This window comes from Sedimentisphaera cyanobacteriorum, from assembly GCF_001997385.1.
Lineage (GTDB): Bacteria > Planctomycetota > Phycisphaerae > Sedimentisphaerales > Sedimentisphaeraceae > Sedimentisphaera > Sedimentisphaera cyanobacteriorum.
The window spans coordinates 115344-173014 of sequence record NZ_CP019633.1 but is presented as its reverse complement, the minus strand read 5'-3'; the positions used below and the strand labels follow the sequence as shown (position 1 = coordinate 173014).

Here is a 57671-nt window from a genome sequence, read left to right as displayed (position 1 = left end):
ATCAGGAAAAGAAAAACATGCTCCCCTTTGAATATCTAAGCAAGGATCCAAAGAAATGGGAAGAGTTTGTAGTTAGAGTGGGGCATATGGGAACAATGCCTTCTGCCAAAAAACGAAAGCTTCTTACAAAGAAATTTGACGAGGAAGATAAAGACCGCTTCATTTCAAGAAATCTTAATGATACCAGATACGCAGCCAAAGAGATTGCGGGTTTTCTCAAAAAACATCTCGATTTTTCAAAATCACAAAGAGAAGACATAAACGAAAAGAGCAGAGTTCAGCTCAGATCAGGAAGGGTAACTTCGTTTCTGCGGTATCACTGGGGGCTTAAGAAACACAGAGAAGAAAACGATCTTCACCACGCTCTGGATGCAATTGTAGTTGCCTGTTCAACACAGGGGCATGTTTACCTTGCTTCTATGATAGCCAAAGATTTGGAAAATAAGGGAAAGGCAATAAACGGCAGGCTTAAAAACTGCAATTTTGAGCCGTGGGAGAGTTTCAGAGAAGATGTGCTCAAGAAGTTAGACGATATCTTTGTTTCTAGAATGCCGAGGAGGAAAGTTACCGGAGAAGCCCATTCTCAAAACCCTAAAAGCTGGAGAAAAGCAAATATCAAGGGAAGGGTTCAGCCGTTCAACAAGGGATTTTGCGGAATGGGACATATCGTCAGAGCAGATTTTTACAAAGGACCTGACGGGAAAAACTATGCTGTTCCGCTTTACGCATCTGATTTTGCAGCAAAAAGCCCTCTTCCTTCGAAATATCTTTCAAAAGGAGATACGCCGTATGAAGACTGGCCGGAACTAACAAATGAGTTTGAATTCAAATTTTCCTTATTTAAAGATGACCTCGTTAAATTCCAAGATCAAATGTATTACATAGATTATATAAGGGGGGGGAGGCCTGTGATATCGCTAAAAAAATATGATGGATCTTCATTTGACGAGGAGGGAAAGAGTTTCACTAAAGAATTCTCTTACAAAAATGCAAAATTAGAAAAATTTGAAGTTGATATGATGGGAAAATATTATTCCGTAAAAAAACCAGAGAGAGAAGGTAACTCATATGAAAAAGAATGGAAATAATGCTAAGAAGCGTTTCTCTGAGTGTTTTTTTAAATCATTTCCGCTTGTAAACTCCTTCATATCAGGAGCTTACAAGCGGCGAATTGTAAGCGATATGAAAATGAAAGCAAGTTACAACTCCGTAACGCATGCCTCTAAACTGCACGCCATTGTAAGCGATATGAAAATGAAAGCAAGTTACAACGTTTCCTCCGTTTTTAATTTCCGATTCGGCATTGTAAGCGATATGAAAATGAAAGCAAGTTACAACCAGACTCGCAAAGGGAATCGAAATGGGCGCATTGTAAGCGATATGAAAATGAAAGCAAGTTACAACCAGACTCGCAAAGGGAATCGAAATGGGCGCATTGTAAGCGATATGAAAATGAAAGCAAGTTACAACGACACCGTGTGCTTCAGCTTCGCTTCGCAGATTGTAAGCGATATGAAAATGAAAGCAAGTTACAACGACAAGCGTATATTGGTTTGACGATACAGATTGTAAGCGATATGAAAATGAAAGCAAGTTACAACTTCGGCTGACCCGCTTATATACCAAGTAGATTGTAAGCGATATGAAAATGAAAGCAAGTTACAACAAATAAGGTTAACTGTTCAAGAGCTGCGCTATTGTAAGCGATATGAAAATGAAAGCAAGTTACAACATTTTTCAGCTTCTTCTTTTGTGCCGAAGCATTGTAAGCGATATGAAAATGAAAGCAAGTTACAACGCAAGGGTTATCTTACAGATAGTTTTTGGAATTGTAAGCGATATGAAAATGAAAGCAAGTTACAACTTGACGCAATTGTAGGATATTCGTCCGCACATTGTAAGCGATATGAAAATGAAAGCAAGTTACAACGTTCATTTTCGCAGCACTACAATTCAGAGAATTGTAAGCGATATGAAAATGAAAGCAAGTTACAACATAAAATCGCCATCACGTGCATATCCATTGATTGTAAGCGATATGAAAATGAAAGCAAGTTACAACACAACGCTGTATTCGGACGATTCAAATATATATTGTAAGCGATATGAAAATGAAAGCAAGTTACAACGTAGCCCTTAGCGTCAAGCACACCCTCTATATTGTAAGCGATATGAAAATGAAAGCAAGTTACAACAAGGGTTGACAAATTTCGATTTTCGATTAAATTGTAAGCGATATGAAAATGAAAGCAAGTTACAACTAACCTTGTTATATTCTGCGTGTCTGCCTCATTGTAAGCGATATGAAAATGAAAGCAAGTTACAACGCTCCATGGCTTTAACTGCATTCTCTTTAATTGTAAGCGATATGAAAATGAAAGCAAGTTACAACTTTAGGGGGGGGGGGGGGGGTAGATAATGAAACGAATTATTGAAATATCAGAAAATTCCTGCAAACTGAACATTCGTTATGGCCAATTGGTAATCGCAAGCCAAAATGGTATTGAACGATCGATCCCATGTGAAGATATAGGAATTCTCCTGATAGACAATTCGGCCGTTTTATATACTCACAGCGTTTTTACAGAGCTGCTTAACTGCCGGGCAGCAGTTGTTCTTTGCAATGGAGAACATAACCCCGCAGGTATGCTGCTTCCCATAGATTCAAATTCTGTTCAAACAGAAAGGCAGAAGCAGCAAACCCAAGCCTCCCAGCCATTGAAAAAACGCCTCTGGAAACAGCTTATAAAAGCGAAAATAACTCATCAGGGAAAAATAATATCAAATTATAATCCTGAAGTCGGAATAGGGATTGCTGAGCTTGCCTCTAAAGTTAAATCAGGTGATCCTGAAAATATTGAAGCAAGGGCAAGCAGGCTTTTCTGGAAATATTTTTTGGGCGGAAGAAAATTCAAGAGGCAAAGAGGTGGCGAACCGCCAAATAATCTGCTTAATTACGGCTATATGGTTCTTCGGGCTGCTACAGCGAGAGCTATATGCTGTGCGGGCCTTTTGCCTACTCTTGGGATACATCACTGCAGCAGATACAACTCTTTCTGCCTTGCAGATGATATAATGGAGCCTTTCCGAGGCTATATAGAGGAAAAAGTTCTGAATATATGGCATGAAAATCCTAATCCCGCTGAGCTGCAGGATTTATCTCAATTACATAAAGCCCGCCTGCTGGAAACGCTGCATTCATCCATCGAAATGGAAGGGGTTTCCGGGCCTCTTATGACAGGTCTTCATAAAACAGCAGCATCTTTAACTAAATGTTTCGATAGGTCAGCAAAGAAACTGAGCCTTCCAGAGCTTTAAGGAAAAGATTATGAATTTAAGCGAGTACAGAATGATGTGGATTTATGTTATGTTCGATCTGCCCACTGATACAAAAATGGCAAGGAAAAGTTATTCTATCTTTCGGAAAAATCTTATCAAAGACGGCTTCACAATGGTTCAGTATTCTGTTTATGAAAGATTCTGCCCCAGCAAAGAAAATGCAGAAGTACACACCAGAAGAGTAGAAAATTTCCTTCCGCCTGATGGAGAGGTAAGGGTTCTTGTAGTAACCGACAAGCAATACGAAAAAATGAAGGTTTTTTGGGGCAAATTGAGCCGTCAAAAACCCCCTGCCCCAAAACAGCTGGAACTTTTTTAGTTTTTCATTCCCCGATAATTTTAACGAGAACTCTTTTCTTTCTGTTGCCGTCGAATTCGCCGTAGAAAACCTGTTCCCACGGTCCGAAGTCGAGGCGTCCTTTAGTGATCGCTACTACCACTTCTCTTCCCATTACAGTTCTCTTGAGGTGCGCGTCTGCGTTGTCTTCCATGCCGTTATGCTTATACTGCGAATGGGGCTTTTCCGGAGCAAGCTTTTCGAGCCATTTTTCATAGTCTTGATGGAGTCCTGGTTCGTCGTCGTTTATAAATACGCTCGCAGTTATGTGCATAGCGTTGCATAGGAGAAGGCCTTCCTGCACGCCGCTCTCAGCGAGGCACTGCTCGAGATCTGGAGTGATGTTTATGAGCTGTCTTCTCTGCTTAATTTCGAACCAGAGCTGTTTTCTGTATGATTTCATAATTATCCCTTCTTTTTTGAATTCAATTTTTCATCTCGCCTGCGGCTAAAAGGATAACACTAAACGAGCCTTGTTTAAAGCTAATTCAGCAGTAGGTATATAAATGAAACCGCAGAGATAAAAACGCAGTATATGCTGAAGTATTTTAGCTTTCTTTTTCTGCTTGCTTTTATCAGGAGCTTGAGTGCGATGATGCCTGTAAGGCAGGCCGAGAGCATCCCTGATACAATCACGCCCGGAGTCAGCACGCCCGCACCGAAAAGCTCCTTATGCTCGAGAGCAGTGAGAAGTGCGCCGCCGAGGATGGCGGGCATCGCAATGAGAAAGCTGAATTCCACCGCCCATTTGCGGTGCAGGCCGTATAGGATGGCTGCGCATATCGTAGCTCCGCTGCGTGAAATTCCCGGGATAATCGCTCCTGACTGTGCAACACCAATCAGCACAGCGCCTATAATTCCGAAATCGTGAAATCTGATTCGAGAGCGTTTCTTTTTGTCTGTAATGTAGAGCAGGGCTGCTGTTACCAGCCACATAATGCATACCAGCCAGAGCTTTCGTGAGCCTTGGAGAGGCTCCTCAAAGAGCTTGTATATAACCACTGTTGTAATGGTTGTTATCACTGCGCAGAAGGCAAAATGCCAAGCGAAATTCTTCTTGTACAGCTGGATTGGGTTTAGGCCGGTGCGATGGAAGCTTAGCAGATTGCGGGCGAAAAGTGCGATGCCCTCGCGGAATACAACGATAATCGAGAACACTGTGCCTACGTGTACGGCAAGGTCGAAAAGGAGCATCTCTTTGCTTTCCGGGTCTAAGCTGGGGATGAATGTTTCGAACATCACCAGATGGCCGGAGGAGGATACGGGGAGGAATTCTGTGAGCCCCTGAACGAAGCCGAGCCCTATAGAGCCGCTTAGGCCGGAGAGGTAGTCGCAGATCTGGAAGAGGCAGGGGTTTAAAAGCTCACCTGCGGAATGTACCCAGCCGAAAAGCGAAACAATAATGAAAATGATTCCGGCATATAGGCCGGCCATAATGTCGTCTGCGAGGATGCCGATTCCGCCCAAGAGACTCTCGAGGCGGTTTGCCGGCCAGATTTTCGCTATATCGAAAAAGCGGAACAATAGGAATAAAATTCCGATGCTTATCAAAGGATATGAGGCAAATGCGGAAACGAATGAACCGATGAGCAGAGCAAGCCCCTGGCCGGCGAATTCATCCGATACCACCTCGGACGGGTCTTCCCTGCCGGCAAGCTGAATAGCGTGCGAAGAGAATGCTGCTGTAGCCCAGGAGAAGAAGACTGTAAGGCCGGCGAGTGCGAGCTGGCTCGGCCAGAGCTGAGGGGTTAAAGCTGCGATTGCAATGAATACGGCGCAGGGTAGAAGCGAGCCGACAGTGCCCGGGGCGAAAGGCGAAAAGCCCAGCCCGAAGCATGAGGTGATAAGCCTTTTTGTGTTCATAGATAGATTGCTCTTGCGTTTAATAATTAATTAAGACTGTAAACGACGGTGCAGATTATAACAAAAACACAAAAATATTAAGCCAAAAATCGCAAGAGATTCTGCTTTTAAGCCAGAAAAATTCCCGATTCAATGAGATTATGTATTGGCGAATCAGGGGTCAGTTTTTAATCTGGGATTTCCAGTCTGAATTATCAAAATAATCCACAACATTGGAGAAAGCCTTTTTGAGCTCGTTGAAAAAGCCCGAAAGATCTGTGCAGGGTGTTTGTTTTGAGGCGTTTTCAAGATTTAAGGCGGCTTGGGCAAGTTTATCTGCAGCTATGTATCTTGCCGAGCCTTTGATTCGGTGCGCATAAAGACACACCTGTCCGCAGTCTTTGCCGGCAAGCCCCTCTTCGATCTTGTCAAGGCAGTATTTTCCGTCTTCAACAAAAACATCCACCAGCTCTTCTACTACTTCCGGAGATGCACAGAATTCAGAGAGAGAGTCGAGGGAAACAAGAGAACTTTCCGTATAACCCATTTCCGAATCTCCTATCAGTATTTTAATTCCGCAAAAAACGGAATAATGTTTCATAAAACAAAAGCAAACCGCCTGTAAGTAATAACACGTTACAAAAAGAGCGTTAATTTTGTTTTAGATTAGAAAATTTTCTTGTTAAATTTTAGAATTAAAATAGGGGCATGTCAAGAACGAAAGACGGTTTTATAAAAAAATCTGGCCAAAAAGATTAAAACCGCAAGAATATATCTTCTGGATACTAAGATTTTTTAGTTTTCTGCGAGAGTTTATATGAAAGAAGATATCAGAAAATACGCACTTGAGCAGGGATTTTTGAGGGCTGGGTTTGCCAGCGCCGAAGATCTGCCAGCAGAAAACCGCCAGCGTTTTGGAAAGTGGCTCGAAGCAGAGATGCACGAGAACACAGGTTATCTCGAAAGGAATTTAGATAAGCGTTTCTCGCCCGCAAAGCTCTTTAAAGATGCAAAAAGCGTGATTGTGTTTGCGGCAGGCTATAATAAAGCGCAGGGGGAAAAGCCCGATTCAGAGCAGGCAGGGAAAATATGCGATTATGCCTGCTTTGAAGATTACCACAGCAAAATCAAAAGCAGAATTTTCAATATCGCAGATTTTATCCGTAATAAGTATAAATCCGATCTGAAAATCAAGGCCTGCGTGGATTCAGTGCCTATAAATGAAAGGTCAGAAGCAGTTCTTGCAGGGCTGGGGTTTATCGGGAAAAACGGGATGCTGATAATCCCGGGTAAGGGATGCCGAGTTTTGCTGGGGCTGCTTATAAGCAATCTTGAAATAGAGCCTGATGAAGGAGTTATCGAAAACCGCTGCGGGAGCTGCCGGCGATGCATTGAGGCCTGCCCCTCCGGAGCACTCGGTGAAAACGGACTACTTGACTGCACGAAGTGTATTTCGTTTCAAACTATCGAGAAGAAAACCGAAATGAACAGGGAAGCTGAAGAGGCTTTGAGCGAGGAGCTCTTCGGCTGCGACAGGTGCATCGATGTATGCCCTTTCAACGAAAACCAGCAAAGCAGCTTCCTGAAGCAGAGGCTTAATAAATGGCTGCTGATTGATGAAATTCTGGAAATGGACAGCGACACATTCTCTGCGTCTTTCGGCGGAACTGTTGTCGAAAGAACCGGCCTTGAAAAACTAAAGAGAAATGCCGAGGCAATCTCAGGTAAGAAACGTTAAAGCTGAGCTTTATCTTACACTGAATCCTTCGGACAATCCTTTTTTCAGGTTTTCGAGACTCTTTTTCTGTTTGGGGGTCAGGGAGGTTTTGTCTTTGCCGATTAGGCATACCCTTACGGTACTTTTCTCGCCGGCCCAGCTGTGGTCCGGGAGACAGGGCTTCTGGTTTTTCCACCTGTGTGTAGGCTGGATAAGCCCGTCGGGCGTATCGCCGAGATTATTGCAGATTACGAAATGGTAATTGAGCTGCTCATCTGAAACGCAGCCGTTCATTTCTGCAACCAGCGACAAATCACCAGAACGCGTTGCTGTGAATTCGACATCAACCTCTGACCATCTTGCCGACTTTACTCCTCTGGCCAAACTCAAAACATCACCGCTTTCCATAGCAGATACACCGGAAGTGTGGGCTTTGAGGCTGTAGCCGGAGAATTCGATAGGCTTATCACTGCTTGTATCCATAAAAAGAAGCGCAAGCGTACCGATAGTGAGTGATACAACAAGAAGGAAACTGACCCTCATCATCCTGACTCGGTCGTTCATTTAAATAAACCCTCCGTGATTAAGTTACAGCTAATTCGGACGGATATATAATAGCAAAAGATAAAATGTAATCAAGAATTTTTACCGGAAAATCAGAATTTTTTGAAATTTTTTCTTGAAAAAGGCCGCAAAACCTCTCAATTCGTGATGTTTTCACATGAAAACCGGCGGTAAAGAAGCCCATTCTCTCACTGTTATCGGCTGGATTATCTAATCGCAGCAAAATACAAAAAGCCGCTCAACAGGACTTGCCATATTAAGCGGCTTTGAAGATTCAAGGGATGCAAAGCTAAGCGGATTTTCAGAACAGCCCTTCCACTTTGCCTGTCTGCGTATCAACATCGATTCTTCTGAAGGCAGGGTCAGAGCCTGTACCGGGCATAAGCTTGATTGTTCCGGCAATGGGGACAATAAGCCCTGCACCTTTATAAACCATTATATCCCTTACAGGGAGAGTAAATCCTTCCGGCCTTCCCTTAATTGCAGGATCGTGCGAGAGGCTCAGGTGCGTTTTAACCATACAGGTTGCCATCTTTGAGCTGTCAGGGTCCTGCTCAATCTGCTGAATCCTCTCCTCTGCCTCAGGCGCAAATTCAACACCATCAGCACCGTACACCTCTTTTGCAATCAGTTCAATCCTTTTCTTTACCGGCATATCAAAATCGTAGAGGAATTTGAAATCTGAGGGCTCATCAGCCGCTCTAATCACAGTTTCGGCAAGCTCTTCTGCCCCCTCTCCGCCTTTCAGCCAGTGCTCTGAAACAGCGCAGTATGCACCAGCAGCCTCTGCGGCTGTGCGAATTGCTTCAATTTCTGCAGGGGTGTCGGTATGGAAGCTGTTGATGCATACAACGGGTGTTACCCCGCTCTTTATTACCGTTTCGATATGTGCTTTCAGATTTGAGCAGCCCTTCTCTACGAGCTCCACATTTTGCTCTGTGTATTCCTTGGGCAGGGGCTTGCCCGGCTTAACCTCCGGGCCGCCTCCATGCATCTTGAGGGCGCGAACCGTTGCTACAAGCACAACAGCATCGGGCTTGAGGCCGGAATATCTGCACTTTATGTTCCAAAACTTCTCGAAGCCGATGTCTGCCCCGAAGCCACTTTCGGTAACGTGGAAATCAACGAGATTAGAGCCGAGGCGGTCTGCAATTACAGAGCTCTGCCCTATGGCAATATTTGCAAACGGCCCTGCATGCACGAAAACAGGATTTTTCTCCATTGTCTGCATCAGTGTTGGGTTTATCGCCTCAACGAGCCAAGCTGTCATAGCTCCGGCTACCTCGAGATCTTCTGTTGTAATCTCTTCGCCGGATTTGCTGTATGCAGCGACTATTTTGCCGATTCTCTCACGCAGGTCTTTGAGATCTCTTGCTACAGCGAGAATCGCCATAATCTCACTTGATACACTAATCGCAAAGCCCGAATCCATCTCGAAGCCGTCCATCTTCCCGCCGATGCCCATACGGATATTCCTCAGTCCCTGAGCGCAGAAATCAATTACCCATTTGAGCTGAACTTTTTGGGGGTCTATATCGAGGCGTTTTAGATTTCTCTGGGCGAGCTTTTCGTCGTCGTAGTTGTTTTCGTGCTGCATTCTCGCATTTAGGGCAACCATACAAAGGTTATGGGCGTTTGTGATTTTATCTATATCGCCTGTAAGGCCGAGGGAGAATGGGGTGAGCGGTATGCACTGTGCGAGTCCGCCTCCCGCTGCTGAGCCTTTGATGTTGAAGGTTGGGCCGCCTGAAGGCTGCCTAATCGCCCCTGCTACGCTCTTTCCGAGCCTTCCGAGGCCGTCCACAAGCCCAATGGTTGTGGTGGTTTTGCCTTCGCCAAGGGGTGTTGGGGTGATAGCTGTTACATCAATGTATCGAGCTTTTTTCTGCCCCTCTGTTCTGTCTAATACCTTTCGATAATCGACCTTGGCAAGATTTTTGCCGTAATAAATAAGCTCATCTTCTCTCAGGCCGAGATTTTCGGCGAGCTGAGCTATGCTTAACATTTTCTCTTCGGCAGCTTTCGCAATCTGCCAATCTTTCATAACCGTAGGATCTAATTTCATACAAACCTCTCGATCCAACTCAAAAGAACATTATATACTCATTCCGATACTCTTCTCAAGATTGAAAACTCAGGAAGAGGAGAGGTTAGTCTAATGATTTGTTCATTATTTGCAAATTCGTGAGTTTCGCCTTTCTGGTCTGTGAGCGGTTTTGGGAGGGTTGCTTCGGATAAACGGCCGTTTGGGAGCAATACTTCGAGCTTTTCGCCTGCGAAAATTTTATTACGTACCCGAATAAAGCAGCCATTATCTGAAGTCTGGTCTGTAACGTTTGCAGCAAAAACAGTTCCGCCCGTTGAATGGTTGTCCTCAAGCTGGCAGTCCTTAGATTCTGCGGGGCCGTCGATAAATCCGCGTGAGTAGCCGCGGTTTTTCACCCTGCCAAGGAGCTTGAAGGCCTCTTCGCTGCTAATCTCATCTCCGTCGATTATTCTTCTGTATAGCGAGACAACCGAGCCTATGTAGTGTACAGATTTCATCCTGCCTTCGATTTTCATCGAATCAACGCCTATCTCAGCCAGTGCAGGTACGTATTCAAAAAGAGCGAGATCTTTGGAATTGAAGAAGTACAGGCCTCTGTCGTCTTCAAAAACAGGATGATACTCCCCTGGCCGCTCTTCCTCCATCAGATGGTATTTCCAGCGGCAGGGATGAGTGCATTCGCCTCTGTTTGCCCGCCGGCCTGTGAGGTAGTCGCTGATTGCGCAGCGTCCTGAATACGAAAAACAAACCGCTCCGTGTATAAAGACTTCTGTTTGTATTTTTCCTGAAACCGCCGGCAGAATTGCTTTTATCTGCTGCAAAGAGAGCTCCCTGGCAAGGTTTACCCTTGAAGCTCCAAGCTCGGCATATTCGAGGGCAGTCTGTGAGCTGAGGGTGTTTGCCTGAGTGCTGATATGAACAGCTGCCCTGATCCCTTCACGCTTGAGCATCATAAGAACGCCGAGATCTGCGACGATAATCGCATCGGCATTCATTTCATCAAAATTGCGGGCAAGGGATAAAATTTTATCATACTCATCAGAAAATGGAAAAATATTCAGCGTTATATAGGCCTTTCTTCCGAAACGGTGAAGGTATTTTATGCCTTGTTCTGCCTGAGCGAGTGAAAAATTGCCGGCAAAATTTCTCAGGCTGTATTCAGAGCCGAAATAAACGGCATCAGCGCCGTATTGAACTGCCCATTTGAGCTTTTCCAGATTGCCTGCCGGAGCGAGAAGCTCGGGGCGTTTACTGCTTTGAGCCATCGGGAGAATCCTTGGGGGCTGCTCCTGACTTTTCAGCGAAATTATCAGCTCTTTCTATGAGGGCTTCTCTGGAAGGTTCGGAGGCCTTTTCCAGATCAAAATGCCAGCGGTATGTGTATGTTTTCCCGCTGTTGAAAATTCCCGCGAATATATCTAAAGGGAAATAATCGTGGAGGGGTCTTTTGATTTCTGCTGTCTGCTCAAGGGTCTTAAACCCTTTTTTGGCTATCTTAACATCGTATGTGCCGTACCAGTTGAAGTTTACAGATGCCGGACTCTTGCCGATCTGTTCGCCGTTTAGGTAAACATCTGCATTCTCGGGATTAGTAATAACCTTCAATTCCCTGTTAACGCAGCCCGCAAGAACAGTTATCAATAAAACTGCTGCGAAGAGTTTAACTGCTATTGTGCTTATTTTTTTTGCTCTCATCTGCATAATGAAAAATCAAGTATAAGCCAACTGAAATGCACATCAAGGAATCTGCTACATTAAACGTCGGCCAGTGATAATTATTAACATAAAGATTCACATCTATAAAATCTCGGACGTATCCGTCGTTAAATATCCTGTCGTAAAGATTGCCTGCTGCACCTGCTGTAAAAACAGATAGAAGCACAGCATACCTTCCTTTCACCAGTCCAAGCTCAAAGATAACTAAAGCAGCCGTAACAGCTGCTGCCGAAACAGCCACAAGCAGCCAAGTGCTCCCGCTGGCAATGCTGAAAGCCGCCCCAGGATTAACTCTTGCAGTAAGGGCGATAAAATCACCTAACAAAGGCCAACTGTATCCTTCTTTATCTGCAAGGAATTCGAAGATAGCGGATTTCGACACCAAATCCGCAGCCAGCAAAACAGCAAAAAGGAGAAAAAATACAACCTGCTGCTTTGCTCCCGGAATCTTATTCTTTAAGCGGGCAGACAATATTCTACTGCACCTTGACCTTAGAATACTTTCTTATAAGTCTTCTAAGCCCGGGCTGGTCTGGCTGAAGCCTCAAGGCAACACGCCACTGCTGTATTCCTTTATCTTTGATTACAGGGTCTTTATCCCTGAATCCTTTCAATATGTATGCCACACCCGAGCCCTTCAGAGAGAGCTGATCGCCGGGTTTTAGCGAACTTGCAACCCTGTAGTTCTCGATAGAGGCCTCGAAATCTTTTGCGCGAAGATCGAGATACCCGAGATACTGATAGATTCTGTGGTCGTCTGGGGCTACCCTTATCGTCTCATTCAGCAGCTCCCTTGCAACATCAAAGCTCCCGCTTCTTATGTATGCAAGGCCGAGAGGAATCATAATCTCCGGCTTATTGCCTTCACGCTCGAGAGCCCTTCTATATTCAGCGATCGCTGTTTCGTAATTGCTCGTTGCGGTGTAGATATCGCCGAAAAGGATTTCAAGCTCGGTGTTATCAGGGCTGATAAGCCTCGCCTCGGTGGCGTAATTCAATGCCTTCTCATAGTCTTCAAGCTTGTAATAGGTTTTGGCTGTGAAGTAGTTGGCATCGTAGCTTTCAGGATGAAGCTCCAAAGCACGAACGAAAGCTCCTATAGCTTTTTCGTACCTGTCCAAGGCATAATTAACTTTGCCGAGATTGTACAAATCCTTGAAGGAAACAGGATTATATTTCACAGCCTGCTCATAGGCCTGAGAGCTTTGCTCAAGCTTTCCCTGACGCTGAAAGATATCTCCTTTAAGGGAATATGCATCTGAAAATTCAGAGTCTGCCTTTATAGCTTCATCCAAAGTTTCTATTGCCTGATCGGACTGGCCTTTCTCATCCAGTTCAACGGCCTCGACATAAATTTTCTTAGGGTCTTGGCAGCCGGCTATAAAAAATGCGGCAACCAGAAGCGGCAAAAGTAATTTAGTAAATCTGCGTATCATATTAATTCCCATTTATCCAACTAAACACTCTTTTAAGAAGCCTTAGTTTCAGGCATTGATTCTATATAATCCTTGTAGGTTTTGAGGTACTGGTTGAAGTAGCCGCCTTTGAGAGCTTTCGCAGAAACAAGCGAGCAGCCTATCACATTAGCATTAACCACATCAAGCTCCCGCACAGTTCTTTGGGCAACGCCTCGCTTAGTCATCTGTGCGTTGAATACAACGAGAGTTGAATCAGCCATAGCGCTTAAGCTCTTTGCCTCACTCATAATCACAGGAGGAGCATCAATAACCACAAAGTCATACTTATCTTTTACATCACCGAGGAACTGATTCATTGAACGTCCTGAGAGCATCTCGGAAGGCATCTCGGGGAGCTCGCCGCAGGCCATTATGTCCAAGTTTGCAACCTGACCGGAAACAATAACTTCCTCAGTGGATTTATTGCCTGCTAACACTTCGCTGAGACCTGAAATCATGTGATGGTCTTCCGATTCACCTGATTGAGAGGCGTATATGCTGAAGGCAGGTCTGCGGAAGTTCGCATCAATCAACAGCACCTTATTCTGCTCAGCAGCGAGGCTGACAGAGAGATTCGAGGCTACTGTAGATTTGCCTTCATGGGGATTTGCGCTTGTTATCATCAGCACCTGACCGTAACCCAGAGCACCTGAGAGCTTAACATTAGATTTAAGCTGACGATATGCCTCGCCTGTTACAGAGTTCGGGGCTTCATTTACGACACGTTCAGGCTGAATATCCTCAACATCATCATCTTCACTGCTGTTGTATATTACACCGAGAACCGGGATATCTACCGCCTTGGATACATCCTGCGGAGTTCTAAGCTTATCATTAGCCAATTCACGTATGAAGGCGAATACTACTGCTATGAAACCGCCAAGTACAATGCCGGCAGGAATGAAGAGCTTTAAGTCCGGGAAGCTCTTCTGAAGAGGCAGAATCGCCTCGCCCAGAGGCTCAAGCTTGGAAACCTTCGGATCCCTTACGAGCATATTAAGGCTCTGGATATGGTCTATGAGCTTTTCAAGCCTTTCACGGCCTCTTTCTCGGATCTCTACAAATGATTCATATTCCGCCCTGAGCTCATCAAGCTCTTTCTGCTTGAGAAGAGCATCCTGAAGCTGGGCTCTGTAATTCTCAAGCTGGCTGACAAGGAAAGCACGCTGGTCTTCCGCATGCTGGAGCTCCGACTGTCTGTTAAGCTCCGCTATGAAGTTCTGCCTGCTGTTTAGCTCGGACTCAGCCATTCTGAGCTGCTCACGCATTTTTCGAACAGAGCGGTGGTTCTCGCCCAGCTTTGCGGTGAGCCTTGCAAGCTCAGGCCTGAGGTAAAGTATTCGCTGGCGGGCAGAGATTGCGATCGGGTCGTTCTCCATCTGCTCACGTACGACTTCGTCAAACTCGCCCTGAGCTCTGGATTCGAGAGTAGCGATTCGCGATTCAATCTCACTGATCTGCCCCTCAAGATCCATAACCTGAACCTCGAGAGAGTCGTGCTTTACCTTGATACTGTGCCTTTGGCTGCCAGTATCACCAGTGTCGCTGAATTCTGCTAGCGTAGGATTAGACTGACGGATATCTCTAAGAGAGGCCTCGGCCGCCCTGATCTCAGCACGCACTTTTCGCTCTTCTTCTTTTGCCTGAGCCAGCTTATCACGCTGGGTCTGCGTTTCTCTTTCAAGCTGGGATTTGGTGTACAGCTCTACGAGCTGGTCGAGAATAAGCTTTGATTCACGAGCGCTTTTACTGGAAAAACTGACCTGGATAATAAAGTTGTCTCTTGCAACACTAACCCCAATGCTGCTTTCTAAAGCTGCTAAAGCCTCAGCAATATCAGGCCTTCCGTCATCAGCTACAAACTGGCGGAACCACTGGGTGTTTCGCACCTGATCTGTTTCGAGAAGGTTTTGAAGCATATCCTGCTGTTTGATAAATCGAGCCTTCGTTTGACGGAACTGGTAGTAAGTGTCGGTATTAGACATTCTCGCAGCCAGCTTCATTGGGTCGCTGATTTCAGGCTCCAAAACCCTTATCGCAGATACAGATGTAAATTTCGGGGAATACTTTGCTAACATAAAATATAAACCTATGCCTATCGCCGCACCTAAAATTGGAAGAAGGATGATCAGCAGAAGATGCCTTCTTATAATCGTAAGTATATCTTTCGGGGTAAGCTGAATACCCTCTGCCTGAGGCTCCTGCATTGGAAGTCTGGATGTTATTTCAGATTCGTTAACCACTTAATAATCCTCTTAAGAACCTATTATAAGAATATAATATTCACTTCTATAAACCACTAAAAAATCCTCTTGGAAAGCCTTGAAATTCTTTCTTTGAGTTTATCCTGAGTTTCTTTCGGAAGCCTTTCATCAGTTTTCAATGCTCTTTCGTATGCTGCCTTAGCTTCCTCGGGCTTGTTGAGCCTTTCCAGAGCAAGACCGTAATGCTCATACACCTCAGAAGGTGCGTTTGTAGAGCTGAGTTCCATTTTCTGAATAGCTCTCGAAAGCAGGGATTCGGCCTTCTCGTATTTACGGTTCTTTATAAGCGTATAGCCGTAAGTATCAAGTACCAGCCCGTTATCTGGGGCAGACTGATATGCCTTTGCGGCCACCTGCTCTGCCCTCTCGAGATCATAATCACTCTCTGCAAGCAGATATGCAAGGTTGTTCAACACGTTAGTATCGCCAGGTGTCTGCTTGAGCAGCTCTTCATAGATCTGGGCAGCTCTTTCGGTATAGTCTCTGTCCGGGATTTTCTTATAAGCATATAGCAGTGTATTTGCTTTAAGTATATTAAACTGCCGATAAAGGATGTTTTCCTTTGAGATTTGCGAAAGAGCATCATCAACATAGCTTATAGCTTTATTGTAGTTGGCAAACTCAAAATTAACTTGGAACAGGCACAAATACTTATTAACTGTTTTCTCGCCCTTTTCAGCATAGCTGGTTACAATCTCGTAAGCGCTTTGCTTATCGTAGCTGTCCACCATTCTCTGAATTACAAACTTGATCTTCTGCAAGTCTATACCAGAGCTTTTCATAGCAACATGGAAATCCTCCATGGCATTTTCTTCATTGCCCATGCTATGTCTTGTCTGTGCCATCAGAGTAAATACAGCCACCTTGTATGGAGAATCAACATACTTGGAAAGCATTGAAAGCACCTGAGAGTTCTTACCCTGTTCGAGCAGAGTATTTGCGTATCCAAGTATGGAAGCGGGGTCATCTTCGCCTGAATTCAAAGCCTTGTCCCAAGCGGCCTTGTATGCATCCTCAGCTGCTTCGAAATTCTCGAGCTGGGTTTCCATATCTCCAAGGCGTCGCTGCCAGTAAGACTTTTCAGGGAAGCGTTTAATCATCAGGTTGTAATAATCTCTGAGCGGGGCAAACTTCTTAGCACGCCAGTAGATCTCTTCGAGCAGCCTCAAGGCCACCAGCGGGGTGCTCTCATCTTCCACAGCGCTGTTGAGCTCTGAAATAGCCGGCTCATACCTGCCGAGCCTGTCGTAGGCCCTTGCTATATCGATTCTTATTAGGCTGTCATCTTTGATTGATTTACATTCTTTGAAGTCATCGAGGGCCTTTTGATAGTCTGCGCTTAGATAGTTTGCCTTGCCTTTAATTCGCCATGCTGTAGCGTTTTTTGCGTTTTTATCGAGAATCTTCCCTGCGATCTCTTCCGCTCTGTCGAATTCACCCTTTCTAAGTGCAACAGTAGCTGAAAGAAGACGCAGCTCAACATTGTCCGGATTGTTCTCTATAAGCTTCTGGAGATCATTCTCAACGTCTTCAACAGCCCCTATTTCCACGAAAGATTTAACCTTTAGGATTCTGTTTGCAAGGGTGTCTTCCAATTCGAGAAGCTCTTTAGAATATTTTTCCACATTTTCTTTATCAAAGAGCTTTATTGAAACCCCAAGCAATCCAAGAACATAGTCTTTATTGTCCGGGTCTTTTTCCTTAAGTTCAAGAAGAGTTTCTTTTGCCTTGTCAAACTGTGAGCGGCGATAATAAGATTTCCAGAGAACCTCTTTTCTGTCTCCAAGGAGCTGTGTAATCTTATCTTCCTGACCGGAAATTCTGTAGAAATCTGCATAAGCGTCAAGCACCTCCGGGTCTCCCGGGGAGATTGCAAGAGCATTGTTGTATGCATCCTCTGCTATTCTGTACATAGCCTGTTTTTTGGGTGAATTAAACGCATCATCTGCATTCTTCAAGGCCATTCTTGCAAGCAGAAGCGCATTTTTCTTAGTCGGGTTAGACTTAAAGATAGTCTGCCTCATAGCAAGCGCGCTGCCTGGCTTTGTATCAGCAATGTACTCAGCATAAACGCTCTGAAGCTCAATATTCGCAGGATTAACCCTTATAGCTCTCAGGATAGCATCCTGAGCCTGCTTTTTCTGCTGGTCTGTAACATCGCTTCCAAGCTTTTCATTACGCTTGTAGAGCACCATAGCATAGTTCAGCGAAATATTGCTGTCTTTAGGCGAAAACTCAGCCGCTTTGCGGGCGTTTTCAACAGCCTGCCCCATCTTGCCCATTTCATTGTATATGATGCTGAGATTCAGATACGCAGAAGGAAAGATGGGCTTGATTTCAATGCATTCATTGAAACAGTCGAGAGCCTCTTGGTAGTTTTCCTGTTTGAGCGCCAGCCGGCCTGCGAAGAACTGTCCGCCGCAGCCGTCGATGTCCATTTCGACCGCCGTTTCCATATAGCCCGCAGCCCGTTCGTAATCCGCCTCTGCTATAGCCATATCGAAAAGCGAAGAGATGGCCGCTTCATTATCGGGGTCTAATTCAAGCGCCTTCTCGTAATAACCGTAAGCATTTTCATAGTCCTGCCCCTTGAGGTAAACCCTGCCTATGCTCAGCTGCTTCTGGATCTCATCCATATCTGTTTCTTCAAGGATATCAGCCTGAAACTCCCTTAGCTCTTCTTTATCTACAACCAGCGGGTCCGGCTTATTGAGCCTCTTTTTCATAAGACGCGCTGTAGGATTGTCGGGGTATTTCTCGAGGAAATCCTCATTAAACTCAACTGCTTTGGGCTTATACCCTTCCTGCAAAACATCAACCAGTATTTCAGAAACACCGCTGTAGTCTTTTAGCGATTCGGGATACTTATTAAAAATCTGACGCAGGAGTTTGAGCCTTTTCAGTCGAAGCTCTCTTATATCCTCACTCAAACTGCTAATCTTATTCTGCGCATTCGGCTCGTTATAGAGCTGCTGCCTTGCTCTGAGCTGAAGAAGCTGAGAAGCCCGCTGGCCGGCTATTTGCAGTTTATAATTCAGAGCCTTCAGGGATTCAGGCCCATACGCCTCAATCTGCTTTTCTGCTTTGTCGAACAGATTTGCCTGAATATATGCCTCGATAAGAATCTCGTTGCTTCTCTCATTTTCACCCATCACCTGTTCATATCTCTGAACAAGAGAAATGGCGTTGTCCGGAGAGCGGAGTTCAAGAAGGATTTCTGAATAATCAAGAACAGCTTCAGGCCTGCCTTCAAAAACAATATTGTTTTCTATTGCCTTTCCAAGATATTTCTGTTTTGCTCCAATAACACTCTCGCTCTTGAGAATTCGCGAAATGAAATAACAAAGCTGAGCATCAGGGCTGTTTTGGCCATCAAATTTTTCCTGAGCCTTAACAAGTTTGCGAAGGCCTTTTTCCTGATCCCCCTTCAGGTACTCAAGCATCCCCCTCCATTTAATAAGAATGGGGTTCTCTTCAACCATAACAATGTCTTTGATGTTCTTTGTTGCCTCTTCCAGAGAAGCGAGGAGTTTTTCTCTATCTTCGCCTTCGGTGTGCCTGGCCTTTTCTGAGTAGTAGTTTGCGAGCAGATTATTTAAAACAAGGATATTGTTATTATTTCTTGCCTGTTTAGGACCTGATGTTTTCTGTGCTTCCGGAAGCTCCAAAGCAGATTTTGCAAGACGAATGGCCTCATCTACCCATTTTATTTTTTCCCCGGACAGGCAGTATTTCATATAGTTAATCATAGAGGCGCGGAATACGTAATCGTAATCTTCCGGCTCTTTCTTAACCGCATTGTTAATAAGCTTTACGGCCTTGTCTATATCAAGCGGGTTTTTATAGTAGAAGCCGGCCATAACGTAATCAATTTCGGCATTTTCGGGGAATTTTTCCTTAACCCTCTGATACTGCTCTTCAATAGTTGCTTTTACATCGGCTGATGTCTTGCCGGACCTGCTCTCAAGTATCTTGAGCTTGAGCATATTAACGTACGGCTCGGACATCTCCGGATTTTTATCGATAGATTCCTGTATTATAGCCTCAGCCCTTTTCACACTGTCTTCTCTTGCACCTATAATCCCGGCATTATCGTCAATCTCGCCCTGAAGCAGTTCTGCGTGGGCGAGGTGCCAGAATGCATCGAAGTTGTTGGGCTCAAGCTTAAGAAGCATATTCATAAACTTCTTAGCATCATCGATTTCTTTTTGAGTATCTGATGCGCTGCCTGCTTTTGCGATCTCAAGGGAAGCCCTGCCTCGTGCGAGCACTACGAAAGGGTCAGGTTCCTTATTCTGCTCATCATAAAGAAGTAAAAGCTCGTCTGAGATTTCTCTTACTTCATTCCAAGAATCCGCCCTGCCCATATCGGCGAGTTCATAGCTGAAATCGAGCATTTTGAGGCGTGCTTCGATATTTTTGGGGTCTGTAGCAGAAATTTTATCAAAGATTCCCATAGCCTTTCGCCATTTTGGCTCTTTCGGCTCAATCCCCGCAGCGGGATCGCCGGGGTCTTCGATCATAGCAATCTCTGCGAGCTTGAAGAGGATATCTACTTTATCAAGGCCTTCTGAGAAATGATATGCCTTCCCGTAAAGCTCTTCAGCCTGCTTATACTGCTTATTTTCCAGTGCGGTCTGAGCCTCTACGATAAACTTTTGAGGGTCTCTTCCGCTTTTATACCAAAGATAAAATATTCCCGCCCCTGCGATGCCTAAAACGAGCAGGCCGGCAATTGCTACTTTAATATTTAATCTTGATTTTTTCTTTTTCTTTGCCATAATAATCCCTTAATGACATATTCAATCCAAATCGGGCCAGTGGTTTTTTTCGAGCTCTTCAACAACAAAGCCCATCAGGCTTTGAGAAGCCTTTTCAATCTCTTTTTTTGTCGGATGTGAGCTTTTTCCATTGAACCGCCACTCTATCTTAGCAAAGTACGAATATTTACCAAATAAATTCGTGGCCATTATGTTTCTTGCCTCAGTTCTGTTTGACGCAAACTCACCATTGACTTTCAGCAAATAACAGACGTAGAAAGGCTTTGAGCCTCGCCAGATACTGTCTGCCTTGCTGACAAACTCAACCATTCTGTATCTCTGGCTGAAATCATTCTGATCTGATGATAGTAAATCCAATTGTCCTTCGCGATAACCTTTCACCACATTCCCTGCACCGAAATAGCATTCCTCAGGCACATGGGGGATTCGGTCGTTAATTCCTGTGTAATATGTGATAAAAAGCGAGCAAAATTTAGTTGGAGACTCTGAAGGTGCCTCAGTGTTCTCCACCTCCCAGATAATGTAATCTGTAGTACCGAGTTCTTTTTCAATCTCTTTGTTTTCAATTTTTCTTTTCTTACGAACAACATACCCGTTTTTACCATCAATGTTCAGCTCGTCAAGAGATTTTTTAAGCTCTATCGGCTGTTTCTGAAGGTAGATACCGAGATTATCAATTATAATCCTTTTCCCAGCGGCTAAACCTCCGAGGATAAGCACGAGTAGAATAAAAACGATATTTGATTTGCTCAGCTTCATCGCTTTCTCCTGACTACCTTTGGAGAATCATCTTCTTTTTCCTTTTTTTCTTCTTCACCTTCCTGTTCGAAGAGATTATTCATAAACCAGTCAACAAGCCAATAGAAGAAAAGAGCAATCGGTAGCATCAGCATACCGAGCATATTATGATATATGCCTTTGGCGTACTGCTGTCCGATATAGATATATATAAAAGCTGTAAATGTAACACGAATTATATTGCACAGTATAGCAATCGGTATAATAGAAGCTATAAGGGTTGCTTTCTGCCATATCGGCCTGCTGTGTATATAAGCCATAGCCACACCGAGAGCAAGAAAAGCCATCATAAGCCTCATCCCGCTGCATGCATCTGCCACGTTGAGAGCAGTTTCAAGAGGCACCCCTTTGTAGGTAACCTCAATAATAACACCTCTAACCGTGGCATCTATTGCGGGAATAGCATTGAGGAAAGCAGTAGTAACCTGAGAGGCTATCATTCTCATAGGCATTGTGAGCTCTCTGTAGAGCCTTGTAGGGATCGGAACTGCAAAGATCAAAAATGCCACCGGAAGCCAGAGATGATAAATCATCCTCCAGCCGCAGACAGCGAGGACTACCGCCCCCAAGGCAGCTATCATAAGCACAGGCTCGCCGTAGGCGTATCTTATTTGTACGATATTGAAGATATATACTGCAAGTATAGCAGCCAAGGCCAAAACGCCTAAAAAAGAGGGCGAGGCCTTCTTTGAAAGCAGTTCTTCTTTTCTCTGATTTATCAGATACAAACTGAAAAGCGGAATCAGAAAACCGTGAGACCAGCTCGGGTCTTTCATCCATACCCGAACCATATCCTCAATGTTGTTCCAAAAAAGCAGAACAAAAAGCGCAGTCAGGACTGCCGTCTTTAGATAAAAGAGGCTCCCTAAGGATGCCCAAGAATATTTAACTTTTTCTGCCATCGCTTTTAAATCAGCCTAAAGAATTACCTGTTATAATTGTAGTCGTAATCGTATTCACCAGTACGGTAAATCCTGCTGTAATCGAAGCTGAAGCCGTAGTTTGCGGTGAATGCATTTCTCAGCACATAGAGCCAGTAGCTCACATCGCTTGTTCCTACATTAATCGTATCGTCACGTTTTATGTAGAAATCCGGCTGCTGCCCGCTTGCGATCTTATCGAGATTAACCATAACAATTTCTTCATGGTCTTTGCCGATTCGCCTTCTTACCTCAACATTTTCAGGCTCAGCGAGCTGGCCAAGGCCGCCTGCGGCAGCTACAGCCTGCATAAGAGTCATAGGTCTTCCGCTGAGAGTAACGTATCCAGGCTGATTTACATTGCCCATTACAACGCATTCGCCGATTCTGTCTGAAGGTACTGTAATCACATCGCCAGGCTTGATCACTATATTGTACCGCGGGTCTCCCTTTCGAAGAGCCTTCCACGGTACTTCAATAACCCTGACCATATACCTCACAGGGTTCTCCTGGTCCTCAACATAACCTTCAGGCAGCGAATCCCGAACGCTTTCGTCCGATTCTGTCTGCTGCTGTTCGGCCTGCTGCTGTTCTTGAGCTTGCTGCTGATCTCCAACGACCACTTCAGTTTCTTTCTCCTCGCCGGAGGCATCTTTCTCAACAGGAACCCATCGTCCGTTCTTGAAAACCCACTCAATATTTTCCGAATTCCCGTCTCCTTCAGCGAATGAAAGCACAGGCAGTTCAGCGGGAGCAATGAGCCTCAAGAGCTCTTCTTCGGCCTTTTTGAAGTCTATCTCTTCCTCTTCCACCTTCTTTTCTCTTCGGGAACGGTAAGAAACACCCGGGATCTCTACTCCCGGCGGTGCATACTGAGTTTCCGCTCTCTGCGCGATCTCGTCTTCAGAAAGCTGACGTGTAATGTAGATGTTTGTAACATTGAACTCATTACACCCTCCCGCTGTTGCGAGGGCATCAAGCAGTCTGAAATCTCCGCCTCGCGGAACAAGATATCGCCCCCCTGCTACATTTGAGAGAAGTCCTGTTCCGAGAACAGAAAAAGACCTGTAATCAGAAGAAATTAGTGAAACTTTGACTACTGGAGTTTTTAAGATATCAGGGGATAAAATCTGCTTGAGCTCAGATTCAAGTTCGTGCTCTGTGTAACCTTCAGCTTCCACGACACCAACCTCAGGAATCGAGATTCTGCCGCTCTCTGAAACTGTGAGGTCTTCAATATAAGGAGACCTCTCCTCAAGCAGCTCATATATATTCACGCGCACCACATCTCCTGGATGCAGAGCATAATCGTCCATATAAGTTACTACATCCTCGGGCTTGGGCGATTCTGTCTGAACAAACCTTTCAGGTTCTTCCTCGGCAAGTCCAAGAGAATCAAGTATTACGTGCTGGACAGGTACAGGCCTGAACCTTCCTATCTGGGTTGGATCCCAAAACTTATTACGGCAACCGCCTGAAAAGAGTATTCCAAGAGCAGCCGCTGAGAAAATCAACGCCTTTCTATGCATCATAAACCTTTAATAAAATATATCATAAAAGCGAACAAGAGCTAATCACTCTTCTAAACGAATTTTACACCTCAAGACCGCCTAAGCGGTGAGTGCGGGATTATGGCAAAAATTACTTGTATTGTCAATTTAATTTTATTCAACATTAAAACCCTGCCGTAAAGCAATATGCTAATTTCCTTTTCCATCTCCTGCCGGCTAAAAGCTGCGCATCTTGTAATTCAGAAAAAGGGCGATAAATCAATTATTAAGCCGGTCTTGAGCTTTTTGTAAAGTTTTCAACTAATTAAAAACTTTACTAACTTTCTGCAAAATTTTTTCGGAGTTTTCTGCAGAAGAGATTAAATTTCAGGCCATTATATGTTTTTAGGGCTCAGATTTAAGAAAAAAAATTGCTTTGGCAGGAATCTAAAAGCAAAATTATATGCAAATTTTGAAGACTATGAATATAATCAGCCCGATAAAGATATCTCAAGAAGCAGGCTAGTGAGAGCAAAATGGATTTTTTCAGGTTTCTACAGACAATTATGTTTTGCATTTGTATTGCAGGGGGCTTTTTGTTCCTTTCTTTGAGCTATGCTGCGCCTGAGATAGAACTTTATTTCCAGAACAGGCAGACTTTAATCGAATCTGAAAAAATGATTGAGAAGCTTCGTGAGAAAAAATTTATTTGCCAGTCTCAGATGGAAATGCTCAAAAGGGACCCCAAACTTTTGCAGGTATTTCATGACAAGATGTTTATTATTTACAAAAAAGCCAGCCCCTATCCCCAGCCAAGCGAGCAGGACAGCCGGAAGGCTGAAATGATAATCAAGGAGCTCGGAGATATAAAAACGGCAGACAAAAGCGGCTTGGAATGGCTTAGATTTGCCAATAAAGGGGAAAACCGCAAACTCCTTTTTGTATGCGGTACAGCGATGATTGTAACAGCGCTGACATTTTTAGGCGGATTCAATCCCCAATCCAGTCAAGATACCAACAGCCGAGAAAATATTTCAAGCGAATACGAAGAAGAGCTGGAGAAATGAACAAAGAAAAAAAACTAGAACTGCTCGCACCCGCGGGTAATTTTGACTGCCTTAAATCGGCTCTCAGTGCGGGAGCTGATGCTGTTTATCTTGGGCTCAAAACGCTCAACGCAAGAAAGGGTGCAGGCAACTTCAGCGCTGAAGAACTTAAAGAAGCCTGCCGGTACGCACGCTCTGAGGGCGCAAAGACCTACCTCACGCTAAATACGCACGTTTCTTTCAGAGAAACCGGACAGGCTGCAAGGGCATTAGAGCTCGCAGCTGAAGCGGGGGTCGATGCTGTTCTGGTAACTGACCCAATGTTCTTCGAGCTGGCAGGGAGTTTTCCTGAGCTTGATTTTCACTTCAGCACTCAGGCAGGGATCGAAAATTCAAAGGGCGTTGAATTCGCCCGCAGAGCGGGGATAAAAAGAGCGGTTTTAGCAAGAGAGCTCAGCGAAGAAGAGATAACAGCAGCCTCAAAACCGGATTCTGTGGAAACGGAGGTGTTTGTTCAGGGAGCAATGTGTTTCTGCGTTTCGGGGAAATGCCTTCTTAGCAGCTGGGCAGGCGGACGCAGCGGAAACAGAGGCACCTGCACAAGCCCCTGCAGAGTTCTCTGGAAAGATTCAAGCGGAGCTGAACTCCAGCGGCTTTCAATGCACGATTTGAGCCTTATTGAAAGGCTTGAAAAGATTAGAAAGGCCGGAGTAAGCTGCATAAAAATTGAGGGGCGTCTGAAAAAGCCTGAATGGGTTTACAAAACAGTACAGGTTTTTAGAAGAGCGCTGGATGGAGAAACTGAAGGCGAAATCCATAATGAGCTTTCCGACTATACAGGCAGAAAGCAGGCAGCAGGCTATTTCGACGGACAAACAAAAGGGCTCTGCGGGGAAGGCGGCAGAATCCCCAGCGAGTCCAGCATAGACATTGAAGACGAATGCAAACAGAACGCTGAAAGCGGCAAAGAATTCTTCACTGTGGCGGTATCCACTGCGAACGGGAAGTTTGAAGCAGAGGTGAAAATAAGCGAAGAAGAAAAAGAGCAAATCCGCCTGCCGCTTACAGCTGTAAAAAAAGCTAAGCGCGGTGTAAATGCGGAAAATATAGCTTACCTTCTTGCAACGCAGAATTATCAAAACGCAGAGTTTGCAGGTATCGAATTCGATGAACCGGAAAGGCTGTACTCCAAAAAGACAGCAAACTCGCTGGCCGAGGAGCTCAGCAGAATCTTCCACCAAAGGCAGAAGAAAGCCCACGATTATACAATACGCATCCACCTCAGAGAGCAGGCAAAAGACACCATCAAAGCCTTCGGTCGAATCAAAGAGAACAAATTTCCCCTCACCCGCACCGCCAAGGTAAATTCGCTTAGAGCAGATTACCCCTGCGCCAAACAGGTAGCAGGGAGCCTGTACTCATTTGAGCAGGTGGTTGTGGAGAATGTGGAGCTTGGGAAAATTTCCTCGCTTCGTAAAAACTGGATCGCTGCTATGCCGCATGTGTTTTACGAAGACAGAATCGAATACTTCAAAACCCTCGCAGAAAAGGCTAAAACTAACGGAATTACTCTTGAGGTTAACAGCTGGGCGGGACTGGAAATAGCTCTTGAAGCCGGCGCTGAATTCACTGCCGGCCCGGGGCTTATGATACTGAACCATACCGCAGCGATGGCCCTGAAAAATATTGGTGCAAAAGAGGCCTTTATAAGCATAGAGGCAGACAAAAGAAAAATCAGAGAGCTCTCTCAGGCCAGCCCCCTGCCCCTTTCGCTGACAGTAAGCGGCTTCCCCTGCCTCGGGATTACGCGTGCGGAAATTGATGAAAAGGCTTTAAAAGGGCAAACTCTTGAGGACGAAAGAGGAATAAGGCTGAGGCTCGAGCCCTCAAGCGAAAACACAATACTCAGATCTCAAGACCCTTATTCTATTCTCGGCTGTGAAGATAGAGGCATAATGGTGAGAAGGTTCTCAGCAGACCTTGCCGGAATCAAAGACCCTGCCAAACTGAAAGATGCAGTAAACCGGCTTAGAAGAGGTCTTCCCTTTACAGAAAAAAAAGCTTACAAGTTCAACTTCCAGAGAAACCTTGCCTAAACAGCCTGACAGCTAAAGCAGTTTTTCGCCTTTATTTTTGCGAACCTGCTCAATCATTTCCTTTATATCCCCGCATTTTTCTCTCGGGCATATAAAGGTTACATCCTCAGTGTGAGCTACAACCATATTCTCAACGCCGATCCCTGCTATCGTATGGTTATCATCCTGATTTATAATGATGTTATTCGAACAATCGATAAGCTCAGGGGTATTCCCCGCAAGGGCATTATTATCGCTGTCCTGATTTATCAGATCCGTCAAGGCATTGTAAGAACCCATATCGAGCCAGTCGCAGTCTAATTTGATAGAATAGACCGAAGGGCTCTTTTCCATTACAGCATAATCTATGCTTATCTTTGGCACTTCTTTGAACCGCTCTTCTATTACTTCATCCTGCCTCTTTGAGCCGATCTTTTTCTGAATTTTCTTAAGCGGCTTCTTGCAGTCCGGCAGATAGTGATAAAGACTGCTTAGAATCGCCTGCGCTTTCCAAACAAACATCCCTGAATTCCAGAGATAATTTCCGCTTTCCAGATAGTCCTCCGCCTTTGCGGCATCAGGCTTTTCTTGAAAACTTTCAACCTTGTAAACCTCGCTGCCGTCGTAAGGTGTTTTCTTGCCGAGCCTGATATAGCCGTACTGAGTGCTTGGGTATGTCGGGGTAATTCCGAAAGTGATAAGATTTTCCGGATTGTCGTTGACAAACTGAACCGCTTCGCTGAGTGTTTGGGTAAATTTATCCTGAGGCTCGATGATATGGTCTGCTGTAACTACAGTCATAGAAGCATCAGAATCTCTATCGGCAATAAAAGAAGCGGCCAACCCTACAGCTCCGGCTGTATTTCGCATATACGGCTCGCCGATAATGTTTTTTTTCGGGACCTCAGGAAGAATCTTCTTTACCTTCTTTGTATGCGCATCATTTGTTTGGACTAAAATCTTTTTTGGCTCAAAAACCGGCAGAAGCCTTTCGAAGGCCTTCCTCAGGAGGGTTTCGCCTCCGAAGATATCAATTATCTGCTTGGGTCTGTCCTTTCGGCTTAAAGGCCAAAGCCTCGTTCCTGAACCACCCGCCATAATTACTGCATAATCCATCATTCTCTCCAGTAAGATAGAACCAAAAAAGCCCGCAGATTCTGCGGGCTTAAATAACGATATTATTCGGATTCCTTACTGCTCAGTAAGCTGTACACTTCTTCGGCATCCTGAGCGTCCTGAAGCTTCTGCCTGAAATCTCCATCAAGCATAAGGCGGCTTATTTTCGCAAGAGCCTGTATATGCGGGCCTGTCTGGCCGGCAGGCGAGACAAGAAGAATAACGATACTTACCGGCTTGTTGTCTATGCTGTCGAAATCAATTTCCGAGCTGGCTATCCCCATAGCCATAATGAGATCGTTAACACCTTTGCTCTTACCGTGCGGGATAGCGATTCCCTGCCCTATACCTGTGCTTCGGGTCATTTCCCGGGTCATAACCTTGTCTAACACATCATCACGGTCTGTAAGCAGGCCGTTTTCATTGAGCTTGTCTATAAGCTCCTCAATTACATCATCTTTTTCTGTTGACTTTAGAGGTACTACAATTGATGATTTTTTCAGTATCTGTGAGATTAGCATTCTTATTTTTCCGTTTTTAATAAAACAATAGCTGTTTGATACAACCATCAGATAATTTTAATCCTTTCCCAAACCTTTTCAAGCTTTTTCAAAAATCGATGCTTTTGCCTGCTGGAGACAGTTGCAGAAAAGCCGGTTATTTGTAGAATAATCCGTAAACTTTTAAGAGAAACTGAATGGACAGAGCGTTTTTCAGAAATAAACACAGAATTGCAGATAATCAGCGGTTCAGGGAGATAATCAGAAACGGACGGCGTGAATGCACAAGCCTTGTGAATGTGTACGCTGCCCCGAACGGGCTTGAACATTCCCGTTTAGGCGTCTCGGTTGGGAAAAGGTTCGGGAAGGCTTTCAAGCGAAACAGGCTCAAACGGCTTGCGAGAGAATCTTTTCGCCTCAACCAGAACAAGCTCCTTGTGCCCTGCGATGTTATAATCCTTTTCAGCAGAAGACTCTCCAGCCCTAAGGCTGATGTTATGAAAATCAAGCAGTACCAGATTGGAAGGTGTATCGAGAAGGCCTTTGATGAATTTAACACCGAGTTCAGCAGAGGAAAATAAGCTCAAAAAAATTATCTTACATAAGATACTTTCCGGCAGTTTAGAAAAACCTGAGGCTGAAAAAATATGAAAAATCGGATTAACAGCTATATCAGAAAAGAAATTGTATCATTAGACATTGGATATTCCTGTGTAAAAATTGGCAGGAAACGGTTTTATGTTTAATTTGCAATAAAAGGCAAAACTATATTTTAATTAATTCAAAATTTTAATCTGAAGCGCAACTTTTTTCATCGCTCCAGAGCACTTCATTTGGTGTCCGATATTTTAAACATTTCCTTGGTCGATTATTGATTAAGGCGACAACTTTGTCAAGTTCCTTATCACTAACTTTCTTAAAATCAGTTCCCTTAGGGAAGAACTGACGAAGCAGGCCGTTTGTGTTTTCATTAGTTCCACGCTGATAAGAACTGTATGGATCAGCAAAGTAGCAGCATAGGCCGACTGTTTTTTCCATCTCTTTAAACTGGGCAAACTCCTTGCCATTGTCAACTGTCATCGTTTGACGCTTGGACTTTGGTATCTTCCTGAACAACCTTCGGGTGGTTTCATTCATGCTCTGGGCACTCTTATCTTTCATCCTGCCAGAGAGCAGATAGCGGCTTGCACGCTCGACAAGTGTCGCAATAAATGAACCGTGTCCTTTACCGCTGACGCTGTCACCCTCCCAATCGCCGAAGCGATTACGCTTGTCAACAACCTCCGGACGCTCACTGATCGAACGTTTGTTCGGTATCCGGCCACGCTTGTCATTACTGCCGTGCTTCTTTCGTCGTTTGCGACGGCCTTGACGCAAAAACTTGTAAAAAACACCGCCGTCAACCTTGTCTCGTTTAACCCAACTATATATGGTCAAAGGGCTTACACGCATTTGGGCATTATCTGGATAGTCGATTTCAAGACGGCCTGCTATCTGTTCAGGCGAGTGATATTGCTCGAGTTTACTGCATACTCGACGACGAAGACGGCCATTCTGTTCAAGCCGATATGGCTGCTTGGATGCGGCCCTGCGTTTGCTGTAATATCGCTGGGCCAGGTGGGGCTTATAATCATGGGTTGAGGACATGTTTCGATTCAACTCACGGCTGATAGTGCCCTTGCTCCTGCCGAGATATATGGCGATTTCCAGTAAATTTTTTCCTTCAGATCGCATTTTTAGAATGCTTTCCCGCTCATTAATGTTAAGATGTCTATAGCCCATTGCGGTTCCTTAAATAGAGTATTTTTCGTCAAAAAAACATTCTATCGAAAACAACCGTAATGGGTACTCTTTTTTTACTTTTTAAAAGCAATCGCCATCGCTATAATAGATTATCTTGTTGCAGGGGATAGGGCAATGCTGGAGAGCAACCCGAGCACCGCAACAATCTATACTGGATAGAGGCGGCTTAACCGCCGCCCTTATTCTTTATCTATTCAGGCAGCTAAAAGCGATAAACTCCAGCCCGCCACGCGGGCTGATTAAATTAGCGAAGCGTTGCGCTTCAAATTAAAATCTAAGAATTTAAGAAAGGTTCAGAAAATCATGAAGGCTGTCATTATAATCACAGTTGGTCTCTTTTTGTCTCAGGCACCATGCATATATGCAGACCTGCCCAAACTTAACGCCTCTTTCAAAACCTCAACAGCTGAAACAAAAGGACAGAATCTCATTATCTCTACAGGAAAAATTGAAAGAACATTCCTTTGGACAGGAAATGGCTTTGTTACTGAAGGGCTCAAAAATCAAGAAACAAGCAAAGAATGGCAGAATATTAAACCTTCTTTTAATATGGACTGGAGCTGTCCAGATTTAATAAGTGATGATTCAAAAGCAAAACTGCTGAAATTAGATGCCCGGAAAAGCTCTGACAAAGGCTTTACCAGCCCTCATCTTGAAGTGATTGCCGAAGTTTTTTATCCCAAGCAAAACCTAACTCTAAAACAAAAGATATGGGCATATCCAAACGCTTCAGGCCTTCGCCAACAGATATGGGCCAAGGGCAGCGCCCGCAAAAGCTCTCAAAAAGCTGAAAATGCTTACATAAAAGCAGAAAACGCAAAAATTTATCAAAATAACCAGTCAAAAGGCGTAAGACCAGACTGGGAGACTGCTGTGTTACTTAACAATAATGCACTAAAATTCACAATCGGCAATATATCTAAAAAGGATGAATATATAGTTGGCCTAAGCTGGTGGGATTACGGCAGCGGCGGAAGGAAACAATCGGCAAAAGTTTGCTCGGTAGATGGGGAAACGAGTATAGAAGTTATTAAACCCACCGTTCTGCCCGGCTGGAAAGAAGGCGGCAAGCCGGCGGAAACAAAACTGTTCAAACTTCCTCAAATTGCAAATATGGATGGAACAGTGACAATTGATGTAGAAAAACACGGCCCATCTAACGTGAATATAAGCGAGATATGGCTTTTCAAAAAAGGCAAGGCAAAAGCACCAATAAGGATAAACCCAAAAAGGAAAAGACAGCTCGAATCATCTAAGCCAAAAGGGTACTCGCTTGCTGCATATTTGAGTGGGTCTCAGGCAATAAAGAAAAGCAGCTTAAAGGAAAGAATTTCAAAAAACAAGCGTGTTGATTACTTACCAATTGATACAGCAGAAATGCAGGTTTCCGCTGCCGGCTACTACTCAGATACCCAGAACAGAAACAAGCCTGAAACGCCTGTTTTAAGAGAGGAGAAGCTGAAGCCTTCAGGAGAATGCGACTGGTCTAACCTTTTATTTATTCAAGACGGCAATGACGGCCTCGTTCTGGTAAAAGAATCTCATAAGACAGTTCAAACTCCCGGCGCTGATACCGGCAAATTCACTTTCGGAAACAATGGTATTACAAATACAGGATGGTGTCTCAGCCGGTCTGAGCTTTCAGAGGAAAAGTACAAATGGCTCTGGGGCTCGTGGGTAATTGTTCATAAGGTAGGCAAAGACAGCAGAGAGAGAGCGGTAAAAGCATTCGACAGGCTGAGATTCCCGACAGATAAGCAGCGTGATATGTGGACAGTGATGTGCACATGGGGTCATTCGCAAAATCCTTGGGACGGCCGAAAATACGCCCGCGAAGATCAAGTCCTTCGGGAGCTGGAAGAGTGCAGCGATATCGGGATAGATATGCTGCTTATAGATGACGGCTGGCAGAGTCCTGAGAAGAAGTTTATTGATGAGACACGCGGCTGGAAGCCATGGCAGGAATGGTACCCGAACGGATGGGGCAAGGTTACTGAAAAGGCGGAGAAGTTTAATATGAGGCTGGGTCTCTGGGCATCGCATATTATAAGTTCGGAAGAGATGCTTTGGAATTACAATCGCCTCGGAAACGAGCAGTTTAAGATAGACTTCGCCAATCTGCGAAGCCATACCAAGCTTAATGAAATGAAAATGAAAGCCCGCACATATATGCTTGAAAATAATCACAAAAGCATTGTAAGCTGGGACACCACAGAAGCTGCACCGAGATACGGCTTCTATCTCTTCAGGGAATACGGCAACGTACATTTTATGAACAGAAAACCGGAAGTGCCCGGCAACGTTTTATACATCCCGCACCTGTGCCTGCGAGACTTCTGGCAGCTCAGCAGATATCAGAATTTAAATAAATGGCAGCTTGTGATTCAAAACCCGGAGGTTGTGAAAAAGCAGTCGGACGGCTATAAAAGCGATGCGTATAAACACAGCGCAGATTACTGCGCAGCAACGGCTCTGATGGGTACACCCGAATTTATGGCTGTTGCAAGGTATTACAGCGAAGATGCAAGGAAAAATCTTAGGTCACTGCTGGAGGTCTATAAAGAACACAGAAGCAGAATCTGGGACAGCTTCGTTTATCCTATTGGCTCTAAGCCGAACAACAAGAGCTGGACGGGATTTCAGGCAGTCTGCGGTAAGTCAGAAGGATATTTAACTATTTTCAGGGAAATTGAAAACAGTAAATCAAAACACAAAATGCAGCTTAGAAGCATAACAGGAAATTCAAAGCTTCAATTCACTAACCTTATTACAGGCAGAAAATGGAACTCAACCCTTGATTCAAACTCAGCAGCAAATTTCATAATATCAGAACCCGGAGATTATCTTTTCCTGAAGTACGAAAAAAAATAGCGGCATTAGTGCTGATTATTCATACAGAGTTAAAAATCTTAAAAAACCATCTTCTTTTACAAGGGCGGACGAAATTCGCTCGACCTGTTTAATTGCAGCTGGGATCTATAAACATATCCTGCGGCAATCGGCTTTTTCTTGTAAATACTGAGCAAAACGATATATTAATGCTATTAGCTCATTAGTTTAGAGCAGTTTTAATGTATAAAGGCAAGTCATCGGCGAAAAGTTCAATTAGACAGGGTCGGTTTGAAGAGCTTATTTCAACATAAAGCAAGCTCCCCTTCAGCCCGCTTCGGAGAAGAATATGCTGCATAAGCCGGAGATGATTTTCAGGCAGATCAAGGGATTTTTCAGCAAAAGCAGATGGCTTGTGCATCTCTTGGGGCTGAAATATGTATCCAAAGACAGCGAAAAACGCGGACTGGTGCTTGTTCAGATTGATGCGCTTTCCCGAAAGCAGCTTGAAAGTGCAATCAGCACAGGGAAAATGCCCTTCGTAAAAAGCCTTATCGAAAACCAGTACTATAAAATCTGGAACCACTATTCCGGCATTCCCTGCGCAACCCCAGGAGCTCAGGGGGAGCTTTTTTACGGGATTAAAGGCTACGTTCCGTCTTTCTCGTTTTACGACAAGAAAACAAAAAGAATTTTTGCCATGTTCAATCCAGCGGAGGCGAGAGAAATCCAGTCTCGCATGGAGAAACTCGGCAGCGGACTTTTTGAAGGCGGAAGCGCATATTCAAACATATTCACCGGCTCTGCAAAAGAGCCCCATTTCTGCATTGCCCAAATCAAGCTCTCGGAGGTTTTCAGGCTTCGCCGAACAATCCGTTTTCTGGCGGCAGTAATTTTCCACTCATTCAGCCTGCTTCGGGTTGCAGGGCTTCTAATTGTAGAATTCAGCCTCGCTCTGATTGATTTCTTCCGCGGGCTCACTGCCGGGGAAAACCTCTGGAAAGAACTGAAATTCGTACCTTCAAGGGTTGGGCTTTGCATCCTTCTGCGGGAGATAATCATAATATCTTCGAAGCTCGATATGACGCGGGGGATGCCTATCATTCAGCTCAATCTGATCGGCTATCACGAGCAGTCTCACAGACGCGGGGCAAGCTCAAAATACGCCCTCTGGACTCTCAAAGGTATCGACAATTCCATCAAGCGGGTTTGGAAAAGCTCCATCAAAGCGGAAAAAGAATATGACTTCTGGATATACTCAGATCACGGTCAGGTTGACAGCGTTTCATACGAGGGGTATTTTGGCGAATCTATACAGGAAACAGTTCGAGATGCTCTAATACCAGAGGGAGGCGTATCCGATGAAAACAGAAGTAATAAGCACCTCACATTCCTCAACCGCCTCGGCTGGCGGCTTAACAAGAGAAAACCTGAACAGCCCGCAGAAAGCAAAGAATCTTCGGAGGTTATAGTTACCGATATCGCTCCTGAGGCTCAAGTTTATCTGCCGGAAGAGATGAAAAAACAAAAGAGAAAAGCTGCAGAAAAACTTATTGCAACAGGCAAGATTCCTCTAATCTTCTTTTGCGAGAATGAGAAGGTTCTGGCTATGAATTCAGAAAGCGAATTTGAAATCACGCCCGGAATGAAAGAGTTTTTTGATAATGAATTTGTACCTGAAGAGCTTGCTGAGGATTTTATAAATAAATGCAGGAATGAGAATGCAGGCGATCTGATAATATCAGGGTATCAGGGAAGAACACTGCCCTACTTCACATTCAAAAAAGAAAACGGCTCGCATGGAGGAATTCACGAAGAGGAATACACCGGCTTTGCGCTTACTCCGGAGAATGACCCGTTCAGGATGAAGGACAAGGATTATCTTCGTCCGCTTGACCTCCGCAAAGCTGCTTTTGAAGTTCTCGGTAAGTCAGATACAAGCCAGATTAAAAGCCAAGAGAAAGCTGAAACCATGCAGCAGGATGTTTTAAGGGTGATGACGTATAACGTTCACAGCTGCGTAGGCATGGACGGGAAGCTCTCGCCACTGCGGATTGCCCGCGTGCTTGAGCAGTACAACCCAGATATAGTATGCCTTCAGGAACTGGATGTTGGACGTGAGAAGACAGGGCAAAAAGACCAAACCAAAATAATAGCAGAAATTCTCGAGATGGACCACTTCTTCCTTCCCGCACTCGAATATGAAGAAGAGCAGTACGGCGATGCAATACTCAGCCGCTTCCCGATGAAACTGCTCAAATCAGACCTGCTCTCAGGAAACTGCAGCAGATACGACAATGAGCCCAGAGGAGCCCTTCTGGCGGAGATTGATATTTCAGGGAAAAAGGTTCAAATCATTAACACTCATCTTGGGCTTACAGGGAAAAATCAGAAGACGCAGCTGGAAGACCTTCTTGGAGAGGGCTGGAAGTGCGGAGCTGGAAGCGATGAGAATATTCTGTTATGCGGGGATTTCAATTTCGACCCGCGCAGCAGTCTTTACAGCAAGTGCACAGAAATCTTCAGAGAAGCTATCCCTGACAGCTCGCAGTACAATACCTACTGCGGAAGGCATCCGTTCCTGCGCATAGACCACATCTTCTATAAAGGCAAGCTCAAACCTGTCAAATGTTCTGCAGGAGACTCTGATCTTGACAGAATAGCCTCAGACCACAGACCGCTTACAGCAGACTTTGTATTCTCAGATTAAAAGCTGCTGCCCCGCAGCAAAGCTACTGCTGGAGGGTTTGCCTGTAGAGGCGGATATACTTCTCACCGGCAGCGTGAATTGAATAATGTTTTGCAATATTCTCTGCAGCAAGGCTCATAGAGCGGTACAATTCAGGAGAAGAATAAATTTTATTAAGGCAGTCTGCGTAGATTTTGGGATTCTGCGAACGCACGAGCAGGCCGTTCTGCTTTATGAGCTCCTCACTGCCCTGACAGTCGCTGGAAACTGCGGGCATCCCTGTTGATATTGCCTCAAGCACCGAATTGCTCATCCCCTCATTCTCACTGCACATAAGGTATATATGATTCTCGCTGTACACATCTGCAAGCCGGCTGTGGTCAATCGCTCCAAGGAAATTAACCCTGTTATGGAGCTTTCTTTCAGCGGTAAGCCGCTTCAGATCGGTAGTAAGCTCGCCTGTGCCTGCAATATTCAGCTCAGCATCAACGCCCATTTCAACCAGCCTCGCAAGGGCTTCTATCGCTATATCCACCCGCTTTCTGTAAGTAAGCCTGGCAACCATAAGCAGCTTTAATCTTGATGAGCTGAATGCCCTATCCGCGTGCGGGAACAGCTCTCTGTCAACACCGTTTGGAATAACTTCAATCGGCGAGGAGCTGTAAAACTTTTCAGCAAGGGCTTTCAGGCCTCTGCTGTTGGCAGCTATTCTGTCCGCAGAGCCCCAGATACGCCTGAACAAAGATGAAAGCAGGATATAGTCGAGACCAAGGGAGCTGTTGTATCCGGGGACATCCGAGCCTCTCAGAGAAATTATGTAAGGCAGTTTATTTTTCCTAAGCCAAGCAGGAAAGCCGGAAGGGAACGCGAAAAAACAGTGTGAGAGGTCGTAGCTGCCTTTTTGAACCATCTCTTTGTGAACAGAACCCGCTCGCCAGAGCCACTGAACAACCTCCTTCTTTCGCCATTTGTGAAGCTCTTTTTTCTCTATGCCCACCTTAACCAGACGGATATTTTCGCTGAAGTGTTCCTCGCGCACCCCGCTGCCTGCGAAGGAAGTTAGTAGGTCTGCTTCGATATCATCCCTTGCCGAAAACGCCTTGAGCAGATTCCGGTTTGCTATTCCCGCTCCGCCCCCGAGAGGCGGATACTCATAATTTATCATTAAAAGCTTTATTTTTTTCATACGCCTACATCAAACGCAAAATCTATTTTCCCAGAAACCGCTGGAAGTAATGATATTTCAAAAAGCTTAAATATAACAGAACTTTTTTTCTGCTGGATAAGTAAGATGGCGAAAGAGCAAAATAAAGTAAAATTTTTATGCTTTAGGCAGAGCTAAATATATGGAAAAATTTTCAAAATTTTGTATAATCTCGCAGATTTTGCTGTATAAGTATAGACCAGACACATAAAACACTGTAATCAGCATGGCAAAGGGAAATATAAGTGCCTAAAAGAGAAGACATTAAGAAGATTCTGATAATCGGTTCCGGCCCGATTGTAATCGGCCAGGGATGTGAGTTTGACTATTCCGGCGCGCAGGCCTGCAAGGTTCTCAAACAAGAGGGCTTTGAGGTTGTGCTGGTTAACAGCAACCCTGCCACGATTATGACCGACCCGGAGATGGCAGACAAAACCTATATCGAGCCTATTACCGCGGATATAGTGGAGAAGATTATTGAGGCTGAAAGGCCGGACAGCATCCTGCCTACACTCGGCGGCCAGACAGGGCTGAATACCGCTGTTGAAGTGGCCGAGAGAGGCGTTTTGGAAAAGTACGGCGTTAAGATGATCGGTGCGAACCTCGAGACAATCCAGAAGGCCGAGGAGAGGGATCTTTTCAAGAAAACCATCGAGCAGATTGGTCTTGAAGTTCCTCAGAGCGGCTACGCCCACAACTGGAAAGAGGCTCATGAGATCGTAGAGCGGATTAAATTCCCTGCAATCATCAGGGCTTCATTCACGCTGGGCGGAATGGGCGGAAATATCGCCTACAACATGGAAGAATACGAGAAGTACTGCAAATGGGGCTTCGACCTGAGCCCGATAAGCGAGGTTCTCGTGGAGGAATCGGTAATAGGATGGAAGGAGTATGAACTTGAGGTAATGCGGGACAACAAAGACAACGTTGTGATTGTCTGCCCGATAGAAAACCTCGACCCGATGGGCGTTCATACAGGCGACAGCATCACAGTAGCACCATCTCAAACGCTCTCGGACAAGGAGTATCAGGCGATGCGTAATGCGGCGATTGATATTATCCGTGCGATAGGCGTTGAGACAGGCGGATGCAATATACAGTTTTCGGTTAATCCGGATAACGGGAAGATATACGTAATTGAGATGAACCCGCGTGTTTCGAGAAGCTCGGCTCTTGCATCCAAGGCAACGGGCTTTCCAATTGCGAAGATGGCCGCCCTGCTGGCAGTTGGATACACGCTCGATGAGATCAGCAACGATATTACAAAAGAAACGCCGGCCTGCTTTGAGCCAACGATTGACTACTGCGTTGTGAAATACCCGCGCTTTACATTCGAGAAATTCCCGAAAACAGCTCCTGAGCTTACCGTACAGATGAAATCGATAGGCGAGGCTATGGCAATCGGGCGAACCTTCAAAGAGGCCTTCCATAAATCAATACGCTCGCTTGAGATTGAAAGATACAGTTTAGATTCAAAATATATCAATGCTGAAGTTTCCGACGAGGAGCTGCGTTCAATCCTCAGCGGAATGCGATGGGATAAGGTATGGTATATCGCTGAGGCAATGCGCAGAGGATTCAGCATAGAAGAAATCTTCTCGCTCTGCAAAATCGACCGCTGGTATTTGAATAATTTCCGCGAGATTGTGGAAATGGAAAAAAGACTCAAATCATCAAAGCTAAAAGACCTTTCCATTGAAACGCTCAAACGCTGCAAGGAAATGGGCTTCTCGGATAAATACCTCTCAGAGATTTACGGAATTTCTCAGCCGGAATTCAGAGCTCGCCGAAAAGATGCGGGAATTCAAAACGTTTACAAGATGGTTGACACCTGCGGAGCAGAATTTGAAGCACATACTCCTTACCTCTACAGCACATACGAAGACGAGTGCGAGGCAGATCCCACAGAGAGAAAGAAGGTAGTAATCCTCGGAGGCGGCCCTAACCGTATCGGACAGGGAATCGAATTCGACTACTGCTGCGTGCATGCAGCCTTCGCTCTGAAGGAAATCGGCATCGAAGCGATAATGGTAAACTGCAACCCTGAAACCGTCAGTACAGACTACGACACCTCAGACAAGCTTTTCTTCGAACCGCTTACTTTCGAAGACGTTATGAACATCATAGACAGGGAAAAACCTTACGGCGTGATAGTTCAGTTCGGCGGGCAAACACCCCTCAAGCTTGCAGACGCCCTCGAGGAAGCAGGAGTAAATATAATCGGCACTTCGCCCGAGGCGATCTCAAGGGCAGAAGACAGGAAGCTGTTTAATGCGGTAGTTGAAAAGCTCCAGCTCCAGCAGCCCTTCAGCGGAACAGCCCGCACCTACGAAGAAACGCTCGAGATTGCAAATAAGCTTGGATATCCCCTTCTGATTCGCCCTTCGTTTGTTCTCGGCGGGCGGGCGATGGAAATCGTTTACGACCAGAACGCCCTTGAGAACTGCGTTAAGAATGCAGTTGAAGCGGCGGGCAAACACCCGATACTCGTTGATAAATTCCTCGATGATGCCACAGAGCTTGATGTTGATGCGGTCAGCGACGGTAAGGATGTGGTTATAGGCGGGATTATGGAGCATATCGAAGAGGCAGGAATACATTCCGGAGACAGCGCCTGCGTTCTTCCGCCGATATCGCTTGATGAGGATGTAAGGCAGCGGGTAATACAGCAGACAAAATCGCTCGCTGTGGAGCTTGGCGTATGCGGACTTATGAATATACAGTTCGCAGTTAAAGGCAAAGAGATTTACATACTTGAGGTGAACCCAAGGGCATCAAGGACAGTTCCTTTTGTGAGCAAGAGTATCGGAAGGCCGCTTGCTAAAATTGCGGCAAAGGTGATGGCAGGCGAGAAGCTCAAAGACCTCAGCGTATTTGAGCAGATAGTCCCAGAGCACCATTCTGTAAAAGAGGCGGTGTTCCCGTTCCTCAAATTCCCGGGAGCTGATACTATTCTCGGCCCGGAAATGCTGTCAACAGGCGAGGTGATGGGAATCTGCAGCGAATACGGAATGGCCTACGCAAAGGCTCAGCTTGCCTGCAAGAACAAACTGCCAGTTAAAGGAACAATCTGCTTCAGCGTTAAAGACTGGGACAAACCAAAGGCAGTGGAGCTGGCAAAGCAGCTTGAAGAATGCGGATTCAAGATTACTGCAACCAAAGGCACTTGCGAGGCGATGAAGAAGGCGGGCATAAATGCCGAGCTTGCAATGAAGGTTAATGAAGTCCGTCCGAATATTGTTGATGCGATAATCAATATGGATATAGACCTCGTCATAAATACTACAGTAGGTGAGAAAAGCATTGCAGACTCTTTCGCTATAAGGCGAACTGCTCTGGACAAGGGGATTCCTTACGTAACGACGATGCGCGGGGCAGCAGCAGCAACAAAAGGGATAAAGACCTTGTGCAGCAGAGAAATGATGGTTAAGAGTATCCAAGAATACTACACAGGTTCATAAAGGATAATAAATTGAAGGCAGTTCTTTTATTAGAAGACGGAACGGTTTTTCACGGCCGGGGCTTCGGAGCGGAATCTTACCGCTGCGGCGAGGTTGTGTTTAATACGAGTATGACAGGTTATCAGGAAATCCTGACAGACCCCTCATACAACGAACAGATAATCACAATGACCTACCCGCTTATCGGCAACTACGGGACAAACAGCGAAGACTTTGAGAGCATAAGAAGCTATGCAAGCGGATTTATTGTGAAGGAGGCCTGCGACTACCCGAGCAGCTGGAGAAACGAGGCAAGCCTTGATGAATGGCTAAAATCTCAGGGCATAGTGGGGCTGGAAGGCATAGACACAAGGAAGCTCGTTCGCCATATAAGAGACAGCGGGGCAATGCGAGGGATTATCTCTCACGGAGAAACTGATGCCGGCAGCCTGAAAGAAAAACTCAGCGAATACCCGGGACTTGTTGGGAGGAATATTGTAAACAGCATAAGCGCAAAAGAGCCTTACCACTGGAACGAAGGTACGCACGACATTTACAAGACAGGCCGCAAACTGCCCGAGATTGAGTATAAAGTGGCAGCGTACGATTTTGGAATAAAGAGAAATATTCTCAGACTGCTCAGGTCTCACGGGTTCAGCGTTACCGTTGTTCCAGCTGATATGCCGGCTGAAGAGGTTATGAAGATGAATCCGGACGGGGTGTTCCTCAGCAACGGCCCTGGCGATCCGGCTGCGGTAAACTGCGGGATAGAAAACGTTAGAAAAATGCTGGGAAGGGTGCCTATGTTTGGAATATGTCTCGGACAGCAGATACTTGCTTTGGCGCTGGGGGCAAAGAGCTTCAAGCTCAAATTCGGCCACAGAGGCGCAAATCATCCGGTGAAGAATCTGGAAACAGGGAAGATTGAGATAACCACCCAAAACCACGGCTTCTGCATAGACCTTGACTCTATAGGAGATAAGGTTGAGGCTACGCATATAAATCTCAACGACAATACACTTGCCGGGATAAAATGCAGAGAGTATCCGGCGTTTACTGTGCAGTATCATCCTGAGGCCTCGCCCGGCCCGCACGACTCGAGGTATCTCTTTGAAGACTTCAAAAAGATGATAAGGCAGTTTAAGCAGTGAATTAGCACAATGCCCTGATTGAAACAAAATTGGGCGAGACCTTGGAGCTAATCAAAGATTTTAGAAAGCTCGGGTTTATCTTTGGAATACAGCCGGATAACCCGGGCTTTTTTCTTTTAAGAGAAAAATAAGCGAAAGATACTAAGCCTCGGTCTTGGCGTAAAAGTTGTATTGATTCAGTTTTTTATTAAAATGCTCAGCATAAAGAATATCAACAGAATAATTGGAGAAAAACAAATGGGTGATACGCTAACATACAAAATACTGAAATCGCATTTAATGGAAGGCAGCCTCGAGAAAGGCAGCCCTGCCGGGATAAGAATAGACCAGACGCTCACTCAGGACGCAACGGGAACAACAGCCTACCTGCTGTTCGAATCGATGGGTGCCGGTAGAGTGAAAACAGAGAAAAGCGTGAGCTATATAGACCACAATATGAGCCAGTTCGGGCCGGAAAATCACAACGACCATCTCTACCTTCAGACAGTGGCAGCTAAGAGCGGAGCGTACCACAGCAGAGCGGGCAACGGAATATGCCATCAGGTTCATCTGGAGCGTTTCGGCAGGCCTGGGGCAACCCTTCTCGGCAGTGATTCGCACACCCCAACCTGCGGCGGAATCGGTATGATTGCAGTCGGCGCAGGCGGGCTTGACGTGGCAGTGGCTATGGGAGGCGGAGCATTCTTCCTCACTGCACCTAAGGTGATCGGCGTTAAGCTTACAGGCAGGCTCCAGCCTTGGACAGCGAGCAAGGACATTATCCTCAAGCTTCTTAGCATTCTAACGACAAAAGGCAATGTTGGCTGCGTAGTAGAATACTTCGGCGAAGGCGTGAAGAATCTCAGCGTCCCTCAGAGGGCTACTGTTACGAATATGGGGGCTGAGCTGGGCGTAACAACGAGCGTATTCCCAAGCGATGAGGTAACAAAGAGATTTCTGAAGGCGCAGAAAAGAGCTGATGATTATCAGCCTCTTGAGCCGGACAGCGATGCAGAGTACGAAAGAGTTATAGAAATCGACCTGTCTTCGCTTGAACCGATGGCGGCATGCCCTTCCTCGCCGGACAATATCAAAACAGTTAAAGAAATTCAGGGCACCGAAGTGCAGCAGGTGATTATCGGAAGCTGCACAAACTCAAGCTATGCAGACCTTATGATGGCAGCGAAAGTGATGAAGGGCAAAACAATTGCCCCGTTCGTTGAGCTGGGGGTGGCTCCCGGGAGCAGGCAGGTGCTGAATATGCTCGCAAGCAACGGCGCCCTCTCGGATATAATAGCAGCTGGAGCAAGAATACTCGAATGCGGCTGCGGGCCTTGCATCGGCCAGGGCTTCTCCCCTGCCAACGATACGGCAACAGTACGGACATTCAACCGCAATTTCGCAGGCAGAACCGGCACCAAGGGCGACAACGCTTATCTCGTGAGCCCCGAGACAGCTGTTGCAGCTGCGCTTACTGGCAAACTCACAGACCCAAGAGAGCTGGGGGCGGATTATCCTGAGGTAGATATGCCCGATGCCTTTACTATAGACGACAGCCTCATACAGGAGCCGCTGGATAAAGAAGAGGCAAAGAGATGCCAGGTGCAGAGAGGGCCTACGATTGTAGTTCCAGAGGCGCCGAAATATTTGCCTGAGAAGCTTGATGGCAATGTACTGCTCAAGTGCGGCGACAAGATTACAACAGACCACATTATGCCGGCAGGGGCTTATCTGAAGTTCCGCTCGAATGTTCCTGAATATGCAAAGGTAGTGTTCAACTGCTTCAATGAAGAAGGCAAACCTACATTCGCAGACAGAGCCCTGAAGCTGAAAAATCAGGGCAAGGCGGGCATAATCATTGCAGGCGAGAGCTACGGGCAAGGGTCTTCAAGAGAACATGCAGCGCTTTGCCCGATGTATCTGGGCGTGAGGGCTGTGATTGCCAAATCAATCGAGAGGATACACAAGGCAAACCTGATAAACTTTGCAATTGTGCCGATAGAGTTCGAAAATCCTTCTGATTATGAAGGCATCTCTCAGGAAGATGAGATCGCTATCCCGAATCTTCTGGAGGCAGTCAAATCAGAAGACAGCTTGAGGATTGAAAACAAAACCAAAGGCAAAACTCTAACCGGCAAACTCACTCTCTCGCCCAGAGACAGGGATATCCTTCTCAGCGCAGGGCTTCTCAATTACACGAAAAATCTCAATAAAGAAAGCTGAATGCAAATGGAGCTCGATAAGAAAATGCTGGAAGAGGGCGAGGTTTTCTCGCCAAGATTCAACAAAGACGGCCTAATCCTCGCAATAAGCCAAGAAGAAAAGACTGGCGAGGTGCTGATGGCTGCATATATGAATCAAGAGGCTCTTCAAGAAACAGTCAAAACAGGCAGAGCCGTTTTCTACAGCAGATCGCGCGGGAAGCTATGGCGCAAGGGCGAACAGAGCGGGCATTTTCAGAAGGTGAGAAAGATATTTACCGACTGCGACCAGGACTGCCTTCTTTTGAAGGTTGAAATAGATCAGGGGCAGTGTCATGTGGGCTATAAAAGCTGCTTCTACAGAGAAGTTCTGGATGATAAGAGCCTGAAGATTTCAGATGAGAAGGTTTACGACCCCAAAGAGGCATACAGCAAGACAAACGGTGAATCGGGAAAGCAAAGCTGAAAAATCGCTTTTTTTCCAGCTGATATAAGATAAAATACTCGTTTGATTTAATCTAAACGAAAAGGAATGAGTTATGATAAATACAATTCAAGGCGACTTAAAGGCAGACGGCTGCAAATTTGCAATCGTGGTAAGCCGCTTTAATGAATTCATTACCGGCAAACTGCTCGATGGAGCTATAGACTCTCTCAAGCGGCACGGAGCAGACGAGTCAGACTGCACTGTGGTCTGGGTTCCCGGGTCTATCGAAATCACCCCTGCCGCGAAGAAGCTCGCCAAGAGCGGGAAGTACGATGCTGTAATATGTATCGGTGCTGTAATCCGCGGTCAAACACCCCACTTTGATTACGTATGCCAGCAGATATCCCGCGGCGTCGGGCAGATATACTACGATTCTGAAATCCCCGTAATGTTCGGCGTAGTTACAGTTGACAGCATCGAGCAGGCAATCGAGCGTGCAGGCACAAAAGCAGGCAACAGCGGAGCAAAGGCCGCTGAGGGCGCTATTGAGATGGTCAACGTGCTCAGGCAAATATAAAATAATGACAGATCGTAAAAAATTGCACAGAAAAACAGAAGCAAGGGAAATAGCTATGCAGCTTCTGTTTCAGCTCGAACAGCAGAACTTGTTTAATCAAGGCAGAAAATCCGAAAAAACTGAGCCGAAGCCGGCATGGAGCAGGGACGAGCTGATTAAGGATTTTGCATTGCAAAATGCCAGAGACAATTTCACAGCCGAGACAGCAAAGAAATGGGTTTACGCAGTGATTGAGAATCTGCAAACCTGCGATGAAATGGTGGGAACGGTTTTGGAGAGATGGTCTGTTGAGAGGGTTATGCCGCTGGAGAGGGCTGTAATCAGGCTCTGCGTTTATCAGATAATCTTCTGCGATGATATACCGCCGAAGGTTGCGATAAATGAAGGCGTGGAGATGGCAAAAAAATTCGGCACCGCGCACTCATCCAAATTCGTAAACGGGGTTCTCGATGCGGTATATAAACGCTACGGGCAAGACGAAAAAAGCGAGGCAGCTTATGAGAACAATATCCATACTTAACCAGAAAGGCGGCGTTGGCAAAACCACAACATCCGCAAATGTTGCCGCCTGCCTGGCAGAGATCGGGAAGAAAACTTTGGTTGTTGATATGGACCCGCAGGCGCATCTGACGCTTCATTTCGGTATAGACCCTAATGATATTGAGTTCAGCTTGTATGAACTGCTTACAGGCAGCTGCACACTGGAAGATGCCGCAGAAGAGATTCGGGATAATCTCAGCATACTGCCTGCAAATATTGATCTTGTGGGGGCGGAGAATGAGATATGGCAGGCCGAAGACAGGGAGCAGATTCTAAGACACGGGCTCGGCAGCTCAGAGCTTGAATTTGATTACGTTATCATAGACTGCCCGCCCTCGCTCGGGCTCCTGTCGCTAAATGCGCTTGCAGCATCGGATGAGGTGATAATACCGCTTCAGCCCCATTTCCTTGCCCTTCAGGGGCTGAGCAAACTGCTGGAAACCGTGGAAATTGTAAGCAGCAGGATTAACCCTGAGCTCAAGGTGCTGGGGGTTCTTCTTTGTATGTTTGATACAAGAACGAGCCTTTCTAAAGAGGTGAAAAACGATATTGCCGAATTCCTCGAGGCCAGCAGAAACAGCGGCCACCCATGGCAAAATGCGAAAGTAATACCGACAGCCGTTCGAAATAATATAAAACTCGCTGAAGCCCCGGGATACGGAAAAACTATTTACGAGTATGAGCCAAACTGCAACGGAGCCATAGACTACCGAATGGTAACAGGCTTTATCACAGGGGAATATATCGATTTTGAAACGGATATGATATAATCACATAATATTTTTTTGCAGAAACGATATTTATTCAGAATCGTATAAAATATGATACCCCTTGATTATAACAAAAATTAATTAGAGCTGATAAAATGCAAGACAAAGAAAAAATAAAAAAATACATTGAAAAATTTATAAATACGATAAAAACGTCTCTTAAACCTGACATTTCTATCAATGCAACGGCTTACCCAGCAGAAGAGGTCGGGGGAGTTTTGGAGTTTGATTTCGTTAAAGAAAAGAATCAAGAGCCGAGCATTGCTATAAAAGAACCTCTCCCCACACTTGCAGAGGCAGTTAACTCATCTAATCAAACTCTTGTCGGTTTTGCAGGGGAAGGGACAAACTTTACAGGAACTAATATATCTTTGCAGATAGGAAAGTTGGTGCTAATTAAGGGCACTCCATCTGAAGAAAAACAAAAAGAAGAAGATTTATGGAGCGAGGAGGCAGCTGAAAAAGATGTAGAAAGAATCAATAAGTTGGTTGAATCCAGAAGGAAGGCTATTTCACTTTAATGAACTTCAATAAACGTTATGAAAATTAAAGAAATCATAGAACTGACAGTAAAAAAAATAGATGACCTTGAAGAATTTTCCAGAGAACAGTATAAATATATATTCAGAGGTCAGTCTAATAATACTTGGGGGTTAAATACCACTTTTGAAAGAGTTGTTAAAGAATTACCTAAAGACAGATTGACTTATCAGGAAGATCTTGTGCGATTTGAATTTAAGAGGCAAGCTCACCATTACATAAATCATACCCCAAAATCTGAATTAGAGTGGCTGGCTTTAATGCAGCATTACGGCTGCCCAACAAGACTTCTTGATTTTACCAGATCTTTTTGGGTCGGTCTGTTTTTCGCTCTTGATGAGTCTGTTCAAGATGCAGCCCTTTGGGTAATCGATATATCTTCTGAAGAAAAGGAAAAGACAAACGATGAGGCATGGAAATTCAATATTACATCAAAATATAACGAAAAAGCAGAGGCTGAAGTTGAACAGATTCTGGCAATGTCCAAAAATCCCGAACAAATCAGTAAAATAAATCAGGGCATCATCATTGCAGAGCCTAAATATATGAATGACCGTCTAAGAATCCAGCAGGGAGTATTCACGTTTCCAAAAGATATAACATCAAGCTATTATGATAATCTGATCTCAAGCGGGAGAGCTGTTAAGAAAATTACAATCCCAAAAAAGTTTCATGGTGACTTACTTCGAAAACTTTACAGGATGAACATCACAAGCTCGACTCTTTACCCCGGTTTGGAAGGATATGCAAGAAGCATGAAAAACCATATACTGATTGATAAAGAGTACCAGAAACAAGTAAACAAAGACCTTGACACAATTTTTAAGAACTTTGATTAAAAAAGATTATGAAAAAAATAAGCGATATAAAGACAAATAACAACCCTTCAGAGGAACTTAAAGCTGAATGCGAAGGCTGGCCGGTATGGCAGAGCCCCGCAAGAGAGTTCGACTGGTTCTACACAGAAACTGAGATGGCTCTTATAATTGAAGGCGAGGTGGAGATAATCAGTCTGGACGGAAAAGAGAGCGTGAAGCTCGAGGCGGGAGATTATGCAGAATTTCCCGAAGGTCTTGAATGCAGATGGAACGTTACAAAAGATTTGAAAAAACACTACAATTTCAAGTAAGGGCTGGCAGCCGGCAAAAAATTTTAACACAAACCGATAGAGCAAAACAATGAAGATTCAGCCAGTAAAAGGAACAAGAGATTTTTACCCCCCGCAGATGCGTCTGCACAACTGGATAGTTGGAGGATGGAAAGAGGCTTCGCTCAGAAACGGCTTCGAAGAATACGACGGGCCTATTTTTGAGCATTTGAAGATGTATGAACAGAAAAGCGGGGAAGAGATAGCCGAACAGCTTTTCAGCTTTGAAGACCGCGGCGGCCGCGGGCTTGCCATACGCCCAGAAATAACCCCTACCCTTGCCAGAATGGTCAATCAGAGAATCAATTCCCTTCCAAAGCCTATAAAGTGGTTCAGCGTGCCTCGTGTATGCAGGGCAGAGAGGCCTCAGAAAGGCCGGCTGAGGGAATTTTATCAGTGGAATATTGATATTATAGGCGTAGAGGAAATTGTTGCCGATGCGGAGGTAATCCTCTGCGCTGTAGATTATCTGCGGCAAACCGGGCTTACCGAGAAGGATATCGCAGTTAAGATATCCTCGCGAAAGATGCTCAGCAGGCTTTTAGAGGCGTGCGAGATAGAGCAGGAACTCCATACCGGAATCTACGCAGCCTTGGACAAAAAAGCGAAAATACCCGAAGAGGCTTTCGAAAAACTGCTCGAGGAAAAACTGCCCGATCAGGAAAAACGGCAGAAGCTCCTTGAGATATTCGCAACAAAACAGCTCAGTGAGCTTCAGGAAAACTTGCAGTACAGCAGCGAAGCAGCAGAGGCCATCGATGAGCTTGTCGAGCTTTTCAGCCTGCTTGAGAGCATGGGAATCAGCGAATACTGCGAATTTGACATTGGAATTGTGCGCGGGCTTGCCTACTACACAGGCATGGTTTTCGAGATACACGACCGTGAGGGCAGTCTTCGTGCGATATGCGGAGGCGGACGCTTCGACAGCCTGCTCAAAGACTTCGGAGGCCCGTCAATACCCGCTACCGGCATGGGGATGGGAGACTGCGTTCTTGAGATTCTGCTCAGAGAGAAAGGGCTAATCTCGGAAGAAATGCCCAAACCCGCAGCGGACTATTTCATCGCCGTGATGGATGATGAGCTTGTCGAGGTGGCCGCAGGGCTTGCAGCGAAGCTGAGGCTTGCAGGATTCTCAGCAGAATTTTCGTACAAAAAGGCCAAGATGAAAAAGCTTATGAAGCAGGCCTCGGAAATGAAGGCAGAAAAGTGCATAATTCTCGGCGGGGAGTATATCGAGAATAAACAGATCGTTTTGAAGAATATGGAAACCTCCGAGCAGCGGACTGCAGATTACAAGCAGTTCTGCGATGAGCTCAAGTTCAGCGAACCAAATCAGGAAAATGGCGAAGAATAATCTGCCGGCTTGCTTTTATTCTTTAATAAGACAGCAGCTTATAGGAAAATCAGAAAAGATTTTGGTTTACAAAGTTCTTTTTACAGAAAACAAGCAGGAGAAAACAAATGCAGGGTTCAATTGGAGATAAGTTTCAGCAGCAAACCAAGTATGACAGGGACAAACCATTCGGCAAACAGTTAGACTGGTCTGCAAAACCTGACACCTACAAGAGCTATCCGGAGAGCAAAACGATAAAGCTCCCGGCAGCCAAACCCAACTCGGATATGAGTGTACATGAGGCACTGAAAACTCGGAGGAGCGTCCGCAGCTACTCTCAAAGACCGCTGAAGATAAACGAGCTTTCATATCTGCTCTGGTCATCCACCGGCATATCCGATACATCCCGCGGTTTTGCGTTTCGCACAGCCCCCTCAGCTGGAGCTCTTTATCCGATAGAAACTTATATTGCAGTAAACAATGCTGAAAAGCTAAGCCCGGGCGTTTACCACTACAACATAAGAAAACACTGCCTTGAGCAGCTCCGAGAGGCAGATGTTTCAGGCGAAACCGCCAGAGCCGCCCTTGGGCAGCAGATGTGTGCACAGGCTCCAGCTGTGTTTATATGGACTGCTGTTTTTCAGCGCATGAAATGGAAGTACGGCCAGAGGGCTTACCGGTATATCTATCTGGATGCAGGGCATATAGCAGAGAATCTCGCTCTTGCCTCTGCGAGCCTCGGACTGGGGAGCTGCCAGATAGCGGCTATTTTCGATGATCAGGTAAATAAGATTATCGGGGTTGACGGAACTGAAGAAAGCACCGTTTATATGAGCGTTGCAGGATAAATCAGCATAGATATAAATACCCCGCAGAGAGCTGCGGGGTAAAGTAAAATTATAATATGCTGCAGTTTTTATGTAACGGTGAACAAACGTTATCAAGGTGCAAGCTGCTTTAGATTGTTCAGCACATCATCAGTTACCCTGAATACAGTTCCATGACGCGTGCCTGAAGGGAAGGAAACCTGATCAGTTATATCGTTCCAGCTTTTCATATCTTCTGATGCAATCGCTCCCATATAGCCTTCGGTATAGGCATCATAGTAAATCACCCACTGCCCGCCGGCTTTAACCATTGAAGGCCCTTCAACCCATAGGCCGGAAGGTGATATTGGTTCTGAAGCATCTGAATAGGGTCCTTCGGCCGAACTGCTGAAAGCAAGGCGGAGATTCTTCTGTGCAGCGGGGGCTTTAGTTTCGTCTTTAACCACCATCGCATATTCATCAGCTGTTTTGGTTATGAAGGCATCTATCACGTTGAAACCGGGTTCGTAGAACAGCTGGGTATCAGAGTATGAGCTGAAATCTTTCGTTTTAACGCAGTATATCCGATGATTGTTATCGTCGTCGGGATTGTAGGTTTCCGGGAAGGCTCCGTCAATGGTAGTAGCCCAGAAGATAAAATAATTCTCAGACTGCTCATCATAAAAGATTTCCGGAGCCCAGCAGTTTTGTGCATCCGGCTCATCGGCCATAACGGGCAGAAAGGTCTGCTCAGACCAGTTTATAAGGTCGTCTGAGTGGGCAACGCCAATCCCTTTATCCCACCAGCCGGTAGTCCATACCATATGAAACGTTCCATCAGGCCCCTGAGAGATGCTGGGGTCTCGCATGAGGCCGCTGCCTGCATTCGGAGCAAGCAGGGACTGATCGTTATTCAGGGCGGTGAAGTTTTTGCCGTCCTCGCTGTAAGCCAGATGAAGACCGTCTTCACCATTGCCTTTGAAGTAGCTGTAAAGGAATTCGGTTTTATGGGGCTTGCCCGTTTCGACAGTAAGCACGCCCGCTGAGTAGGCAGGCATATTGAACCTTATAACCTGTCCGCTTAGGCCAACCCCCTTAGATTCAACGCTTACAGCATCAGGATTTTCCATCGTATTCTGTGCGTACAAATCGCCCGGTGCAGCGTATTCCAGATAGGCCTCTTCCGGCACGAATGAACCGTCGAGCTCGAATTCCAAATCCTGCGGCTCTGACTGCGGATTCACAATATGCACGTACAGAGTCTGCTCATCTTCCGAGAGGACAGAAGATATGCTCATTCCGTTATCAGGGCCTTCTGTCTGAACGTAATTCGGGGCATAATGGTCTCTCCAGAGCTTCATAACAACGTAGTTAGGGGCGGGAAACCAGTCGGTATGGTCGAAGTTTATGAAGGCATTATTCCAGCCGGAAGCTGAGGTATGCCTCAGGAAGAGAGCTGGGCCGCCGAGCTTGAAATAGCCGCCGTGTTTTTCGTACACATTAAGTATCCCGCCTGCAAAGAGCCCTGTTCTCCAGTCGATTGTCTGGAGATTCCATTCAGAATTATAAATCTTCATATCAGGGTTTGCAGAGCCTGCTATATAGCTTGAAAGATCTGTTAGGAAGTTGTCATAATTCTCAGGGCCTAATGCATAGCCGTCTGCGCCTTCATAATGGTGCACGCTGATATAATCTATCAATTCGGCGCAGCTGTCGATTATGTCTCTGTTCCAGTTCATATCATAGCTTCCCCCGCCAACAGCGATAAGCTTAATCGGAACACCCAGCTCATCCGCCTTCTGCCTGAGGGCAGGTGCAAATGCCTGCACTTTATCGATATACGCCGCTGAACCGGCTGCCCAAGTTTCGTTGTCAATCTCCCAGTAGGTTACGTTGTACGGCTCGGGATGCCCGTTCTGGGCGCGTTTTGCTCCCCATGTTGTGTCTGTGGAGCCGTTGCAGTATTCCATCCAATCCAGAGCGTCTTGGAGGTACTGCTCGGGGTTTGAATGCTTCCACTGAGCAGGCGCTCCGCATGCACTGTCTAAAACGCCTGTATTTATTACAAGCAGAGGCTCTGAGCCGATTTTCTCGCACATCCGGATAAATTCATCAGTACCGTAGGAGTTGATATCCTGATCGTCCCACATATAAGCGGGATAAATTGTTCTCTCGTGCTGAGGACCGATGGCATCCTTCCAGAAATAAAGCGAAGCGAAACAGCCTCCCGGCCAGCGTATTATCGGCGGGCTGAGCCCTTCTACCGCTTCGAGAAGATCAGGTCTGAATCCGCCGGCATCTATAGAGTCCTGCCCCATCATACTAACCTGATCGATCTTTACATCGCCTGCACCCTGCGAGAGAATTCGCATAGAGCCGTTTTCAGTTTCAGCAGAAGGCGTTATTGAGAAGGGATAATCATCCCAGCCTGATTCCGGAGCGGGAATTATCTCCTGTCCGAGAACAGTGTCTCCGTCGAGAAATTCAATCTTAAGCCCATCGGGCATTGACCCCTTAACCCAAAGCGAGCCATGGTAAGGCTGCTGTGTAAATTTGAAGTTGTTCTGCTGCAGGCCTGCCCCGCCGGCTGAAGCTGAAAGCTCTGCGCTTAAGCTGTTGTTAAGGGCATCAGATGATATGGATGCATCCACATCGCCATAAAGCTGCCAAGACTCTGCGTTGAAAGGCTGAATCGGAAGGTCTGGAAGACCGCTGAATAATACGTTCTCGCCGGAGAGGTCGGCAGCTTCAATATTGCGATAGCGAACCTTGGTCGCCCAGCTGCCAAGACCTATCCGCCCTGTCAGGAAAGGTGAGGTTGAGTCTGAAAAGTCAAACAGGAGATTTTCATTTACGTAAACCTCGAAATTATTTCCTTCGCAGCGGATTCGAATATCATACCACTGATCAGTATTTATACTGCCTCCGGCAGATACAAGAGTTGACCTGCCGCCGTCAGTTTCTTTCTCAACTGCATGCTGAGAGTTTTCCCATCCGCCCAGATTGAGCCAGTATAAATTGTCGCTGTCTTCAGCTCTGAAAACAATCAAAAATCCCTCAGCACCTTCGTCCTTACGTGCCTCGAGTGTCAGCTCATAGTCTGTCCAGCTTTGCTCTCCGAATTCAAAATGAATGTCAGTTCCGAGGCTGGACTGAATAAGCTCGCCGCTTTCTTTGCTCCAAGTGCCTGCGCCGTTTTCTGTGAGCTCAAAGCTCCTGTTCCAAATCATCTCTCCCCAAAGACCGCCGTTTACCGAATGGTAGATGTGCTCGAGGAAATGCCCGTAAACATTTATGTCAACTTTGTGAAGTATGTTTGAAGTGTCGATGAAGTTAGGCTCTTCCAGCTCCTGAATCGAGCGGCTGTATATCTGCTGGTCGTAGATGAGCGTATTGAGAAGCCAGTCGTGAGCGAGGGCTTTCAGCCCGATAAGAGGCACGTTGAGAAGATTTATATCTGCACAGATGGAATAATCCTCGATATCCACCTTGCAGTCCATATTGTAATCACCTTCGAGGTAGCCCCATATCCCGCAGGAATCATCCGCAATCTGCACCTCAACATCTCTAATCGCAAGTCCGTCGTACCGGGAGCTGGTGCTTGAAGCAGTATGCTGTATTGATGCATTTTCAAAGCTTGCGGATGGATCTGAAATTTGCACAGTTATCTGCTGAGGCGAGTCCCAGTTTTGCGAGGTAAACGTAATATCTGCAGGCTGCCCGTCGCCGCTGCCGAGGGTTAGGCCTTCAGGCGGATTCGCAGTTATCACTACATCCTCTTCAGGCTGCTCTGCCATAACTATGCTGTAGCTGTCTGTGCAGGCTGTATCGCTTCGGAAAAGCACAGTACCAGATTCTGTCTCTGTTATCAAGAAAGGACTGTATGCCATAAACTCGCTGGGAGATAAAACGCTGTCGCTGAATCTTACATTATCAAAAAATCCTGTGATATGATCGACGTTATTCCCGTCGTACCAGCCTCGGCCTACAGTCCAGCTGTAATCAGTTGCAGCCATAGCGTTTTCTGCCGGGGTTTGGGAGGATATATCGAGAGTTCCTGCAACCTGAAAGCCCCTGCCGTCAGTTTTATCGCAGTACATTGTGAGGGTTTGTCCGTCGCTGGTAACTGCAAGATGATACCAGTTATCAGCCTCAGCAGTGAAATCAGAATCAAGTATCCACCGCTCGCCTGAAACAGTTTCGTAATTCAGGCGGAACTGCCCGCCAACATCGTTTTTCTGTAAATAGAAATCCGCTTCTGGGTCTCCGTTGGTAGAGCCGTCTCTGCCGATGAACGTTTCCCAGTCTGAGAGGTCTTCAAGCTTCGCGGATATCTCTATTGTCCACGTTTGCGGAGACCATTCATTAAGGGCATACTCGGTTGTGTAAGCGTCCTGCTGTCCATTGCAGTATCCGCAGAGGCCTGCTGGGCTTTCGTCTGAGGCAAATGCCGGCCCGTAGGTGCTGTCGTAGCCAAGCAGGAGATAGCCGTTTACAACGTCAACACTTCCCCCTGAGGGCATATCTGAAAACGACATACCTTCTGTTCCATCTTCAAAATCCCACTGGGCTATTGTTTCTGCTGATAAATTTGTGAGCAGTAAAGAAAAAAATAATAATATATAAATCAGATAATTGCTTAATCGCATATCATAACCTCTCATATTCCATTTTTATGATTTTATGGGATGGCAGACTGAACTAACATAAAATGCACTCCGGCACATATAATATGCCGGAGCGCTTGGATTGTGAATTAAGTTTTCAGCTCAGATTTTCTCTATTCCCAGTCGCAGGCAGAATATGGAACTCTGCTGCATTTGAGCCAGTCGAGAGCGACAAGAGCGAAATCGGTAAGATTAACGCGGCAGTCGCCGTTGAGGTCGTAAAGATCAAGATCGCTTCCTTCTTCTGCCACGCATACATATTCATCCGGCCTGAAATCAACGTAGAGATTAGCAACTTCTTCAGCGCTTAGAGCATAGCTGTAGATTCGTGCATCATCCGCGCCGCCCTGAATGGCAGGGTTGCCGTCGAGATTGGAGCCGCCAATCCTGAACGGTGCATCCGGATAGCCCAGCGAGCTCATGTCAGCAGCGATTTCTTCTACGAAAGTACCGTCTGCATAGAGTTTTGCCGTACCGTCTTCAGGGTCATAAGTTGCGGTCATCATATGCCACTCACCGTCATTGTAGGCTACAGGCTCATCTGCATTGTGAGAATTCAGTCCCGGCCATCCCAGAGCATTTTCAATAATGAAACGGCAGTCCTGACGGGCGCCGGTATCAATACCGAAAAGCACTCCGGACGCTGATGTATTACCCGGTTCGAGCCTGATCATCGGGTGAGTCCAGCCGGCGGTTTCATCCATCTTATACCAGCAGCTGAAAGTGAAGCCTTCGTGGTAGAAGTTGTAGTAGTCCTGATTCGGAATCTCAACGAAATCGCCGTCGTTGAAGAACCAAGCGGCATCTCCGTCGATTGCTGTCTGACCTTCACTGCTTGCGTAGTTCGGGTCGCCTGGACCTGCGATTGAATCATGCACAGCGAGAACGCCGTCATTAGACGGAACGCTTGGATACACTTCATTCACAGAATCCTCGAGATTCCCGTCGAACTTCCAGTGCCCTATCAGGCGAGGCATATACCACCTTGCACTAACCGGATCGGATGAAGTATCGCCGTTGTAGCAGACGCAGTAAACCTCGCCTTCATCAGCAATTGTTCCTCCGGTGATAGTAAGGGTTTGGGTGGTAGTTCCCGAATACATACCGCCTTCAGAGAGCGGCGCATCTGTTTCGCCGTCGAACCACTGGTAAGTCTCGGCTGTGAGCGAGCCTTCTACAGTAAATGAACAGTTTCCGTTCTCATCTGCAACGGCATTCTCCGGCCCGCTTACGAACCCGGGCTTGTGGGAAACAGTAGTGAAGCTCCACGTTGGGCTGTAATAGTTGTTCGGGTCTCCTGCGGGCTTAGGATTGCCGGTGCCGTCATCGAGGCCTTCTTCCACGTACCACTCATAATCAGTCCCCTGTTCAAGAAGCAGCGGCCCGTATGAAACGTTCGGATCGCTGTAGTCTGAATGGGTAACTGTGTATGGAGATTCGATCATATCGCCGCTGCCGTCGCCCTTGGTGTGGTAGATGTAGTGAACGAGAATATCCGGGTTAACTGCTGTTTCCTTGCCTGGGCCGGCTTTAAAGTTGAAGCTTAAGGCCGCCTGATCGCCGTGGATATTGCCTACGGTTCCGTCCTCTGGGTGATAAGGCTGAGGGTCGGGATCGTATGCAGAGAGATCAGCTCCGAGAAATTCGGTTTTACTCAGCACTTCGTCGCTGAACCTGACATCATCAATATAGCCGTCAATATGATCCGCTTGGTTTCCATTGTACCAGCCACGGCCGAATGTCCAGTTGAATCCGCTTTGAGCAAGTGCGTTATCAGCTACGCTCTGAGAGGAAATGTCGAGCGTGCCTGCGTTTACAAATCCCTCGCCGTCCATTTTGTCGCAGTACATATTGACAGTCTCACCGTCACAGGTAACTGCAATCCTGTACCATTGATTTATAACCGGAACAAAATCGCTGTCTAATACCCAACGCTCGCCGCCAACGGTCATAAAATCAATACGGAAAGTATCATCCTCACCGTCATTTGACAGATAGAAATCTGCGGCCGCATTCCCAGCAGCAGACCCCTCTCTTCCGATAATAGTATCCCAGCCATCCATCTCTTCAAGATAAACAGCCACTTCGATTGTCCATACGCTTGGCGACCAACTGGTAAGTTCCTCGGCTGCTGCATAGCCGTCCTGATGATTGGCATCAGCGCTCATACTGAGGCCTTCACCTGTTGGTGTAACATCAGAATAGGACGGGCCGTAGTATTCGTCCCAGCCATACATAGGATAACCGGCAACTAAATCTGCAGAATAGCCGGAGCCGCTGGCATCACCTTCCGGTGTGAAAGGCTCGCCGGCAACACCGTCTTCAAAATCCCAATGGGCAACTGTTGCTGCCGATGCGGGCAGCGCAATAACCATTGCCAATGTAAACAATAATGTAATTATTATATTTCTCATAACAAGCTCTCCTGTTATTTTATTAACGTTAATTTAACCAGCATTAGTAAGACCATGAACAGGCTTCTTCACTAACACGTCCGCAATCCAGCCAAGCACTCATAATCTCAACCATATCAGTTAGATCCACGCGGCAGTCGCCGTTTACATCATAGCTGATCGGATTGTTCTCATCAGGCACACAGATATATTCATCAGTCTTTATGTCTGTGTAAAGCTGAGCAATCTCTGTTGGAGTGAGCGCGTAGGAATAGATCCTGAAATCATCCATGAGGCCGTTATAGTATGGGTCAGCTTCCCACTGGCTGTCGCCGATTAGGTTGTTAGACGGGTTGAATGAGTTTGGATTTGGCGTCATCGATTCATTCATCGCAATCTGTTCACCATTTAGAAACAGTCTGCCGGTATCCCCGCCGAGAGTTACGGCAACATGATGCCACTGGCCTGAGGTAACCCAAGTTGAGGTTTCCATAACCACCTCGCTTGTGCCGTCGTTAATTACGAAGCGAAATCCCGGATCTCCTCCGGAATCAGGAGTCATATACATATAGGTGGAGGTGTCATTGCCGAATCCGAAAATGCGCTGCCATTCACTCCCGCCGTTGCGGTAAACCCATGCAGAAATTGTAATATCTTCATAGTTTGCGATTCCTTCCGGAAGCGTTGCATACTGCCCGTATGCGTTGTTCGGATCTTCAGCGTCGCTGTTGTTGAAGAAAACGCTGTACTGACCGATATTAGCATTAACCACGTTCGGATCTGTTACAGGGAAGTCGAGCCCGTCGTCTGAATCGTTTGCCTCGCTCACGATAGACATATCAGCCCCGCCTGCAGCATCAGGAGAAGTTCTTGTTTCACCGTCGATATTGATTGTTTCGAGCGGATAATGATGGACGAGCCTGCGAGTAACAAGGCGTCCCGGCGCATCTTCGCTTGTATCAGAGCCGGCATAATTTTCCGCTGTGCAGTAGTAGTAGCCTTCTTCGTCAGGCGTTGCTCCGGTTATTGTAAGCGTATCTGTGGCTGTACCGCTGTACACTGCATCATCCGATAGCATAACATCTTCGGTATCGCCAACTTTATACCACTGATAGTTTACGCCTTCCACATCGCTCAATTCCGTAACAGAGAACACTGCATCTTCT

At 45.9% G+C, this 57671-nt stretch carries 42 protein-coding genes and 1 CRISPR repeat array (2 of these 43 cut by a window edge); of the genes, 21 read left to right on the top strand and 21 right to left on the bottom strand.

The window, feature by feature from the left end:
- The 3 genes from cas9 to cas2 all read left to right on the top strand — a co-directional run.
- Window positions 1–1088, top strand: partial view of a type II CRISPR RNA-guided endonuclease Cas9 gene (gene cas9, locus L21SP3_RS00590; protein WP_077538522.1) — the 3' portion only. It extends 2248 nt beyond the left edge of the window; 1088 of the gene's 3336 nt are visible here — the last part of the coding sequence; the start codon falls outside the window, past its left edge; the stop codon is at window positions 1086–1088.
- A gap of 82 nt (window positions 1089–1170) precedes the next feature.
- Window positions 1171–2392: a CRISPR direct-repeat array (repeat unit 36 nt; unit sequence ATTGTAAGCGATATGAAAATGAAAGCAAGTTACAAC).
- A 26-nt stretch (window positions 2393–2418) separates the two neighbouring features.
- Window positions 2419–3318 carry a type II CRISPR-associated endonuclease Cas1 gene (gene cas1, locus L21SP3_RS00585; protein ID WP_077538520.1) on the top strand — a complete coding sequence of 300 codons (900 nt, stop codon included), beginning with the start codon at window positions 2419–2421 and terminating at the stop codon, window positions 3316–3318.
- 10 nt (window positions 3319–3328) lie between these two features.
- A complete protein-coding gene (cas2, locus tag L21SP3_RS00580; RefSeq protein WP_077538518.1) occupies window positions 3329–3658 on the top strand; it encodes a CRISPR-associated endonuclease Cas2 in 330 nt (109 codons plus the stop codon).
- 4 nt (window positions 3659–3662) lie between these two features.
- Here the strand turns inward: cas2 and L21SP3_RS00575 are convergent, their stop codons facing one another.
- From L21SP3_RS00575 to L21SP3_RS00565, 3 genes are all read right to left on the bottom strand, one after another.
- Entirely contained in the window at window positions 3663–4079 is a 417-nt protein-coding gene (locus tag L21SP3_RS00575; RefSeq protein ID WP_077538516.1) for a secondary thiamine-phosphate synthase enzyme YjbQ, read from the bottom strand.
- A gap of 80 nt (window positions 4080–4159) precedes the next feature.
- On the bottom strand, window positions 4160–5539 hold the full coding sequence (locus L21SP3_RS00570; protein ID WP_077538514.1) for a phosphatidylglycerophosphatase A: 1380 nt from the start codon (window positions 5537–5539) through the stop codon (window positions 4160–4162).
- 160 nt (window positions 5540–5699) lie between these two features.
- Window positions 5700–6065, bottom strand: coding sequence for an Hpt domain-containing protein (locus tag L21SP3_RS00565; RefSeq protein ID WP_161488030.1), 366 nt, complete (start codon window positions 6063–6065; stop codon window positions 5700–5702).
- Window positions 6066–6335: 270 nt separating this feature from the next.
- On the opposite strand from L21SP3_RS00565, the gene queG reads away from it, so the two are divergent.
- Complete coding sequence (gene queG / locus L21SP3_RS00560) at window positions 6336–7256, top strand: tRNA epoxyqueuosine(34) reductase QueG (protein ID WP_077538510.1); 921 nt, start codon at window positions 6336–6338, stop codon at window positions 7254–7256.
- Window positions 7257–7265: 9 nt separating this feature from the next.
- On the opposite strand, the gene L21SP3_RS00555 is transcribed toward queG, so the two are convergent.
- From L21SP3_RS00555 to L21SP3_RS00505, 11 genes are all read right to left on the bottom strand, one after another.
- Window positions 7266–7799, bottom strand: coding sequence for a hypothetical protein (locus L21SP3_RS00555; protein WP_123785096.1), 534 nt, complete (start codon window positions 7797–7799; stop codon window positions 7266–7268).
- A 301-nt stretch (window positions 7800–8100) separates the two neighbouring features.
- On the bottom strand, window positions 8101–9864 hold the full coding sequence (locus L21SP3_RS00550; protein ID WP_077538507.1) for a formate--tetrahydrofolate ligase: 1764 nt from the start codon (window positions 9862–9864) through the stop codon (window positions 8101–8103).
- A gap of 38 nt (window positions 9865–9902) precedes the next feature.
- Window positions 9903–11111, bottom strand: a complete 1209-nt coding sequence (locus L21SP3_RS00545) for a peptidase U32 family protein (protein WP_077538505.1) — start codon at window positions 11109–11111, stop codon at window positions 9903–9905.
- A complete protein-coding gene (locus L21SP3_RS00540) occupies window positions 11095–11487 on the bottom strand; it encodes a PEGA domain-containing protein (protein ID WP_161488029.1) in 393 nt (130 codons plus the stop codon). Before L21SP3_RS00540 ends, L21SP3_RS00545 begins: the two co-directional genes overlap by 17 nt.
- Before the next feature lie 19 nt (window positions 11488–11506).
- Window positions 11507–12034: a signal peptidase II gene (gene lspA, locus L21SP3_RS00535; protein ID WP_161488028.1), complete on the bottom strand. Its 528-nt coding sequence runs from the start codon at window positions 12032–12034 to the stop codon at window positions 11507–11509.
- 4 nt (window positions 12035–12038) lie between these two features.
- Complete coding sequence (locus L21SP3_RS00530) at window positions 12039–12998, bottom strand: tetratricopeptide repeat protein (RefSeq protein WP_161488027.1); 960 nt, start codon at window positions 12996–12998, stop codon at window positions 12039–12041.
- A gap of 32 nt (window positions 12999–13030) precedes the next feature.
- On the bottom strand, window positions 13031–15262 hold the full coding sequence (locus tag L21SP3_RS00525) for a GumC family protein (protein ID WP_077538497.1): 2232 nt from the start codon (window positions 15260–15262) through the stop codon (window positions 13031–13033).
- Window positions 15263–15318: 56 nt separating this feature from the next.
- A complete protein-coding gene (locus L21SP3_RS00520; protein WP_077538495.1) occupies window positions 15319–20064 on the bottom strand; it encodes a tetratricopeptide repeat protein in 4746 nt (1581 codons plus the stop codon).
- Between the two features lie 21 nt (window positions 20065–20085).
- On the bottom strand, window positions 20086–20823 hold the full coding sequence (locus L21SP3_RS00515) for a hypothetical protein (RefSeq protein WP_077538493.1): 738 nt from the start codon (window positions 20821–20823) through the stop codon (window positions 20086–20088).
- Entirely contained in the window at window positions 20820–21764 is a 945-nt protein-coding gene (locus tag L21SP3_RS00510; protein ID WP_077538491.1) for an exosortase/archaeosortase family protein, read from the bottom strand. Before L21SP3_RS00510 ends, L21SP3_RS00515 begins: the two co-directional genes overlap by 4 nt.
- 23 nt (window positions 21765–21787) lie before the next feature.
- Window positions 21788–23314, bottom strand: a complete 1527-nt coding sequence (locus L21SP3_RS00505) for a polysaccharide biosynthesis/export family protein (RefSeq protein ID WP_077538489.1) — start codon at window positions 23312–23314, stop codon at window positions 21788–21790.
- 554 nt (window positions 23315–23868) lie between these two features.
- On the opposite strand from L21SP3_RS00505, the gene L21SP3_RS11945 reads away from it, so the two are divergent.
- Window positions 23869–24339, top strand: coding sequence for a hypothetical protein (locus tag L21SP3_RS11945; protein WP_161488026.1), 471 nt, complete (start codon window positions 23869–23871; stop codon window positions 24337–24339).
- The gene (locus tag L21SP3_RS00495) at window positions 24336–26414 is read left to right on the top strand and encodes a peptidase U32 family protein (protein ID WP_161488025.1); all 2079 of its coding nucleotides are present in this window, start codon (window positions 24336–24338) and stop codon (window positions 26412–26414) included. The genes L21SP3_RS11945 and L21SP3_RS00495 overlap by 4 nt, the downstream gene beginning before the upstream one ends.
- Before the next feature lie 12 nt (window positions 26415–26426).
- Here the strand turns inward: L21SP3_RS00495 and L21SP3_RS00490 are convergent, their stop codons facing one another.
- Together L21SP3_RS00490 and L21SP3_RS00485 are read right to left on the bottom strand one after the other, a co-directional pair.
- Window positions 26427–27509 (bottom strand): mannose-1-phosphate guanylyltransferase, encoded by a 1083-nt coding sequence (locus L21SP3_RS00490; RefSeq protein WP_161488024.1) that lies wholly within the window; start codon window positions 27507–27509, stop codon window positions 26427–26429.
- Window positions 27510–27571: 62 nt separating this feature from the next.
- Entirely contained in the window at window positions 27572–28030 is a 459-nt protein-coding gene (locus L21SP3_RS00485) for a PTS sugar transporter subunit IIA (protein WP_161488023.1), read from the bottom strand.
- A gap of 176 nt (window positions 28031–28206) precedes the next feature.
- Here L21SP3_RS00485 and rnpA point away from each other — a divergent pair, with 176 nt between their 5' ends.
- Window positions 28207–28590, top strand: a complete 384-nt coding sequence (rnpA, locus tag L21SP3_RS00480; RefSeq protein ID WP_077538479.1) for a ribonuclease P protein component — start codon at window positions 28207–28209, stop codon at window positions 28588–28590.
- Between the two features lie 208 nt (window positions 28591–28798).
- On the opposite strand, the gene L21SP3_RS00475 is transcribed toward rnpA, so the two are convergent.
- Window positions 28799–29791, bottom strand: coding sequence for an IS30 family transposase (locus L21SP3_RS00475; protein ID WP_077538477.1), 993 nt, complete (start codon window positions 29789–29791; stop codon window positions 28799–28801).
- Window positions 29792–30115: 324 nt separating this feature from the next.
- Between L21SP3_RS00475 and L21SP3_RS00470 the strand changes: the two genes are divergently transcribed.
- Both L21SP3_RS00470 and L21SP3_RS00465 read left to right on the top strand, forming a co-directional pair.
- Window positions 30116–32683: an alpha-amylase family protein gene (locus tag L21SP3_RS00470; protein WP_077538475.1), complete on the top strand. Its 2568-nt coding sequence runs from the start codon at window positions 30116–30118 to the stop codon at window positions 32681–32683.
- Window positions 32684–32990: 307 nt separating this feature from the next.
- Window positions 32991–35351 (top strand): endonuclease/exonuclease/phosphatase family protein, encoded by a 2361-nt coding sequence (locus tag L21SP3_RS00465; RefSeq protein WP_077538473.1) that lies wholly within the window; start codon window positions 32991–32993, stop codon window positions 35349–35351.
- Between the two features lie 22 nt (window positions 35352–35373).
- On the opposite strand, the gene L21SP3_RS00460 is transcribed toward L21SP3_RS00465, so the two are convergent.
- Window positions 35374–36516, bottom strand: coding sequence for a glycosyltransferase family 4 protein (locus L21SP3_RS00460; RefSeq protein ID WP_077538471.1), 1143 nt, complete (start codon window positions 36514–36516; stop codon window positions 35374–35376).
- A gap of 263 nt (window positions 36517–36779) precedes the next feature.
- On the opposite strand from L21SP3_RS00460, the gene carB reads away from it, so the two are divergent.
- The 12 genes from carB (at window position 36780) to L21SP3_RS00400 (ending at window position 49487) form a co-directional block, all read left to right on the top strand.
- Window positions 36780–39995: a carbamoyl-phosphate synthase large subunit gene (carB, locus tag L21SP3_RS00455; protein ID WP_077538469.1), complete on the top strand. Its 3216-nt coding sequence runs from the start codon at window positions 36780–36782 to the stop codon at window positions 39993–39995.
- Between the two features lie 11 nt (window positions 39996–40006).
- Complete coding sequence (gene carA / locus L21SP3_RS00450; protein WP_077538467.1) at window positions 40007–41125, top strand: glutamine-hydrolyzing carbamoyl-phosphate synthase small subunit; 1119 nt, start codon at window positions 40007–40009, stop codon at window positions 41123–41125.
- A gap of 237 nt (window positions 41126–41362) precedes the next feature.
- The gene (locus L21SP3_RS00445) at window positions 41363–43327 is read left to right on the top strand and encodes an aconitate hydratase (RefSeq protein ID WP_077541775.1); all 1965 of its coding nucleotides are present in this window, start codon (window positions 41363–41365) and stop codon (window positions 43325–43327) included.
- A gap of 6 nt (window positions 43328–43333) precedes the next feature.
- Window positions 43334–43771, top strand: coding sequence for a phosphoribosyl-AMP cyclohydrolase (hisI, locus tag L21SP3_RS00440; RefSeq protein WP_077538465.1), 438 nt, complete (start codon window positions 43334–43336; stop codon window positions 43769–43771).
- A gap of 73 nt (window positions 43772–43844) precedes the next feature.
- Window positions 43845–44309: a 6,7-dimethyl-8-ribityllumazine synthase gene (ribH, locus tag L21SP3_RS00435; RefSeq protein ID WP_077538463.1), complete on the top strand. Its 465-nt coding sequence runs from the start codon at window positions 43845–43847 to the stop codon at window positions 44307–44309.
- A gap of 55 nt (window positions 44310–44364) precedes the next feature.
- On the top strand, window positions 44365–44829 hold the full coding sequence (gene nusB / locus L21SP3_RS00430; protein ID WP_161488021.1) for a transcription antitermination factor NusB: 465 nt from the start codon (window positions 44365–44367) through the stop codon (window positions 44827–44829).
- On the top strand, window positions 44759–45619 hold the full coding sequence (locus L21SP3_RS00425) for a ParA family protein (RefSeq protein WP_077538459.1): 861 nt from the start codon (window positions 44759–44761) through the stop codon (window positions 45617–45619). The genes nusB and L21SP3_RS00425 overlap by 71 nt, the downstream gene beginning before the upstream one ends.
- Window positions 45620–45714: 95 nt before the next feature.
- Complete coding sequence (locus tag L21SP3_RS00420) at window positions 45715–46140, top strand: hypothetical protein (RefSeq protein ID WP_077538457.1); 426 nt, start codon at window positions 45715–45717, stop codon at window positions 46138–46140.
- A gap of 18 nt (window positions 46141–46158) precedes the next feature.
- On the top strand, window positions 46159–46998 hold the full coding sequence (locus tag L21SP3_RS00415) for an FRG domain-containing protein (RefSeq protein WP_077538455.1): 840 nt from the start codon (window positions 46159–46161) through the stop codon (window positions 46996–46998).
- An 8-nt stretch (window positions 46999–47006) separates the two neighbouring features.
- Window positions 47007–47288 carry a cupin domain-containing protein gene (locus L21SP3_RS00410; RefSeq protein ID WP_077538453.1) on the top strand — a complete coding sequence of 94 codons (282 nt, stop codon included), beginning with the start codon at window positions 47007–47009 and terminating at the stop codon, window positions 47286–47288.
- A 49-nt stretch (window positions 47289–47337) separates the two neighbouring features.
- Window positions 47338–48660: a histidine--tRNA ligase gene (gene hisS, locus L21SP3_RS00405; protein ID WP_077538451.1), complete on the top strand. Its 1323-nt coding sequence runs from the start codon at window positions 47338–47340 to the stop codon at window positions 48658–48660.
- Between the two features lie 107 nt (window positions 48661–48767).
- Window positions 48768–49487 carry a SagB/ThcOx family dehydrogenase gene (locus L21SP3_RS00400; protein WP_077538449.1) on the top strand — a complete coding sequence of 240 codons (720 nt, stop codon included), beginning with the start codon at window positions 48768–48770 and terminating at the stop codon, window positions 49485–49487.
- A gap of 92 nt (window positions 49488–49579) precedes the next feature.
- Here the strand turns inward: L21SP3_RS00400 and L21SP3_RS00395 are convergent, their stop codons facing one another.
- The 3 genes from L21SP3_RS00395 to L21SP3_RS00385 form a co-directional block, all read right to left on the bottom strand.
- Complete coding sequence (locus L21SP3_RS00395) at window positions 49580–54094, bottom strand: LamG-like jellyroll fold domain-containing protein (RefSeq protein WP_161488020.1); 4515 nt, start codon at window positions 54092–54094, stop codon at window positions 49580–49582.
- A 131-nt stretch (window positions 54095–54225) separates the two neighbouring features.
- Complete coding sequence (locus tag L21SP3_RS00390) at window positions 54226–56526, bottom strand: LamG domain-containing protein (RefSeq protein WP_077538445.1); 2301 nt, start codon at window positions 56524–56526, stop codon at window positions 54226–54228.
- Between the two features lie 43 nt (window positions 56527–56569).
- Window positions 56570–57671, bottom strand: the 3' portion of a protein-coding gene (locus L21SP3_RS00385) for a LamG-like jellyroll fold domain-containing protein (RefSeq protein ID WP_161488019.1). 1115 nt of this gene lie beyond the right edge of the window; only the last 1102 of its 2217 coding nucleotides appear in the window; the start codon falls outside the window, past its right edge — the gene reads right to left on this strand; the stop codon is at window positions 56570–56572.

What these genes read in the sequence shown, in the direction of transcription:
- cas1 (WP_077538520.1), top strand. Translation starts at nt 2,419, where the DNA reads ATGAAACGAATTATTGAAATATCAGAAAATTCCTGCAAACTGAACATT.
- L21SP3_RS00410 (WP_077538453.1), top strand. Translation starts at nt 47,007, where the DNA reads ATGAAAAAAATAAGCGATATAAAGACAAATAACAACCCTTCAGAGGAA.
- L21SP3_RS00550 (WP_077538507.1), bottom strand. Translation starts at nt 9,864, where the DNA reads ATGAAATTAGATCCTACGGTTATGAAAGATTGGCAGATTGCGAAAGCT.
- queG (WP_077538510.1), top strand. Translation starts at nt 6,336, where the DNA reads ATGAAAGAAGATATCAGAAAATACGCACTTGAGCAGGGATTTTTGAGG.
- L21SP3_RS00415 (WP_077538455.1), top strand. Translation starts at nt 46,159, where the DNA reads ATGAAAATTAAAGAAATCATAGAACTGACAGTAAAAAAAATAGATGAC.
- L21SP3_RS00445 (WP_077541775.1), top strand. Translation starts at nt 41,363, where the DNA reads ATGGGTGATACGCTAACATACAAAATACTGAAATCGCATTTAATGGAA.
- L21SP3_RS00475 (WP_077538477.1), bottom strand. Translation starts at nt 29,791, where the DNA reads ATGGGCTATAGACATCTTAACATTAATGAGCGGGAAAGCATTCTAAAA.
- L21SP3_RS00390 (WP_077538445.1), bottom strand. Translation starts at nt 56,526, where the DNA reads ATGAGAAATATAATAATTACATTATTGTTTACATTGGCAATGGTTATT.
- L21SP3_RS00395 (WP_161488020.1), bottom strand. Translation starts at nt 54,094, where the DNA reads ATGCGATTAAGCAATTATCTGATTTATATATTATTATTTTTTTCTTTA.
- L21SP3_RS00425 (WP_077538459.1), top strand. Translation starts at nt 44,759, where the DNA reads ATGCGGTATATAAACGCTACGGGCAAGACGAAAAAAGCGAGGCAGCTT.
- L21SP3_RS00515 (WP_077538493.1), bottom strand. Translation starts at nt 20,823, where the DNA reads ATGAAGCTGAGCAAATCAAATATCGTTTTTATTCTACTCGTGCTTATC.
- L21SP3_RS00520 (WP_077538495.1), bottom strand. Translation starts at nt 20,064, where the DNA reads ATGGCAAAGAAAAAGAAAAAATCAAGATTAAATATTAAAGTAGCAATT.
- L21SP3_RS00545 (WP_077538505.1), bottom strand. Translation starts at nt 11,111, where the DNA reads ATGGCTCAAAGCAGTAAACGCCCCGAGCTTCTCGCTCCGGCAGGCAAT.
- ribH (WP_077538463.1), top strand. Translation starts at nt 43,845, where the DNA reads ATGATAAATACAATTCAAGGCGACTTAAAGGCAGACGGCTGCAAATTT.
- nusB (WP_161488021.1), top strand. Translation starts at nt 44,365, where the DNA reads ATGCAGCTTCTGTTTCAGCTCGAACAGCAGAACTTGTTTAATCAAGGC.
- L21SP3_RS00555 (WP_123785096.1), bottom strand. Translation starts at nt 7,799, where the DNA reads ATGAACGACCGAGTCAGGATGATGAGGGTCAGTTTCCTTCTTGTTGTA.
- L21SP3_RS00570 (WP_077538514.1), bottom strand. Translation starts at nt 5,539, where the DNA reads ATGAACACAAAAAGGCTTATCACCTCATGCTTCGGGCTGGGCTTTTCG.
- L21SP3_RS00420 (WP_077538457.1), top strand. Translation starts at nt 45,715, where the DNA reads ATGCAAGACAAAGAAAAAATAAAAAAATACATTGAAAAATTTATAAAT.
- L21SP3_RS00495 (WP_161488025.1), top strand. Translation starts at nt 24,336, where the DNA reads ATGAACAAAGAAAAAAAACTAGAACTGCTCGCACCCGCGGGTAATTTT.
- L21SP3_RS00530 (WP_161488027.1), bottom strand. Translation starts at nt 12,998, where the DNA reads ATGATACGCAGATTTACTAAATTACTTTTGCCGCTTCTGGTTGCCGCA.
- L21SP3_RS00470 (WP_077538475.1), top strand. Translation starts at nt 30,116, where the DNA reads ATGAAGGCTGTCATTATAATCACAGTTGGTCTCTTTTTGTCTCAGGCA.
- L21SP3_RS00505 (WP_077538489.1), bottom strand. Translation starts at nt 23,314, where the DNA reads ATGATGCATAGAAAGGCGTTGATTTTCTCAGCGGCTGCTCTTGGAATA.
- L21SP3_RS00575 (WP_077538516.1), bottom strand. Translation starts at nt 4,079, where the DNA reads ATGAAATCATACAGAAAACAGCTCTGGTTCGAAATTAAGCAGAGAAGA.
- L21SP3_RS00400 (WP_077538449.1), top strand. Translation starts at nt 48,768, where the DNA reads ATGCAGGGTTCAATTGGAGATAAGTTTCAGCAGCAAACCAAGTATGAC.
- cas2 (WP_077538518.1), top strand. Translation starts at nt 3,329, where the DNA reads ATGAATTTAAGCGAGTACAGAATGATGTGGATTTATGTTATGTTCGAT.
- rnpA (WP_077538479.1), top strand. Translation starts at nt 28,207, where the DNA reads ATGGACAGAGCGTTTTTCAGAAATAAACACAGAATTGCAGATAATCAG.
- L21SP3_RS00510 (WP_077538491.1), bottom strand. Translation starts at nt 21,764, where the DNA reads ATGGCAGAAAAAGTTAAATATTCTTGGGCATCCTTAGGGAGCCTCTTT.
- L21SP3_RS00490 (WP_161488024.1), bottom strand. Translation starts at nt 27,509, where the DNA reads ATGGATTATGCAGTAATTATGGCGGGTGGTTCAGGAACGAGGCTTTGG.
- L21SP3_RS00485 (WP_161488023.1), bottom strand. Translation starts at nt 28,030, where the DNA reads ATGCTAATCTCACAGATACTGAAAAAATCATCAATTGTAGTACCTCTA.
- L21SP3_RS00460 (WP_077538471.1), bottom strand. Translation starts at nt 36,516, where the DNA reads ATGAAAAAAATAAAGCTTTTAATGATAAATTATGAGTATCCGCCTCTC.
- L21SP3_RS00465 (WP_077538473.1), top strand. Translation starts at nt 32,991, where the DNA reads ATGCTGCATAAGCCGGAGATGATTTTCAGGCAGATCAAGGGATTTTTC.
- hisS (WP_077538451.1), top strand. Translation starts at nt 47,338, where the DNA reads ATGAAGATTCAGCCAGTAAAAGGAACAAGAGATTTTTACCCCCCGCAG.
- L21SP3_RS00565 (WP_161488030.1), bottom strand. Translation starts at nt 6,065, where the DNA reads ATGGGTTATACGGAAAGTTCTCTTGTTTCCCTCGACTCTCTCTCTGAA.
- hisI (WP_077538465.1), top strand. Translation starts at nt 43,334, where the DNA reads ATGGAGCTCGATAAGAAAATGCTGGAAGAGGGCGAGGTTTTCTCGCCA.